This window comes from Streptomyces sp. NPDC031100 (assembly GCF_055570785.1).
This window is the reverse complement of the sequence record NZ_JBVIGN010000011.1, coordinates 57,672-115,159: the sequence shown is the minus strand read 5'-3', so window position 1 is coordinate 115,159 and position 57,488 is coordinate 57,672. Positions and strand designations below refer to the sequence as shown.

Sequence of the window (57,488 nt, the reverse complement as noted above, 5' to 3'; positions counted from 1 at the left end):
ACCGTTAGCGCACGGGGACACGGAGGCTCCGGCCCGGTCAACGCCCACCGGATCTCCTTGCTTTCCACGCGATCGGCTACGGCTCCTCACGATCACGCGGCGAACCGCCGGACAGCACAACGCCGTCAACACATCCGTGGCACAGTGCCTGTACGGGGGTGGGGACCGACCGGGAGCTCGCGGGCCAGATCTGCCCGGCTCCGGTCGGACGATCGGGGGGAGAGCACAAGTGCTGGACGAGGAAAGCGCGTTGAGGCTCGCTGCGGCGTGCGCGTACGAGTCGGAGATCCGCGAGCGGCTCCGTGACAGCGCCCTGGGTGCCGCGAGGCCCCTGGACGCCGTCCTGGCAGAGGCCCGGGACGACCGGGAACTACCCAACCTGCTCGAGGCGCTGCACCGGACACTGCGGGCCACCGGCGACCGGCGCGGGTTGGACGCCTACACCGGCGCGGGCGGGACGAGCGGCCGGGGGCTGTTCACGGCGGGGGTCGACCACGCTGTGCCAACCGAGCCCGTGCTGCTGTGCCCGCTGCGGCGCTGCCTGCGCCACGAGCGGCCCGACGCTCCCGCCGGGGCGCCCCGGTGCGCCGTGAACGGCGACCCGCTGCTGCGCGGCGAGGGCTGAGGGGTTGGGCAGCGTGCTCGCGGAACTGGGGAAGAAACTCGCCGAGAGGTGGCTCACACTGCTGGTCCTGCCGGGCGCGCTCTACCTGGCCGTCGGGGCGGCGGCGGACCGGCTCGGGCACGCGCACCCGTTCGACGCCGCACGGCTTGCCGACCGGGTCGGCGCCTGGGCGAAGGCCCCCGCGCTCGGCACGTTCGGCGGCCAGGCGGTGCTGCTCGCCGCCGTGGGCATCGCGGCCGCCGGAGTCGGGGTGGTCGCGCAGGCGCTCGGCTCCCTGGTCGAAAGGCTGCACCTGGCCGCCGACTGGCGCGACTGGCCCGCCGGAGCCCGCACCTGGGCGGACCTCGCCACCCGGCGGCGGCACGCCCGCTGGCAGCGCCGGCGCGAACTGGCCGGCCGGGCGCGGGCCAGGGCCCACATCGCCGACCCCGCCGCCCGCCCGGCCGCCCGGGAGGCCGCGGCCGAGGCGCGCTCGGCCGTACACCGCGTCGGTGCCGAGGACCCTGTGCGGCCCACCTGGAGCGGGGACCGCGTCCACCTCACCGCGCTGCGCGTCCGGCGCGACTTCGGGCTCGACCTGGCCGCGCTCTGGCCGCACCTGTGGCTGACCCTCCCCGACACCCCGCGCGCCGAGGTCACCGCCGCCCGGCAGGCCCTGGCCCGCGCGGCGACGCTCACCGCCTGGGCCGTGCTGTACCTGCCGCTGGCACTGTGGTGGTGGCCCGCGCTGATCGTCGCGGCGGTCCTCGCCCTCACCGGGCACCACCGCTTCCGGGCCGCCGCCGACGCTTACGCCACGCTCCTGGAGGCCGTCGTCCGGCTGCACACGGGCGACCTGGCGCGCCGGCTCGGCCTCGACTGCGCGGGCCCGCTCACCGCCGCCGACGGCGCGCGCCTCGCCGACCTCCTCGGCCCCCGCCCGCTCCCGTCCGCGTCCCCGGGCGGTACGGCGCCGACGCTCCCGGCCTGACCCCGTATCGACCCAGCGCGGCGCGTCCGCCGCGGACCGGTCCGAACGTTCCCGGTCCCGTGGGACCGTCCTCGCGAAGGATGAGTGGACAGCGACATGACGCGTGCGGCACGACTGGCTGCGGTGCGGACCCGGATCGACCGGTCCACCGACGAGGAAAACCCGGCCCTGCTGCTGGAGCCCGCGGCGCTCGACGAAGCCCGGACGCTGGCCGAGCACTTCGCGGACGGCGACCCCGAAGCGGCGTACGTGCTCGGCTGGTTCCACTTCCTCCGCTACCGGGCCCTGCCCGAGGGCGAGGACGAGGAGGACTTCGCGGCGGCCCACGAGACGTTCGGGCTGTGCTTCGTACTGGGCGTGCCCGACCTGCTCGGCCTGCCCGAGGTCCTGCTGCCAAACCTCGCCAGAGCCGCTGTCCCGGACGCCACCGAACTGCTGGAGCGGTCGCAGTTCTCCCCCGACCCCGGCGTGCTCTCTCACGCCGTGCGGCTGTGGCAGCGCATCGTCCGGGCCACCCCGGCCGACCACCCCTACCGCGCCGACCGGCTGTTCCACCTCGGGATCGCCCTGGAGGACCGCTACAACCGGCTGGACGACCCGGCGGACCTGGACGCCGTCATCGCGGTGGGACGGGACGCGGAGGCCGCCGGCCCCGCCGACCACCCCGACCGGGCGCTGCGGCTGAACAACCTGGGGCACGCCCTGCGGCGGCGCTTCGAGCGGCACTCCCAGGCGGCGGACCTGGAGGAGGCGATCCACGTCCTCCGCCTCGCCGCCGACGTCTCGATCGACGCCTTCGACCGCCCGATCGCGCTGCTCAACCTGGCGCTGGCGCTGCGCGACAGGTTCGCCTGGGCGGGCGCGGCGGCCGACCTGGACGCGGCGGTCGCGCACGTGGAGGAGGCGGCGGCCATCGCCGCCCCCGACCACTCCGAGCGGTCCCGGATCCTCTCCCTCCGGCAGGAGTTGTCCGAGCACCGGTCCGGGGACCGGGATGTGCGGGTGGGCACGCACGACCTGGTCGAGCGCTCCGCGGCCGCGGTGGCCGCCGCGACCGACGCCGCCGACCGCGCGGAGCGCCTGTTCGACCTCGGTGAGGCCCTGCGCTTCCGTTTCCTGCACACGGGCGTGGTGACGGACGTGGACGCCGCGATCGGCCGCTTCCGGGAGGCCGTGGCGGCGACCCCGCCCGGTCACCCCGACCGGGCCAGGAGGCTGTGCCACCTCGGTGAGGGCCTGCGCCTCCGCTACAACAGGACGGACCGGCCGGCCGACCTGGACGCGGCGATCGACCGCTTCGACGAGGCGGTGGCCGCCGCCGTCGACCCGGACGAACGCGCCACGCAGCGGTTCCGCCTCGGCGGCGCGCTCATCCAGCGTGCCCTGGACCGGCGGGCGCTCGCGGACGTGGACACCGCGATCGGCTACCTGCGGCAGGCCGTGGCCGCCGTCCCGAGCGATGCCCCCGGGCAGGCCGGCCCCCCTGACCGTCCCGACCGTCCCGACCGTCCCGACCGGACGACGCGGCTGGTCCGGCTCACCCAGGCGCTGCAGGTCCGCTTCGAGCTGACCGGTGGGATGGCGGACCTGGACGCCGTGATCGACCAGACCCGCGCGGCAGCGCCCACCGCTCCACCGGACCACCCCGAGCGGGCCTCGCTGTTCATCGCGCTCGGCGGCGCGCTGGGCAAGCGGGGCGAGCTGCTGGGGACGCTGGCGGACACGGACGCCGCCGTCGGGTACCTGACGGAGCTGCTGGAGTCCACGCCACCCGAACTGCCGCCCCGGACCGGCGTCCTGAACAACCTCGGCATGGCGCTGCGGGCCCGATTCGACCGCACGGGAGCACTGGAGGACCTGGACGCCGCGGTCGACCACTTCCGGGCGGCGGCGGAGGCCGCCGAGGGCGACGATGAGCGCTCGGTCCCGCTGACCAACCTCGGCAACGCGCTGCGGCACCGGAGCGAGCGGCTGGCCACGGCGGCGGACGCGGACGCCGCCGTCGACTGCCTGACCCGGGCGGTCACCCTCACCCCCGCCGACCACTCCCAGCGCGCGGTGCGGCTGTCCAAGCTCGGAATGGCCCTGCGCTCCCGCTACGACCGGACGAACCGGGTCGCGGATCTGGAGGGCGCGATCAACTGCTTCACGGAGGCGGCGTCCCACGCCGGGGGCACGCCCGGCCTGGCCGGCATCCTGACCAACCTTGGCGGCGCGCTCCAGCGCAGGTTCGAGCTGACGCGGTCGCCCGCCGACCTGGATGCGGCGATCGACCGCCTGGCCGAGGCGGTGGCCGCCGCCCCGACGGACAACCTCGAACGGGTCGCGATGCTGAACAACCTGGGCGGCACGCTCCAGCGCAGGTTCGAGCTGACGGAGTCGCCCGCCGACCTGGACGCGGCGATCGACCACCTGACGGAGACGGTCAGCGCCGTCCCCGCCCACCACCCCGACTACGCGCTGGGGCTGTCCAACCTCGCCGGCAGCCTGCTGGCCCGCTACCAGCGCGCGCAGCGGCCCGCCGACCTGCGCGAGGCGATCTCCTGCCGGCTGGCGGCCTCGAAGGTGCGGTCCGCCTCGCCCGGCCGCCGGATCATGGAGGCGGCCCAGGCGGCGGGCCTGCTCGCCGCGTCGGGCGACCCGGCCGCCGCGGCGAACGCGGCGGAGAGCGCGGTCCTGCTGCTGCCGCAGGTGGCGCCCCGACGCCTGGAGCGCGGCGACCAGCAGTACGCCATGGCCCATTTCTCCGGACTGGTGGGCGACGCCGCCGCACTGGCCCTCGCCGCCCCGGGCGGAACCCCCGCCGGGCGGGCCGAACGCGCCCTGGGCCTGCTGGAGACCGGCCGGGCCGTCCTGCTCAGCCAGGCCCTGGAGACCCGCAACGACCTGACCGACCTGCGCAAGCACCACCGCGAACTGGCCGAGCGCTTCAGCGACCTGCGGGAACGGCTAGACAGCCCCGCCGACGCCGCCGCACCCGGCAGCGCCGTCCCCGTGCCGACCGGCCACGGAACGGCGACGGACGGGCCGGCCGCGGACGGGCCGCCGCGCGAACGGCACCTGCTCGCCCGGGACTTCGCCGACCTGCTGGCGGAGATCCGCACACTGGACGGCTTCCGCACCTTCGCGCTGCCACCCGCCCCGACCGAACTCCGCGCCCAGGCGGCCCACGGCCCCGTCGTGGTGTTCAACATCAGCGCGTACCGCAGTGACGCGCTGCTGGTCACCGAGCGCGGCGTCCGGGCCCTGAACCTGCCGGACCTGGCCCTGCGGCCCCTGGCCGAACGGATCGACACCTTCCTGCGGGCGCAGCAGGACACGTCGAGCCCGGACCGGAAGGAGCGGGTCGCGGCGGAGGCCGCCATGGCTGCGGTCCTGCGGTGGCTGTGGGACGCGGCCGCGGGCCCGGTGCTGCACGCACTGGGGTTCCACGGGCAGCCCGGCGACACCGAGGACTGGCCGCGGGTGTGGTGGGTGCCGGGCGGCCTGCTGGGGCTGCTCCCCCTGCACGCCGCGGGCCACCACGACGACCCGCGCGACCGTCCGGACCGGCGCACGGTGATGGACCGGGTCGTCTCCTCCTACACCCCGACGATCCGCGCGCTGCGCCATGCCCGCGAACGCGCCCGGGTCGCCGCCGCGGCCGGGCCGGCGCGCAGCCTGGTCGTGGCGATGCCGACCACGCCCGGCCTGCCCCGCGACGGACGGCTAAGGCACGTCGGGAAGGAGGCGGCGGTCCTGCTCGAACGGTTGCCTGCCCCGGTGCTGTTGCGGGAGCCGGGGCCCGGCGAGGATCCGGCCGGCCGGGGGTTGCCGGTGCCGACGAAGGCCGCCGTCCTGGAGCGGCTGCCGGACTGCTCGATCGCGCACTTCTGCTGCCACGGTTCGAGCGACCCCTCCGATCCCTCCCGGAGCCTGCTCCTGCTGCACGACCACGCGGACGACCCGCTGACCGTCGCGGGTCTCGCCGCCGTCGAGCTGGGACGGGCCCGGCTGGCCTACCTCTCGGCCTGCCGCACAGCGGCCGTCGACACCGCCGAGCTGCTCGACGAGGCCATCCACCTCACCTCGGCCTTCCAGCTCGCCGGGTTCCCGCACGTGATCGGCACGTTGTGGGAGATCGACGACGAACTCGCGGTCACCGTCGCCGAGTTGTTCTACGACACGCTGGAGCGCGGGACCGGGGGCCTGGATCCGGACCGCTCGGCGTACGCGCTCCACCGGGCCGTCCGCCTGATCCGCGACGGCTACGATCTGCCCGCCCCGATGGACCTGAGCGGATCGCCCTCGCTCTGGGCCGCGTACCTACACTCGGGCGCCTGAGTGGGCGTTTTGGCATCGTTTATTCTGTAAGGGCGTCCGCCAGCAGATCATCGGATGCGTGGGGTTCGAGGGCCGGGTGTTCCAGCGGTAGAGGGTCCAGGCGTGTCGGATCAGGCAGCGGACCGTGATGATGGTGGCGGCCAGGGCCAGGAAGAACTCGACGGCCGTTCTCCGGCGTTCGGTGCAGCGCCGGAGCTTGCCGAAGTTGTTCATCCAGGAGTTCGTGCGCTCGACGACCCACCGGCCGCCGGTCTGGATCGGGGTCTTCGCGCCGCGCGGGGCGATGCGGGCGTCGATCCTCCGGCAGGCCAGGTCGTCGTGGACGATCTGGTAGTCGTAGCCGGCGTCCAGGGCGAGGCGCGGATGCTCCGGGAACGGCCCGAGGGCCTGTTCGAGGGCGGTGAGGCGGTCGAGGGTGGCGGGTAGCAGGGTGTGGTCGCGGGTGTTGGCGGGCGCCGGCTCGGTGACCAGGGGTATGCCGGTGCGGTCGGTCAACTGCGAGCGTTTCAGCCCGAGTTTGGCGCGGTCGACCGGGCTCTTGCCGGCGCATTCACCTCCGGATGGCGCTTTGGTGATGCAGCCGTCGGCACTCAGGCGGTCGAGTTCGAGGCCGATCATACGGTCGTATGCGGCGAGTGCGAGCAGCTGCAGGTTCTCCATCATGCCGGCGGCGATCCACTCGTCACGGCGTCGGCGCAAGGTGGTGGCCGAGCAGTGATCGTCGGCGACAGCGTTCGTACCCGCAGCCGAAGACCAGGACCTGTACCAGCCGGTCGAAGACAACGGCATCGCTGATCCGAGGGTTGTGGCAGCCCAGGGGGTGCCGGTCCTCGCGCACGGGAAGGAGCGCGAGGAACTGGTCGCGGATCGGGTCGAGAATGCATGATGGGACGGCAGGCACGGATCCCCCACTGATCATGAAGCGTAGAGAACTCCATGATCGGGTGAACCGTGCCTGCCCTGCTACCAGCACCTACTGGCGGACGCCCTTATGAGCTCTAAGCTCATGGCACAGGCAATCCCAGCGATCTGGAGCAACTCAGGCTTTCTTGGCCGTAAGCTCAGCCAGCTTTCACGTCCGCCTCCGGGATGAGCCTTGCGTCGCTTCGCCGCGATCGCGCTGCTGGCCAGCATTTATGCCGTGAGCTGTTCGCCCACCCTGACTGCGGTGTCACTGAGCGACTCGACGTTGACGACGGCCGGAACGATTCCCGCCACGGCCTCTACTGCCTTGACCAGGCAAAACGAAAGGGCGGCACCCTCGGGGGTGCCGCCCGTTGTTCGTCTGTGGTCTGTGGGACGGGGTCAGGGGATCAGCCGGGCGATCTGGGGGTCGTGGTCACTGGCCTGGTCGGTGAACTCGGCGTTGGTGTGGACGATGTCGTAGTCGTACGAGGACAGCGCCGGGCTGGTCAGGATGTGGTCCAGGACCTGGGAGTTGCCCTGGTACACGTAGGTGTAGCGCTCCCCGGCGGGCAGTGTGGCGGGGAGGTCGGTGAGGCCGGTGCCCGAGGTCAGGGTGGACAGGGTTCCGGAGAACTCGAAGTCGTTCAGGTCGCCGAGGACCACCACCCGGGCGCTGGGCTGGACGGTCAGGAGCTGCTTCACGAAGGTGTTGACCTGGGTGGCCTGCTGGGCGCGCTGCGTTTCCGAGCTGCGGGTGGGCGGCTGGACGCGGGCGTCGAGGGGCTGGTCGCCGCCCTTGGAGTTGAAGTGGTTGGCGATCACGAAGACCGTCTTGCCCTGGAAGGTGAACTCGCCGGCCAGCGGCTTGCGGCTGCTGCTCCAGGCGGAGCTACCGGGGTTGATCCGGCCGGGCGAGTAGGACAGCGCCGCGGTGCCGCCGTTGTTCACCACGGACACCGCGTTGGTGGAGGTGCCGCCGGGGCGGTCGGTGAAGCCGACGCGGGCAGGGTTGTAGAGGAAGCCGACGCGGATGTTGCCGCCGGGCTCACCGCCGTCCTGGCCGTCGACCGGGTTGATCTGGCGGTAGGCGTACGTCGGCCCGCCGGCCGCGGTGATGGCGTTGATCAGCTTGCTGTAGGTCTGGTCGGCGGCCACCACGCCGTCGTCGGTGGGGCCGCTGTTGTCCTGGACCTCCTCCAGCGCCACGATGTCGGGCGAGGAGAGGTTGGTGACGATGCCGGCTGCGAGTCGATCGAACTTGGACTGCGGGTCGGTCGGGTCGAGGTTCTCCACGTTGTAGGTGGCGACGGCCAGCTCGCCGGCGCTCTGGGCCCGGGTCGTCTCGTGGACGAGGTTGTTGTCGGTGAGCGCGCCCAGGGTGGTGGCCTGGATGGTGTAGCCGCCGAAGTTGTCGTAGTCGAGCGGGCCCACGGTGCTGCCGGCCAGGACGTCGCCGACGTCCGCGGTCGGGAAGGCGCCGGTCAGCGACATGACCTTGACGCGTCCGGTGTTCTGCGAGGCGTAGGAGCCGTAGACGGTGCCGCCGCGGGGGCTGGGGTCCTCGCCCGGCTTCGCGGTGACGAACAGCTCGTCGTACGCGTTGCTGGGACCGACGACGCGGGCGTTGTCGACCTGGACGCGCATGCCCTCCAGTGACTCGAACAGGTCGAGGGCGTAGCCGGAGGGGGCCAGGGTGAGGCTCTCGAGGCTGCCGCTGGGAGCGTAGGCGGCCGGGATCGAGGCGGCGTCGAGCACGAAGGGGGCGGGCAGCGGGTTGCCCGTGGAGGCGGTCGACTGGATCTGGGGCTGGGTCAGCTCGGTGACGGACTGCCCGCCGGCCGTGGAGCCGCCCGGGTAGTACTCCGAGACCCTGGCCTTGACGGTGATCTTGTTGCCGACCTTGGTGGAGATCGTGGCGGACCCGGTGTACACGAAGACGGCCTCGCTGGTGGCCGGGTCGCCGTCGCCGACCGGGTCCTGGATCCAGTAGCCGCGCGAGGACCCGATGGAGCGGATGGCGGTGACGATCCCGCTGACCGTCACCTGCTGCCCGTTGTAGGGCGAGATGCGCTTGCCGCCCTGGAGTGCGGCGATGGTGAGGGTGGCCGCGGAAGCGGGAGCGGGCAGGGCGAGCGCCGCGCCCGTCAGCGCGGCGGCGAGCGCGGTGGCCGTCAGCACAGAGGCGCGGGAGCGTCTGCGCGGCGTGGAGCGGGGTTCCATGAGCGGTGCCTTTCGCGATGTGGAGACGGAAGGGATCGCGGAGCACCACCCGGAGCGCCTGGGGGAACGCGCCGTGGCGGCAGGCACGTTGTAATGGCGTCAGGTTTCGTCCCAGCAACCGCAAGGTGTTCTACGCGTGTCACCTCGCCCTGCGTCTCACTGCCCCAACTCCCGTACAGCGGCGACGACTTCGCTTCAGAGCACCCCGCCCGCCTCGTCCTGGAACTGCTCCGTCCAGTAGTGCCAGGGGGTGTCCGGGGACAGGGCCGTGGGGTCTGTCGAGGCCAGGGTCTGGATCATCGCCGCGGCCAGTTGGTCGTAGGCGGCCGTCGTCAGTTCGTGGCCCAGGTGTTCGTCGATGGTGCGCTCGTGGTGCAGGAGCCACAGGGTGAAGGCCAGGGTGGAGACGTCGGTGTTCAGGGGGTAGAGCGTCGCCTCGGGCTCGCTGAAGGTGAGGATCGCGCCGGTTCTGCCGTCGATCACCAGGCTGTTGTCCTCGACCAGGTACCCGAGGCGGATCAGGTGGTCGGAGTGGGCGGGGAGGGCGTCCAGGGGGTAGTCGTCGGCCCGTTCGCCGGTGAAGTACTCGGTGAGGGTGGGCAGCGGGACGTCGGTGTCCGCGTGGAAGAGGACCGCCTCCTCCGGCAGGCCCGTCTCGCGCAGGAAGCGGCGGGTCGGCTCGTGGGTGAGCGTGGCGGGGAAGTCGACCTCCTCGAAGCAGGCCACCCGGCCCTGGCCGAACTCCTGGTCGAGGACGCGGGCGGGGACGTCCAGGGTGAGGCCGGAGAGCGTGCCGGGGCCGGCGATGAGGGCGAGCGGGCGGATCAGGGCCGCCGCCTTCCAGTACGCCGGGACCTGGCCGTCCGTGCCCTCCTCGAAGAGGGTGAGGAGGCGGCGCGAGGCCTCGGTCACCGTCTTGGGGCCGTACTGGCCCGACAGGGAGGCGAACCGGCCTCGCAGGCCCGCGAGTTCCTCCGTGACCGCCGCGAAGCGCAGGAGGGTGTCCAGGAAGGGGGCGAAGGGGCGCGGGTCGGACGGGTCGAAGAGGTAGGCCGTCGTGATCTCGCCCGTGGCGCCGTCGAGCAGGATGGATTCGCGCTCCATGCCCGCGGGGTTGAGGAGTTCCCCTATCACCAGGCGGTTGCGCAGCTCCTCCGCCAGGCGGAAGGGACCGTCCGTGGCGTCGCCGAGGGTGCGCAGGCCGTGCGTGCGGAGGGGCGAGAACGTCAACAGGTCGGTGTCCGTGGGCAGTCCGGGGCCGGCGAGCAGGCCGCGCGTCGGCGCGTGCGTGACGTACCGCTCCAGCTCCGCCTCGGTCAGCGTGATCGCCGGCACCCCGGCATCGGTCGTGCTCATCGCTCCCCCGCGATCTTCTTCGGTGCGTCGGTCCCTGGGCAGGGCAGGCACGGCGGTCTCCGGCCTCCCGTCGGAAGCGGCCGTCCCCCACTGCTCAGAACACTACGCCGCACCACTGACAACGCCCCTGGGTGAAGGACGCAGGCCGAGCCACGTCCGTTCCGCACGGGGAACAGTTCGTCTGGACCAATGCCCCTGGACCGATCCCTCTGGACTGATCCCTCTGGGCCGATCCCTCTGAGCCATTCCTCTGGGGCGGTTCCTCGGAGGCGGCTTCTCAGGTGAAGTAGATGCCGCCCAGGACCACGGCCAGGGCCGCCACCGCGAACAGCAGGATCCACAGGAACAACTTGCCCACGCTGGGCGGGGGTTCGTAGCGCGGCTCCTCGGGCGGCGTGGTCACTGCGGTGTCACCACAGCGGCCTGCGGGCGGATCGGGAGGCGGTTGACCGGGCGGCCCGTCGCCGCGCGGACCGCCGAGGCGATCGCCGCCGGGGACGTCACCACCGGGACCGCGCTGACCGACTTGGCGCCGAAGGGCGCGACCACGTCCCGCTCCTCGACCAGCTTCACGATCCGGATGTCCGGCACGTCCAGGGCGGTGGGGAGCGCGTATCCCGTGAGGTCGGGGTGGCGGATCAGGCCGCGCGGTGTGCGGAGGTTCTCCGTCAGCGCGACACCCACGCCCTGGGTGACGCCCGCCTCGATGCGCGAGGCGATCTGCGCCGGGTTCAGCACCCGGCCCACGTCCTGGGCGACCGCCAGTTCGACCACCCGGACCGAGCCGAGTTCGATGTCCACGTCCACCACCGCGCGGATCGCGCAGAAGGCGAGGCCGACGAAGGCGTCGCCCTGGCCCTCGGCGTTCAGCGGCTCGGTGGGGTGCGGGCGGCACTGGGCCGTGGCCCACAGCTCCTTGCCGTCCATCGCCTCGGTGACGGTCGTCGACAGGACGCCGTCGTACGAGGTGATCTTGCCGTCCGTGATCTGGAGCAGTTCGGTGGACATGCCGAACTTGTGCGCCAAGGGCTGCAGCAGCTGCGTGCGGACCATCTTCGCGGCCCGCTCCACCGCGCCGCCCGACACCCAGGTGTGACGCCCGCGGCAGCCCGCGCCGGCCGGCGGCTGGTCGGTGTCGACGGGTGCCACGTGCACCTCGTCGATGCCGAGCGTCTCCTGGACGATCTGGCGGGCGAGGGTGGTGAAGCCCTGGCCCGTCTCCACGGCCGCGCACAGTACGGTCGCGACTCCGTCGTGGACCTTGACGGTCGCCGTGGAGACCTCGTCGGCGCCCTCCGCGCCGAGCATGTGCACCATGCCCAGGCCGTAGCCGACGCCGCGGCGCACCGCGCCGGGTTCGCCCGCGCCCTCCGGGCCACCGGGCAGCAGCCACTCCTCCTCGGGCGTGTCCTTGGGCAGCGGCGGGAGAGGGAAGTCCCGTACGGCCTGCAGGAGTTCGGCCACCGGCGCCGGGCAGGTCACCGTCTGGCCGATCGGGAGGACGTCCCCGGTGGCGAGCGCGTTGCGCAGGCGCAGGTCGGCCGGGTCCACGCCGAGCTTCTTCGCGAGCTTGTCCATCTGCGCCTCGTAGGCGGCGCACACCTGCATGGCGCCCTCGCCGCGTACGTGGCCGGAGGGCGGGTTGTTGGTGCGGACGGCCCAGCCCTCGATGAACGCGTTCGGGACGACGTACGGGCCGCAGGCGAAGGAGACGGCAGCGGCGAGGGCCTCGGCGGAGGTGTCGGCGTAGGCGCCCGCGTCGAGGAGGATCTGCGCCTCGACCTTCACCAGCTTGCCCTCGGCGTCGGCGTGGTGGCGGTAGCGCAGCAGGGTCGGGTGGCGGTGGGCGTGCCCGAGGAAGGACTCCTCGCGGGTGGCCGTGAGCTTGACCGGGCAGCCGGTCCTGAGGGCGAGCAGGCCGAGTGGGAGCTGGAAGCCCTGGTCCTCGCGGTCGGCCGTTGCTCCCGGCACCCCGGTGACGACGATCTTCACCCGATCTGGGGACAGGCCATAGCAGGCCGCGGCGGTGTTGCGGTCGGTGTGCGGGTCGGTGGAGGCCAGGTACAGCTCGACGCCGCCGTCGGGACGCGGTACGGCGAGACCGGCCTCGGCGCCGATGGGGGCCGGGTCCTGGCGGCCGATGCGGTACAGGCCCTCGACGACGACCTCGCCGACCGCGTCGGGGTCGCCGTGGCGCAGCGGGATGTGCCGGATCAGGTTGCCGTCGGGGTGCAGGGGCTCGGCCTCGAAGGCCTGCTCCGGGTCGATGACCGGGTCGAGTACTTCGTACTCGACGATGACGGCCGCGGCGGCCATCCGCGCGGTGTCGGGGTGGTCGGCGGCGACCGCGGCGATGGGCTCGCCGTGGTGGCGTACGACCTCGGAGGCGAACACCGGGCGGTCGGGCGTGCCCCGGCCGTGGCGGGGGGTGCCGGGCACGTCCTCGTGGGTGATGACGGCTCGTACGCCGGGCATCTCGCGCGCGTGGGTGGTGTCGATGGACACGATGCGCGCGTGCGCGTGCGGGGAGCGCAGGACGGCCGCCCACAGCAGGCCCTCGGCCCACAGGTCGGCCGCGTACGGGAAGGTGCCCTCGGTCTTGGCGCGGGCGTCGGCGTGCTGCAGCGAGGCGCCGAGGCCGTGCGGCAGCGGCTCGGCGCCGGGGACCGCTTCCGCCGCGGTGGTCGCCGTGGCTGCTTCGTTGCTCACGCCTGGCCTCCGTCCTGGCCGTACTGCTGGTCGCGCGGACCCGGTGTACCGAAGGTGCCGGGGCTGTCGAAGACGCCCGGTGCCTCGAACGCCGACGGGTTGACGCCGCCGGAGCCCGGGCCCGCCTGGTGCGGAATACGTGCCCCGTCCCCGTCCGTCTCAGCGCCGGTCGCGGTGTGCGCCTCGCGTTCGGCGACGACCTCCTGGACGGCCTCCAGGACGCCCCGGTAGCCGGAGCAGCGGCACAGGTTGCCGCACAGGGCCTGCCGGGTCTCCAGTTCGGTCGGCGCGGGGTTGCCCTCCAGCAGGTCGTGCACGGTCATGGCCATGCCCGGGACGCAGAAGCCGCACTGCACGGCACCGCACCGGGCGAGTGCCCGCTGCACGTCGGAGGGCTGCCCGTCGGCGGCCAGGCCCTCGACGGTACGGACCTCGCTGCCGGCCGCGGTGACGGCCGGGACCAGGCAGGAGGCCACCAGGCGCCCGTCGACCTGGACGTTGCAGGCACCGCACTCGCCCTGCGAGCAGCCGTCCTTGGCCCCGGCGAGGCCGAGCCGCTCCCGCAGCACGTACAGCAGGGACTCGCCGATCCAGGCGTCGGTGACGGGGCGGTCGGTGCCGTTGACGCGCAGGACGTAGGAGGCGAGGGGGTGGTCGTCGTGCGGCGGCGCTGCCTCGACGGGATCCTCGGCCGCGTCCTGATCCGCGGGTGCCGCATCCTCAGGGGCCGGTGCCGCGGGTTCGGTCTCCTCCGGCGTGCCGGCCGGGTCGGCTTCGGCAGCGCCGGGCACGGGGTCCGGTGCTACGGCGGTGCCGGGTGCGTCGGCCGAGGGCGCCAGGTCCGCAGGGGCCATGGGTACGACCGTGTCCGGCGTTTCCACGGCCTCCTGCGCGGCTGGAGGAGCCGCAGGTGCGCCGTGCCGTGCCGGGCGGTCAGCGGGGCCCTCAGGGGCCTGTGCGGGCGCTGTGGGGGCGTACGGCCCGGCCGGGGCGTACTCCGGCGCCGGGGAGGCGTCGGCCGCGCGGGGTCCGGCGTCGTGCTCCGGCTGCCCCCACGGCTGTCCCGCGGTCTCCGTCGCCCAGGGCGCGGGCGCGCCGCCGGGGAGCGTGGCCGGCGGGGTGCCGCCCCACTGCTCGACCAGCGAGGACGTGGTGAACTCGCCCGATTCGTCCGGAAGGTCGCCACCGGCGACCGGGATGGACCACTGGCCGGTGACGTCGTGCCCGGGTGCGGGCGAGGCCGCGGGCTCCTCGAAGGTCCACTGCTGGGTGGCACCGGGGTGGTACGTGAACCGGTCGTCCGCCGCCTGCTCCTGGGGCACGGCGTTCGGGTCGGGCCATTGCCGGCCGTCGGGCACCGACCACCCGCCCGCGGAGCCGTCGGCGGGTGCCGCCGTTATCCGCGGCGGCACATAGCCGTGGCCGGGCGCGGCCAGCGGGCTGTCACCGGACAGCAGGGCGTCGATGCCGCCCTCGGGGAGCTTGACGAAGGCGGTGGCGCCGTCGTCGTAGTCGCCCTGGGGCAGCGGGTCCCAGCGGCCGCCGCCCTGGGGCGTGCCCTCTCCGTGCTGGTCGTCGGTCACGACAGTGCCCTCCCCAGTGCTCGTCGGGCCAGCGCGGCGACGGTGCGCCGCAGGTGCAGTACGGCGGGCGGAAGCGGGGCCACGGAACCGTCCGGCTCCGGGGCGGGGTCGGGGATGCAGGCCGCGGCGACGTACTCCCCGAAGGCGTTCAGGGCCTCCGGGACGAGCGCGCGGTCGTTGTCCCAGTCGATGAGCCCGGCGACCCACTGCTCGGCCTCGAGGGGCCTGAGCGGCATCGGCGCTATGGCACCGACTGCGCACCGCACCCCGCGCCGGGCCGGGTCGAGCACCAGGGCCACGGAGGCCACCGCGCGGCCCGGGCCGGTGCGTCCGGTCGCCTTCAGGAAGACCTGCGGGGCGTGCAGCAGCGGCACGCGCACGTAGCCGATGAGTTCACCGGCCCGCAGCATCTCCACGCCGGCCAGCAGGTGCGACACCGGGATCTCCCGGCGGGCTCCGCCCGGGCCCGCGATGATCAGCGTCGCCTCCAGGGCGGCCAGCACCGGCAGCGCGTCCCCGGTGGGGGCGGCCGAGGCGATGTTGCCGCCGAGGGTGCCCGCGTTGCGGATGTGCGGCGGGCCCGCGGCGCGCGCGGCGGCGGCGAGCGCCGGGATCAGGGCCGCGAAGTCGGGGCGGCCCATACGCGCGTGCGTGAGGCCCGCGCCGAGCAGCGCGTGGCCGTCCTGGTACTGCCAGCCGCGGATCTCGCTGATCCGCCCGAGTCCCACCAGGGCGGCGGGCCGGAGCTGGCCGGAGTTGACGGCGGCCATCAGGTCGGTGCCGCCCGCCACGGGGACGGCCGTGGGCAGGGCGGCGAGGGCCGCCACTGCCTCGTCCAGCGTCGTGGGCAGCGTGACGGCCTGCGCCGCCTGCGGTGCGTGCGTGGTCAAACCGGCTGCCCCTTCCCGCTGCCCCACCTGGTCCCACCTGTGTGGCCGTACGGTACGTGCTCACAGGGCGGACGTGGCAACTCTGGCACATCTTCGCAAGGCCCGAACGCGGGGGTCCGCTAGGAGGCATTCGCCCACCTCATCGGGGACATGGCCCGATTTCGCACGGCATCACCGGTGCGCACGAATTGCCACTCTTTGGTGATCCTGCCGTAGTTTTCCCGTTATCTGTTCCCGTAGTTTTCCCGTTATCGGTTCGGTGGCGGCCCGTCGACCGGGCGGCCGGGCACACCCGGGCGTTTCTGCCAGGGCCGGGGCCCTGTGGGCGGCCGGTAGGCGACGCCGAGGGCGTCAAGTCGCCGGTAGTGGGCGGCCATACGGCGCTCGAAGCCGGCATAGTCGCGCTCCTGCGGGGTGGGCAGCGGGCTCCAGGCGACCTCGGCGAAGGCGGCGAGCCGCGGGAAGGTCTGGTAGTCCACGCGCGCGGCGTCCTCCATCACCTCGGTCCACACGTTGGCCTGGGTGCCCAGCACATGGCGGGCCTCCTCGGGCGTGAGCTCGGCCGGAACGGGCTCGAACCGGTAGACGTCCTCCAGGGTGCGCACGAAACCGATCGGCACGGGCTCGTCCTCGCCCGGGGCCTGACGGTGGTCCAGGTAGACGTACTGCTCCGGGCACATGACGACGTCGTGCCCGGCCCGTGCGGCCGCGACGCCGCCGCCGTAGCCGCGCCAGGAGGACACCGCCGCTCCCGGCGCGAGACCGCCCTCCAGGATCTCGTCCCAGCCGATCAGGCGGCGCCCGCGCGCGGAGAGCCACTTGTCGAAGTGCCCGATGAACCAGGACTGCAACTCGTCCTCGTCGGCGAGTCCTTGGTCCGCGATACGGGTCTTGGCGGTCACCGACTCGCGCCACTGCTCCTTGCGGCATTCGTCGCCGCCGACGTGGACGAACGCCGAGAACTCGGCGGCGTCCGCCGGGAACAGCTCCAGGACTTCGTCGAACACCCCCTCGTAGAAGCGCAGGGTGGTGTCAGTGGGGGCGAGTACGTTGGAGGAGATCCCCCAGGAGTCCCAGACGGTGAGGGCGGTGGTGTCGATGACGTCGGTGTTGCCGAGTTCCGGATACGCGGCGATGGCGGCCTGCGAGTGGCCCGGTACGTCGATTTCGGGGACGACGCTGATATGCCGCTCGGCGGCGTAGGAGACGATCTCCCGGATGTCGTCCTGGGTGTAGTAACCCCCGTGCGGCTTCTCCTCCCACAGCGGCGAGGCGCGGTGACCGAATTTCGTCCGCGCCCGCCAGGAGGCGACCTCGGTCAGCTTCGGATATCGCTTGATCTCGATCCGCCAGCCCTGGTCGTCCGTCAGGTGGAAGTGGAAGACGTTGAGTTTGTGCGCGGCCATCAGGTCCAGATAGCGCAGGACGCCTTCCTTGGGCATGAAGTGCCGGGCGACGTCGAGCATGAGGCCGCGCCAGCGGAATCGCGGCGAGTCCTCGATGCTGACCATCGGCAGGTCCCATTCCCGGTCCGGCCGTACGGGAGCCCGCCGGAAGGCGTCGGGGCCGAGGAGTTGCCGGAAGGTCTGGGCTCCGTGCAAGACGCCGGCCGCGCTGCCGCCCTGAATGCGGCGCGCATACCCGTCGACCACGATGCGGTAGCCCTCCCGGGGCAGGTCAGGTTCGATGCTCAGCACGATGCGGTTGTCGTCGTCGGCGCCCTCCCGAAGAGGCAGGCCGGTCGCGGCGCCGACCGTTGCCCGCAGCCAGCGCGCGACGCCCTCGGTGCCGGGCCTCGCCTCCACCTGCGTCTCCCGGTCCAGGCGGTCGTGACCGTCCGCGCTTCGGAGCAAGCGCCTCGGAGCCGGAATCAGATCCAAGTCAGTCACGTCAGTCCTTTTCCGCTCCGCCCAGTCCCAAGACCAGAGTGGCGTTGCATTATGTGCAATGACTGTTTCGCTCTGCACAACACCACGGAGACTATGGACTACATGAACATGCCGACAAGAGGTCTACACCACTCCGTGTCCAGAAAGCACAAAGGCCCCCGGGACGCGCCTCGACGCGTCCCGGGGGCCTCACGGCCTTCAGGCGGGCAGGGGCACCCTTACTTGTCGCCGCCCTTGTCGTCGCCGCCGCTGCCCATGGACTCGTAGATCTCCTTGCACATGGGGCACACGGGGTACTTCTTCGGGTCGCGGCCCGGGACCCACACCTTGCCGCACAGCGCCACGACGGGGGTGCCGTCGAGGGCGCTCGCCATGATCTTGTCCTTCTGGACGTAGTGGGCGAAGCGCTCGTGGTCGCCGTCGCCGTGGGACACCTGTGGCGTCGGCTCTACGAGGGTTCCCGTACCAGTCCCGCGCTCGGGCTCAAGAGTGCTCATATCAGCAAGAGTACTGAAGCGCACAGACATCAGTTGAGCGACGGGTCGTCGGGGTACGTGGCGACCATCGCCAGCTCGTTGCGCTGGCGGCGCAGCACCTCGCGCCAGAGTCTCTCCGGGGCCGGCGAGGACACGTCGCCCGGCTCGGACTCGACGACGTACCAGGCTCCCTCCACCAGCTCGTCCTCCAGCTGGCCGGGGCCCCAGCCGGCGTATCCGGCGAAGATCCGCAGGGAGCCGAGGGCCGAGGCGAGCAGCTCGGGCGGAGCCTCCAGGTCCACCAGGCCGATCGCGCCGTGCACCCGCCGCCAGCCGAGCGGGGCGCTGTCGCCGTTCTCACCGCCCGGGATGACCGCGACGCCGAGCGCCGAGTCCAGCGAGACGGGTCCGCCCTGGAAGACGACGCCGGGCTCCCCGGCGAGATCGGCCCAGCCTTCCAGGATGTCCCCCACGCCCACCGGCGTGGGACGGTTGAGGACGACACCGAGGGAGCCCTCCTCGTCGTGGTCGAGAAGGAGCACCACCGCACGGTCGAAGTTCGGGTCCGCCAGGGCGGGCGTGGCCACGAGCAGCCGCCCTGTGAGCGAGGACACCTCGGTCATGCCAGACATGATCCCGCATCTTCCCCTGAAGTGGGGAGCCAATGGGGGTGTGGGAGTGAACGCAGCTCAGGGCACAGGGGCGCAGCCCCGGCGCACGCCCGTCTTCGGTGACCCCATGTGCCCGATGCGGAACGGTTCGTGTTGTGACACAGCTATGACGTTGCTGGCTGGTACTTGGGCTTACGGCAGGGGGGTGATCGGCGATTACCCTGTCTTTCCGGCCCCCGCGCTAAGTGATCGGCCGGACCCCTGCCCGACTCATCGGAACGCGAGATTCATGACCGTCAACGACGATGTCCTGCTTGTCCACGGCGGAACCCCGCTGGAGGGCGAGATCCGTGTCCGCGGTGCGAAGAACCTCGTACCGAAGGCCATGGTCGCCGCCCTGCTGGGCAGCGAGCCGAGCCGACTGCGCAACGTTCCGGACATCCGTGACGTGCGCGTCGTACGCGGCCTGCTCCAGCTGCACGGGGTGACGGTCCGTCCGGGTGAGGAGCCCGCCGAGCTGGTGCTGGACCCGACCTACGTGGAGAGCGCGAACGTCGCTGACATCGATGCCCACGCGGGTTCCAGCCGCATCCCGATCCTCTTCTGCGGCCCGCTGCTGCACCGCCTCGGCCACGCCTTCATCCCGGGCCTCGGCGGCTGCGACATCGGCGGCCGGCCCATCGACTTCCACTTCGACGTGCTGCGGCAGTTCGGCGCGACCATCGAGAAGCGGGCGGACGGGCAGTATCTGGAGGCGCCGCAGCGGCTGCGCGGTACGAAGATCCGGCTGCCGTACCCGTCCGTCGGCGCGACCGAGCAGGTGCTGCTGACGGCCGTACTCGCCGAGGGTGTCACGGAGTTGTCCAACGCGGCCGTCGAGCCGGAGATCGAGGACCTCATCTGCGTGCTGCAGAAGATGGGCGCGATCATCGCGATGGACACCGACCGGACGATCCGCATCACCGGTGTGGACAAGCTCGGCGGCTACACCCACCGCGCCCTGCCGGACCGTCTGGAGGCCGCGTCCTGGGCGTCGGCGGCCCTCGCGACCAACGGCAACATCTACGTCCGCGGCGCCCAGCAGCGCTCGATGATGACGTTCCTGAACACCTACCGGAAGGTGGGCGGTGCCTTCGAGATCGACGACGAGGGCATCCGCTTCTGGCACCCGGGCGGCCAGCTGAAGTCCATCGCGCTGGAGACGGACGTGCACCCCGGCTTCCAGACCGACTGGCAGCAGCCGCTGGTGGTGGCCCTGACGCAGGCCACGGGCCTGTCCATCATCCACGAGACGGTGTACGAGTCCCGGCTCGGCTTCACCTCCGCGCTCAACCAGATGGGCGCGCACATCCAGCTCTACCGCGAGTGCCTGGGCGGCTCCGACTGCCGCTTCGGCCAGCGCAACTTCCTGCACTCCGCGGTCGTCTCCGGCCCCACCAAACTCCAGGGCGCCGACCTGATCATCCCCGACCTGCGCGGCGGCTTCTCGTACCTGATCGCGGCCCTGGCGGCCGAGGGCACCTCCCGCGTCCACGGCATCGACCTGATCAACCGCGGCTACGAGAACTTCATGGAGAAGCTCGTGGAACTGGGCGCGAAGGTGGAGTTGCCTGGTAAGGCGCTTGGGTAGTTCCAGCCCGGGCGACGCCTGAGGCCGTGACCGCAACCACGATGGGGCGGCACCCCGAAGTCCGGGTGCCGCCCCATCGGCGCTTTTCAGCGGGGCGCTTACTTGCCCTTGGCCGCTTCCTTGAGCTTGGAGCCCGCGGAGACCTTCACGCTGTAGCCGGCCGGGATGTTGATGGGCTCACCGGTCTGCGGGTTGCGCGCGGTACGAGCGGCACGGTGGGTGCGCTCGAAGGTCAGGAAGCCGGGGATGGTGACCTTCTCGTCGCCCTTGGAGACGATGTCGCCGACAACCTCGGCGAACGCGGCCAGAACGGCGTCGGCGTCCTTGCGGGTCACCTCGGCGCGGTCGGCCAGCGCGGCCACCAGCTCACTGCGGTTCATGTTGTTACTCCCGTGTTCTTCTTGCCGTTGAGGCGTGAGGTGAGATCGATGCCGATGCGCTCGCGCCCAGGGACGCATCCTGCCCCTACCTGCGGCGGGAAAGCCAATCCGGCACCCGTAGGAGTCGTGAGAACACCCTAGGGAGTCACCCGAAAAGCGCCTGCTCGCCCGTCACCCTAGAGGGCACCCGCCGGTGCGGGGTTCCGCGACGCGCCGGTGCGGGGCCGCGTGTCGCTCCTCACAGCCCCTGCACAGGTCCGTCTCACAGCATCTGAACCCTACGTCACGGGCGGCTAGGACGCCGCGCCGACCGCCTTGGCCGCCTCGCGCACGGCTCCGGCGACCGCGCCCGCGACCTTGTCGTTGAAGACGCTCGGGATGATGTAGTTCGGGTTCAGCTCGTCCTCGGTCACCACGTCGGCGAGGGCCTTCGCGGCGGCGAGCATCATCTCGGTGTTGACCGTGCGGGACTGCGCGTCCAGCAGGCCGCGGAAGACGCCCGGGAAGACCAGCACGTTGTTGATCTGGTTCGGGAAGTCGGAGCGGCCGGTGGCCACAACTGCGGCCGTCTGACGGGCGATTGCGGGGTCGACCTCGGGGTCCGGGTTCGCGAGCGCGAACACGATGGCGTCGTCGGCCATCGCGGCCACGTCGTCGCCGTCGAGGACGTTCGGGGCGGAGACGCCGATGAAGACGTCGGCGCCGCGCACGGCCTCCTTCAGAGTGCCGGTCAGGCCCTCGGGGTTGGTGTTGTCGGCGATCCAGCGCAGCGGGGAGTCGGCCGGGGCGTTCACCAGGTCCGCGCGGCCGGCGTGCACGACGCCGTGGATGTCGGCGACGACGGCGTTCTTCACGCCCGCCGCGATGAGCAGCTTGAGGATGGCCGTACCGGCCGCGCCGGCACCGGACATGACGACGCGGATGTTCTCGATCGCCTTGCCGGTGACGCGAAGTGCGTTGGTCAGGGCGGCGAGGACGACGATCGCGGTGCCGTGCTGGTCGTCGTGGAAGACGGGGATGTCGAGGGCCTCGCGCAGGCGGGCCTCGATCTCGAAGCAGCGGGGCGCGGAGATGTCCTCGAGGTTGATGCCGGCGAAGCCGGGGGCGATCGCCTTGACGATCTCGACGATGGCGTCGGTGTCCTGGGTGTCCAGGCACAGCGGCCAGGCGTCGATGCCGGCGAAGCGCTTGAAGAGGGCCGCCTTGCCCTCCATGACGGGCAGTGCGGCCTTGGGGCCGATGTTGCCGAGGCCCAGCACGGCGGAGCCGTCCGTCACGACCGCAACGGAGTTGCGCTTGATGGTGAGGCGGCGGGCGTCCTCGGGGTTCTCGGCGATCGCCATGCAGACGCGGGCCACACCCGGCGTGTAGATCATGGAGAGGTCGTCACGGTTGCGGATGGGGTGCTTCGACGCCATCTCGATCTTGCCGCCGAGGTGCATCAGGAACGTACGGTCGGAGACCTTGCCGAGCGTGACGCCCTCGATGCCGCGGAGTTTGCCGACGATCTCCTCGGCGTGGGCCGTGGAGGTGGCCGCGATCGTGACGTCGATGCGGAGCTTCTCGTGACCGGACGCGGTGACGTCGAGGCCCGTGACCGAGCCTCCGGAGGACTCCACGGCGTTGGTGAGCTGCGAGACGGCGGTTCCGCTCGCGGGCACCTCCAGCCGGATGGTCATCGAGTAGGAGACGCTGGGCGCCGTTGCCATGGCCGACTTCCTCTGCTTTCACCGTGTCGCGAGTTGTGCCGTCCGATCGTCGCACCTACCCGTGAGTACGTGATAGTCGCCTCGAATTGCGGACGTTTTGTTCATGGCGGGCGCGTGATTCCGGAAAACGACTTCCACCATACGAGAAACGATCAGGCAAAGAAAGAGGCCCACGTCACATGGTGACGTGGGCCTCCCACACGTTCATGACACCGACCCGCCATGCTCGCCTCGCGGCAAGTGGTCCCTCTAAGGGACGAAGGTTGGGCCCGGGGGCTTGGATCGAGCCGGTGCCACACCAAGGCTAACAAACGGATCCCGTAGGGCCATTCCCGTCGGCGGACTTCACAGGTTTCAGTCCCGCAGTAGGTCCGGCACGCCCGTCGCGTCCGGCTCGTCCCGATCGCCCGAGACCACCGTCAGCTGCTGGGTGGCCCGGGTCAGCGCCACGTAGAGCACGCGCAGGCCCGCCGGCGACTCGTCGGCGATCTCCGCGGGGGACACGACGACCGTCGCGTCGTACTCCAGGCCCTTGGCCTCCAGGCTGCCGAGCGCCACCACCCGGTCGCCGAGCCCGGCCAGCCAGCGCCGGGCCTCCGCGCGCCGGTTCATCGCGACGACCACGCCGACCGTGCCGTCCACCAGCCCGAGGAGCCGCTCGGCCTCGGCCCGCACGGTCTTCTCCAGGGAGTCGGGCACGACGCAGAAGCGGGGCTCGACCCCCGTGGACCGTACGGCGGACGGCGACTCGGAGCCGGGCATGGCGAGGGCGAGGACCTTGGCGGCCAGCTCGGCGATCTCGGCCGGGTTGCGGTAGTTCACGGTGAGCTGGAAGCGGCGCCGGGGGCGGGTGCCGAGGGCCTCGTCGCGGGCCTCGGCCGCCTCGTCCGGGTCGGACCAGGAGGACTGGGCCGGATCGCCCACGACCGTCCAGGTGGCGTGCCGGCCGCGGCGGCCGACCATGCGCCACTGCATGGGCGTGAGGTCCTGCGCCTCGTCCACGATGACGTGCGCGTACTCGACGCGTTCCTGCGCGAGCCGCTCGGCCCGCTCCCGCTGGGTCTCCTCGCGCACCGGCATCAGCTCCTCCAGGCCGGTGAGCTGGTCCAGCGGATCCAGCTCGCGCTTCTTCCTCGGCCGGGCCGGGGCGCCGAGGATGGCCTGGAGTTCGTCGAGCATGGCGACGTCGTGCACGGAGCAGCCGTCCCGCTTCAGCGAGCGGGCTACCTTGCGGACCTCGCCGGGGTTGAGGATCCGGCGGGCCCAGCGGCCGAGCCGCCGCTCGTCCGCCATGGCGGCGAGGACCCCCTTCGGGGTCAGCTCGGGCCACCAGGCGTCGAGGAAGGCGAGGAAGGCGTCCTCGCTCGTGACGTCCTCGTCGAAGGAGGAGCGCAGCTCGGCGGCCAGCTCCGGGTCGGTGTGCCGGCCGGCCGCGCCGGACTTCGCCCACAGGGCGTCCAGGAGCAGCTTGCGGGCGCGCGGACGGAGCAGGTTGACGGGCGCGGTGCCGCCCAGGGCGGTACGGCGGATACGTTCCAGCTCGGCGGCCTCCAGTTCGAGGCGGCGCCCGAAGGCGACGACGCGCAGACGGGACGGGGGACCGTCGAAGGCCTGCGGCTCGCTGTCCTCGTCCAGGGCGAGCTGCCCCACGGGAGCGGTCGGCCCCAGCTCCAGCGCGCCCCGGGCGGCCTTCCGCAGCACCTTCAGCATCCGGTACGAGCCCTTGGCGCGGGCCACGGACGGGGAGTCGTACAGTGCGGCCTCGACACCGTCGACCAGCGAGCCGATCGCGCGGATGGCGACCTGGCCCTCCTCGCCGAGCGAGGGCAGCACACCCTCGGTGTAGGCCACCAGCAGCGGGGTCGGCGAGACGATCAGGATGCCGCCCGCGTAGCGTCTGCGGTCCTGGTAGAGCAGGTAGGCGGCGCGGTGCAGGGCGACCGCGGTCTTGCCGGTGCCCGGGCCGCCCTCGACGTACGTCACCGAGGCGGCGGGGGCGCGGATGACCAGGTCCTGCTCGGCCTGGATGGAGGCGACGATGTCCCGCATGGTGTGGCTGCGGGCCTGGCCGAGGGCGGCCATCAGGGCGCCGTCGCCGATGACGGGCAGCTCGCGGTCACCGAGGAACGCCGTCAGCTCCGGGCGCATGAGGTCGTCCTCGACACCGAGGACCTGGCGGCCCTTGGAGCGGATGACCCGGCGCCGTACCACCCGGCCGGGGTCCCTCGGGGTGGAGCGGTAGAAGGGCGCCGCGGCCGGTGCCCGCCAGTCGATGACCAGCGGGGCGTAGTCCTGGTCGAGTACGCCGATCCGGCCGATGTGCAGGGTCTCGGCGATGTCGGCGGTGTTGTCGGGCCGGACCGCGCCCTCGGCGGGCTCCACCGCCGTGTACGCGCCGTCGGGACCCTTCTTCCCGTCCTTGCCGAGCAGCAGGTCGATCCGCCCGAAGAGGAAGTCCTCGAACTCGTTGTTCAGCCGGTTCAGGTGGATGCCGGCCCGGAAGACCTGCGCGTCCCGCTCGGCCAGCGCGCCCGGCGTGCCGACCTGGCCACGCTTCGCCGCGTCGTGCATCAGGAACTCGGCCTCGTGGATCTTCTCCTCGAGCCGCCGGTACACCCGGTCCAGGTGTTCCTGTTCGACGCTGATCTCTCGGTCACGCACGGAATCGTGTGCACTGCGTACCGAGCCGACCGCGGACTGCTGAACCTGAGCGGCCACCGGGCCCCCTTCTGACGTGCTGGGCAGCCGTCAACCGTACGCGAAGGGGACCCGGCAAAGCTACGGCGGCTACGCGTCCACCTCCACGAGCTTCTTCCCGTCGAAGGTCATGACCTCGAAGTGGTCGATCTCGTTCGGCTTGAGGGCCGTGCCGCCGCCGATGTACAGCGGGTTCTTGGACTCCGGGGTCTTGGCGTCCGGGATGCCGTATCCCCACTTCGGGACGGACCAGGAGCCCAGTGTCTGGCGCTCGCCGTTGTGGGCGACGGCGATCAGGGAGCACTTGAGCGGTCCCTTGACGCCCTTGAGCTGGAGGACCGTCGAGGTGCCCCAGGCCTTCTCGCCCATGGCGACGGTGGCCGAGGCGCCGGTGGTGCCGTCCGTGCCGGAGACCTTCTTCGGCAGCTGGTCGAAGGTCGTCTGGGCGGTGGCCGCCAGCGGTGTGGTCGTCCCTCCCGAGTCGCCGCCGCCCGCCGCCATGACGGCCACCGGGCCGCCGATGATCAGCGCGGCCGCGGCCGCGACCAGGTAGAAGCCCTTGCGCCGCTTCTGTGCCCGGCGCTCGGCGACCTCGTCGACCAGTTTCTCGGCCAGCCGTGGGCTGGGCCGCGCGGACAGCGACTCGCCGATCGCGGGCGTGCTGCCGGAATCCGGCAGGTCCGCGAGGGCGGCCAGCATCGGCTCCATCCCGGCCAGTTCGTCCAGCTGTTGGGCGCACCACTCGCAGCCGGCGAGATGCGCCTCGAAAGCGGTTGCTTCGGCGTCGTCCAGGATCCCGAGGGCGTAGGCACCGACGGTTTCGTGCTCGTTCGGAGCCTGTGATCCCTGCATGGACCCAGACATACCCGAACCACCCGTGCCGAACCCTTGCATACCCCCGTGCCCGCTCATCACGCCGTCACCCCCCGCTCCTCCAGTGCCAGCTTCATCGATCGCAGGGCGTAGAACACCCGGGAACGGACGGTTCCGCTGGGTATGCCCAGAGTTTCCGCCGCCTCGTTGACGGTACGCCCCTTGAAATAGGTCTCGACGAGAACCTCCCGGTGGGCCGGGGTCAGGTCGTCGAGCGCGTCCGACAGCGTCATCAGCCACAGCGCCTTGTCGATCTCGTCCTCCGCGGGGATGACCTCCAGCGGCGACGGATCGACCTCCTGCGGCCGGGCCTGCCGGCTGCGGTGGCCGTCGATGACGATGCGGCGCGCGACCGTCACCAGCCAGGGGCGTACCGAACCGGTCGCCCGATTGAGCTGACCGGCGTTCTTCCAGGCACGGATGAGTGTTTCCTGTACGACGTCCTCGGCGCGCTGCCGGTCTCCGGCGACCAGCCTGAGGACATACGCAAGCAGAGGTCCGGCGTGCTCGCGGTACAGCGCACGCATCAGCTCCTCATCCGGTTCCGAGGGCTGTGAGGACATGCGATGTCGGGCCCTCGATCCACGTTCATTGGCCACGGCCGCATCCTTGCGCACGCCCACCTCCGGTGTCCGGGGGTTCCCCCAGTCGGTCGCTCGCCCACCCGTACGGACAGGGGCTGCGCGATGTTCAAAGCGGAGTGACATATTTCTTGGAGGTGACGTGACGACCGGGACATGCGTACACATTCCCACCGCATGATCTTTACATTTCCGACACATCGCCGAGGGCGGCCGAGCTGCCCGCGCAAGGTGGACAGCAAACTCGGTGTTGCGGAAATCACGTCGGGCGGCGCAGGGGCGCAATGCGACAGAAGGCCCGTACCGGACAGTCTGGTTCCGGGCGCTCGCTGTCAGGTCCGGGCGAGAGCCGCCCGCCGCCGGTGCCGGGCCACCCGCTCGCGGTTGCCGCAGACCTCGCTGGAACACCAGCGCCTCCGGCGCCCGCGGGACGTGTCCAGGTACACGAGCGGGCAGTTGTCCCCCTCGCACTCCCGGACCGCCGCCCGCGCCACGGGATCGGTGAGCAGCTCCACGGCGTCCCGTGCGACGAGGGCGAGCAACCCCGCACACCCGGGCGCCTGCGCCAACTCCCGCACCAGCGTGCCGTCCTCGCCGGGCACCGCGCAGAGGGCCGGGGGCGCGACGCGGGCGACCTCGTTGAGCCGGCCGAGCGCGTGCCCGTACGGCGGCCGGGCGTCCGCCGCCGGGTGGGCGGTGCGCACCAACTGCCCGATGTGTCCGCGCAGTTCCCTGAACCCCGGCAGCCAGGAGGCGTCGGCGTGGCCCAGCGGGGTGCCGGGCGGCACCAGCCCGGACCCGCTGATCCAGGCGCGCAACGGCTCGACGGCGTCGAGCCGTTCGGCCGGGTGCGCGGTCGCGAGGAGATCGAGACAGATCCGCCCGGCGTCGAACCGCAGCTCGTTCGGGACCGTGGCCGTACCCAGTGCCATGTGCCTGTCACCGCCTAGGACAGGGGAACCGTTCCGTCGCTTCTCTTCACAGTGCATGCCCGCACACGTCCGAGGAACCCCTCGAACCGCCGACGGCGCGCCCGTCGTCCGTCGCGCCGACCCGCCCGGCCCACAGGGTTCGCCGGCCGACCCGTCCCCGGCGGGGATGCCGGTGCCCGGCGCGTGGGTCGGTCCCCTCCGGTCCAGAAACGCCGTCATGCCTCGCCGCCCCCGCCCCGGGCCGTGACGCTGTGTCCTGCGAAAGCACCGGGAGCCGCCCCAGGGGGGACCCACGGGGGACGGCGGTTCAGAAAGGAAACTTCATGAGCATGCGCATCCGGGTCGTCGCGATGGCGACGGCCGCGCTGCTGGGCGCCGGGGCCACCGGCATCGCCCTGGCACCCACCGCGAGTGCCGCCTCGTACCACGGCATCGACGGTGGCGGCCTCGTCACCGACGACTGGCAGGACGAGGAGAACCTGGGCGTCGACGACTACGCCGAGAGCAACGCCACCGCTCTGTGGGAGACCGTCCTGTACGCGGACGGCGCCCAGTGGCAGGACGACGACGGCGACTGGCACACCTTCCAGAAGAACCAGATCGACGGCTCGTTCGGCCCCGAGACGGAATCGGCCACCCAGTGGTGGCAGGAGCACTACCACCTCTCGGACAACGACGGCGTCGTCACCGACAACAGCTGGAGGTTCGCCCAGCGGTGGCTCGTCGGCCCGTCCTCGGGCAGCGTCGTCACCTACAAGGGCGACGCACAGGACGTCACCTTCAAGCGGATCAGCGGCAAGTACCGGGTGCGGATCAAGGGCACCGGCCCCTGGAAGCTCGCGTACTACGACAAGCGCGGCTGAGGCCTACGGCTCGGGAGCGGGCGGTCGTACGGTCGCCCGCCCCCGGGGCCGCTTCCACAGCAGCCCCGCCCCCGCCACCAGCAGCACGATGACGGCGAACGCGAGCAGTGCCGCCGTCCGCCACCGCCGGTGCTCGACGACGAGCGCCTCTGGCTCCGGCTCAGGTTGCGGCTCCGCCTCGGCCTCCGACCCGCCCTGCGGCCACGCCTGTTCGGCCAGCTCCCACAGCGCCAGCAGCCGCGCCTGGTCCGCGCCCGCCAGCCGGCTCAGCACCTGTGCCGCTCCTCGCGGCGGCAGCTTGGCCCCGCTGAGATAGCGCTGCCACGACGACTTGCTGTACGCGGTGCGCCGGGCCAGTTCGGCGAGGCTGAGTCCGGTACGGCCCTTCAGGACGCGTAACTGCTCGACCAGGTGCCGTGCCTCTCTGGGCAGCGAATCCGGCAGAGGCTGCCAGCGTGTCATCGTCGTCCCCCCGATTGCCCGCCGCCCCGTCTCCGGGTGCGGCCCGTCCCCGCCATGGTCCGGCGTCAGCCTGATGCCCGGCCGAAGCCGTCCGGCAGAGCGCGCGCCCGGCAACCCGGAGCACGCGCGGTCGTACGGTGCGAGCCGGGCGCCCTCTGCGGCGGGGCGCTGCCTGCGCCGCCGGGCCCGGTGCCGTGAGCCGGTACCCACAACGCCGTACGGCTGTTCAGGCGCCGGCGTAGCTGGACGCCCGCGTATGCGGGTGCGCGCTTGAGCCATGTCCGGGGCCAGGGCCGCTCGGGTTGGCTGGAAGGCATGACGCATACGAGGGAAACGACGCATACGAGGGAAACACGGACCGGCACGGTCGTCCTGGGCGCCGCCACTGTCGCCATGGGCCTGATCGCGGGGGTCTTCTACATCTTCGCCTGCGCGGTGATGCCGGCGCTGGCACGCAGCGACGACCGGACGTACGTCGAGGTCATGCGCACCATCAACGACGTGATCCAGAACCCGGTGTTCTTCCTGAGCTTCATGGGGGCGCTGGTGCTGACGGGAGTGTCGGCGTGGCAGCTGCGGGGCTCGGCGAGCGGCCGTTGGGCGGGTGCGGCCCTGGCGGCCTACGCGCTCGCGTTCCTCGTCACCCTGGCGTTCAACATCCCGCTGAACAACGCCCTTGCGGGCAAGGGCGATCCCTCTTCCCTACGGGGGCACTTCGAGAACCCCTGGGTGATGTGGAACGTCGTACGGACGGTGTTGTCGACGGTGGCGTTGGGGTGCCTGGCGCGGGCGCTGCTGGTTCACGGGCGCTTCGGCCGGCGTCGCGGACGGAGGGCGCCGGTACCCCCGTTTGAAACCGGCGCCCTCCAGCTCAGTGCGCGCGCCGGCCGGGAGCCCGCAGCAGTCGTACGTACGGACTCCAGCGCGCCGGCCGCTGCACCGCCCCGGTGCAGGCCGACTCGGCCCGGTCGAGGCCGTCCTCCACGCAGGCGTCGTGCAGCGGCCGCCAGGCGAGGGGCCAGGTGAGGCGGGCCGCGCCCCGGGTGTTCATGGCGAGGGTGTGGCGCAGGACCGTCCGCTCCTCGTCCAGCGGAAGCACGGTGAACTCGTGGAACCCGTGGAAGCCGTGCGGCGCGCGGAAGGTGAAGCGCACCCAGGTGGAGGGGACGTACGCGGTGACGGTGTAGCGCACCGGGCCGTGCCCGCCCTTGGCGCCCCGGGACAGCGTCCGGTCGAAGGTCATCGGAGGCCAGCCGCCGTGCGGCCACAGCAGGTCCTCGCGGCTGCCCAGGGTGTCGATCAGCGCGCCGACCTGGCCCGCATCCGCCGTCAGGACGCGTTCGTGCACATTGAAGACGCTCATGGGACGCACTCCCCCGCTCGTTATAGAGATGCCTCTCTAATGATGTAGAGAGTACTCTCTATTACATGCCTAGGCCACCCCGCTTCGACACCCCGCTTCTCCTCGACGCCGCCGTGCAACTGGCCGCCACAGCAGGCCCCCTGGGCGTGACCATGTCCGCCGTGGCCAAGGAGACCGGCGCGCCGAGCGGTTCGGTCTACCACCGCTTCCCGAACCGGACGGCCCTGCTGGCCGAGGTGTGGCTGCGGACGCTCGAACGCTTCCAGGAGGGGTACTACGCCGTCCTCACCACCGAGAGCGACCCCCGCCGGGCGGGCCGGGCGGCCGCCCGGCACATCGTCGCCTGGTGCCGGGCCCACCCGGACGAGGCCACCTTGCTGCTCTACGGTGCCGGACAGTTCGGCCGCGCCGACTGGTCCGAGCAGTACGTCGCCCGGGCCGCCGAGGGCAATCGCCGCACGCTCGGCGCCGTCACCGCACTCGCCGAGACGCTCGGCGCGAGGGGCCCCCAGGCCGTCGAGCGCGTCAGGCTCGCGCTCGTCGACCTTCCGCTCTCCCTGGTCCGCCGCCACTTCCGGGCCGACGAGCCGCTGCCGCCGCACGCGGAGGACCTGGCGGAGGAGTGCGCGGCGGCACTGCTCGGGTGAGCGGCAGGCGGGTGAACTGTTTCGATCATGCTGACGCGCATCGCGTAGCCACGGCGGCGTGCACGTCCGTGCCCGCGATCGCCGCCACGCTGCGGCTAGGCATTCGGCATCGGCCGCATCTGGATTCCGTGCCGCCCGGCGACCTCGATGAGGCGCTCGATGTCGGGCGGCTCGTCCGACCAGGGCGGCAGCTCCCGCCGCTGGGCCGGCTCGCCCACCTCGTCGAAGAACTTGTCGGCGTCGCCCGGCGTGTAGGTGAGCAGGAGCCGGACCGTGCTGGTGGGCTCGAACCGCTCCCAGGTGCCCTCAGGGATGTGGAAGAAGGACCCGGGGCCGCCTTCGACGATCTCGTCACCGATGTGGAAACGGAGCGTCCCCTCGATGACGTAGACGCTCTCGGCACCGGGGTGGGCGTGGGGCGGTGGACCCATCCCCTCCGGGATGGTCATCTCCATGACGGTCATCGCGCCGCCTGTCTGGTCAGCGGACGCCTTGACCTCATAGAGGCTGTTCAGCAACCAGTAGGCCTTACCGTCACCGCTGTGGCAGACATGGGCGTTCTTCGCCATGAGGACGTCCTTTCCTCGACGGACATCCCCACTGTTCCCACCGGAGGGCTGCCGGAAGGCCGCCGTACGGGTGGCTGTGCCCGAGTGTCGCCGTCGCCAGCCATGCGGATGCCTTTCTCCCGACCGGCAGTCCCGCCAGGTGCCCTGTCACTCGTATGGGTCGGCCATCGAGCAGCGATGCCTGCTTTCTCTTAGAACGGGTCGTATGACGTGTTCTTCACGTCTTCTTCACGGCCGTATCAATCCGAGAGAGGCCGCTGACGAGAGAGGTGACCATGCCCCCAAGCCAGACACCTGGGCGAATAGATCCGAGAAGCGTGCAGAGGCGCGCCGGCCTGGGAATGCGGGCCGGCGTAGGCGCGGCAGTGCTGGTCGGCGGACTGATCCCACCGATGGTGATCGCTGACAGCGCTGCTGCGCAGACGAGGCAGGCGCGTTTCACGTTCACGACCCCTGGCCGGTACACCTTCACGGTTCCCAGCGGTCCTGGCGTTCTGAAAACCCTGACCATCTCCCTCTGGGGCGGCGGGGCCGGCGGGGGCGGTGGCGGAGGAGGTGCCGGCGGGGGCGGCGGCGGGGGCGGCGGGGCCGGCAGCGTCCTTCCGCGAGTGGGCGGCGGAGGAGGGGGCGGAGGCGGCGGTGGAGGCGGTGGCGCCGGTGGAGGCGGCGGCGGCTCCGGCGGCTTCCTGGAGTGTGCTGTGGTAGCTCGCTCCGGCCAGACATTGACGGTCGTGGTGGGGGCCGGGGGGAGTGTCGGTGGCGGAGGGGCCGGCGGGAGCGGTGGCGCCGGTGGCGCCGGCGGCAGCACTTTCTCCCTCAGCGGAGCTACCGGCAGTCCCGGCAACAGAGGCGCCTCCGCCACCCTCGGCGGAAACGGTGCGGACAGCCGGGTGGCCCTCGCCGCGGTCAACCTGGCCACTGCCAGGGGCGGCACCGCCGGTACCCGTGCCGCGACCGGCGGGACAGGTGGCAGCGGCGGCAGAGGTGGCTCCGCAGGCCTACTCGGCGGTGTCGGCGGTGCCGGCGGCGGTGGCGGTGGCGGCGGTACCGGCGGGAGCGGCGGTACCGGCGGCCAGCAAGGAGTCTGTGTGGGTGTCCCCGGAGACTCACGTAATGGAAACAATGGTGGCGTTGGCGGCGGAGGCCGTTCCGGTATGACCGGCAACTCGGGCGCCAGCCACGTGACCACCACGGGCGGGGCTGGCGGCACCGGTGGTGCCGGCGGCAATGGTGGCGTCAGCGGGGGCGGTGGCGCCGCCGTCAACGCCAACGGCAGCGCCTACGGCGCCGGCGGGAGTGGCGGTAGGGGCGGACCCGGAAGCGCTGGCGGCAGTGGTGGCGCCGGCGGTCAAGGAGGCACCGGCGCCACCAGCGGCTTTGTCGGGTCTGCTGGTGGTACCGGGACGAATGGCGAGGGCGGTAACGCCGGCGGGTCCGGGGCCGTCATCATCGACGTGACGCCGGCTCCCTGACCTTGAACCGGGACGTCCGCACCATCCCACCACCGGTTCACCGACTCGCTGGTCGTCTTCGAGCCATGCGCAGCGAGGAGGACGCCGGCGTCGCGGCGCCGGGGTGAGCGAGCCACCGACGCGGGGCCTTGACCGGGTGTCTCCGGTCAAGGCCCCTCTGGCTCGGGTCAGTCTTTCGAGCCCGGCTATGCCAGCAACCGTTGTCTGATCAGCTCCATCACTTCCGCGCGGCTGCGCTTGCCGTTGTCGGCGGCGTAGAGGTGGTTGCCGATGCGCACCGAGGCGGCGATCAGGCAGCGGATCTCGACCTCGTCCTCGTCGGGACAGAAGGCGGAGAACAGGGAACGCAGGTAGTCCATACGGCGGTTGTCGACGCGGCGCAGGCGCTCGGCGACGGCCGCGTCGCGACGGGCCCAGTCGCGGATCGCTATGTCGGCGGTGCTGCCCAGCACCGGCCCGTCGGCTGCGGCGGCGACGATCGTGAACAGTCGCTCCAGCCTGGCCCTGGCGTCTCCCCCGCCGCTCTCCACCTGCTCGATCACGCTCTCGGTCACCTCGTACTCCCAGGTGTCGAGCATTTCGGTGAGCAGCGCGTCCCGGTTGCGGAAGTACCCGTAGAAGCCGCCCTTGCTGACGCCGAGCGCCTGCGCCAGTGCCTCGATCCGGACCGCTTCGGGGCCGCCTGCGACGAGTGCCCGCAAGCCTTCCTCGATCCACTTGCCCCGTGGCGTGCGGGTCGCGCCCATGGTGTGTGCCTCCTCACGTCCCCATCGAGTATACGGGGGCGTATAGATGGCCCTACGCTGGATCTATACGCCACCGTATAGACAGGGGTCTGCTCATGCGACTTCCCCGAACCGCCCACACCGACCGCCCCTGGCGGATCCACGAGATCACCGGCGACTTCACGGTGGAGGACGTGTGGGCACTGCCCACCCCCGGCGGACCCGACGACCTTGCGTGGCTGGTGCGCCAGTTCGCCGAAAACCTCAGGAGCGGGGTGACCGGAGAAGGCCTCGTCTCCCGCGTGCTCTTCGCCGTCCGCTGGAAGCTCGGAGCGCTGCTCGGCTGGGACAGGTCCGGTACCGGCATCGGCACCCGACTGCCCTCCCTGCACGACCGGTTGCCGGCGGACCTTCGCCGGGGTCCCCAGGGCCCCGACCTCGGCTCGTCCCCGTTCACCTCCCTCTATCAGAGGGACGACGAGTGGGCCGCCGAGATGGGCAACAAGACCGTGCACGCGGTGATGCACATCGGCTGGGTCCCGGACGGATCCGGCGGCTTCCGCGGCCAGATGGCCGTCCTGGTGAAGCCGAACGGGCTGTTCGGAACCCTCTACATGGCCGCCATCAAGCCCTTCCGCCACCTCGGGGTGTACCCGGCGCTGATGCGCTCCATCGGCCGCGCCTGGCAGGCGAACGCCGCCCGGCGGAGCGCGAACTGACGGGATCCCACCAGGTTCGTCCGCCCGGACGCCCTCAGGTCATGAGGGCCGCCCGCCGAACTGCCAGTTGTGCACCTCGATGTCCGCGTACCGGTCCGGGGTCAGGACGGCGCGTGCCGTCCCCGGGTCCGGCGCCCGGACCAGTGCCGCCGTGCCCAGCCAGGCGGCACCGTCGTCGGACAGCAGCGGTCCGTAGGCGATCAGTTCGGCCCGGTCGGGCGGCACCGCCAGGTCAGCGGCCTGCCCCGTACCGAGACCGAGCACCAGGTACCGGTTGCCGTCGGTCGGGCCGCCCGGGAAGTCCCACATGGTGCGCCCCAGCGTGTTGCGCCACCGTCGCAGCAGCACGTCCCGGTAGACGCCGGCCTGGTAGTTCGGCTCGTCGAAGGCGAACACGCGGGCGGCGGCGGGATCGGGCAGGTCGACGATGTGCACGCTTCCGGTGGGCGTGTCGCCGTCGTCGGCCATGGTCGGGCCCCGGGCGATCATCTGACTCGCGTACCGGTCCATGTAGGACCAGTGCTCTTCCAGCAGCTCGTCTCGCAGTGCTGCGGAACCAGGCCGGTCGCGGTGGTAGCAGAGGAACTCCATGCCCGGAGGATCTCCCCGGGGAGGCACCCAGGTCGAGCGAGATTCCTTGCGCTACGCGTCCGCGTACTTCGCGTCCGCCGCCGGATCCAGCGCCAGCCGGTACCCCCGCTTCACCACCGTCTGGATCAGCTTCGGTGCCCCCAGTGCCGTACGGAGGCGGGCCATGGCTGTTTCCACGGCGTGTTCGTCGCGCCCGGCGCCCGGCAGCGCCCGCAGCAGCTCGGCTCGGGCCACCACCCAGCCTGGGCGCCGGGACAGTGCCCGCAGCAGGGACATACCCGCGGGCGGCACCGGCTTCAGGTCGCCGTCCACCAGCACCGCGTGGCCCCGGATCTCCACCCGGTGCCCGGCGATCGGCAACGCCCGTGCCCGCCCGGGCAGTTCCTGGCACAGCAGTTGCACCAGCGGACCGAGGCGGAAGCGCTCCGGCTGTACGGTGTCCACGCCCCGGGCCTGGAGCGGAAGCGCGGTGACGGGGCCCACGCACGCGGGCAGCACGTCATGGCCGAGCGCGACCAGGACCTCGCCGAGCAGGCCGCGTTCCTCGGCCCGCGAGAGCAGGGACGCGGCGGCAGGCGCGCTGGTGAAGGTGAGCGCGTCCACCCCGCGGGAGACGGCCGCGTCCAGCAGGCGGTCCATGGGGCCGATGTCGTCCGGCGGCATCCAGCGGTACACCGGCACCGGCACGACCTCCGCTCCCGCGGCCCGCAGCGCCTCCACGAAGCCGGGCAGCGGCTCCCCGTGCAGCTGTGCGGCGATACGGCGGCCGTCGACGCCCTCCGCCAGCAGCCGGTCGAGGACCTCCGCCATGGACTCGCTGCACGGCGACCAGTCCTCCGTGAGCCCGGCGGCCCGGACGGCTCCCTTCACCTTGGGCCCGCGGGCGAGCAGCTCCACGCCCCGAAGACGATCGAGCAGCTGGTCCCCCAGCCCCCACCCGTCGGCGGCCTCGATCCAGCCCCGGAAGCCGATCGCGGTGGTGGCCACCACGACGTCCAGCGGCTGGTCGATGATCTCCTTGGTGGCTGCGAGCAGTTCGCCGTCATCGGCAAGGGGCACGATGCGCAGGGCGGGCGCGTGCAGCACGGTGGCGCCGCGCCGCTGGAGCAGCGCGCCCAGCTCGTCGGCGCGGCGCGCGGCCGTCACCCCCACGGTGAACCCGGCGAGGGGCCCCTGTTCGGGTTGCTGCTGTCGGTCGTACATGGCTGCCCTCCTAGCTGGCCCGCATGCCGAGCGAGCCTGTCAACGGCTCGTGACAGGCTCGGTTCGGCTTGATGTCGCCGGTGTTACGTCACACCTCGGCGTAGCTGAGCTGCGGCTTCGCCTCCGAGGCGGCTGCGCCTGCGTGAACCTGCGCGGCCGGGCGGCGAAGGTATACGGCCCAGGTGACCGCGAAGCACACGCCGTAGAAGGCGAGGAAGACGACAAAGGCGCCGGTGCCGGAGCCGTAGGAGAGGAAGGACTGGCGGAAGGCCATGTTGATGCCGACCCCGCCGAGCGCGCCGACCGCACCGATGAGGCCCATGGAGGCGCCGGAGAGGCGCCGGCCGTAGGCGGCCGCTTCCTCACCGGTGAGCCCCTTGGCCACGGCCTTGGCCTGGAAGATCCCCGGGATCATCTTGTACGTCGACCCGTTGCCGAGCCCGCTCAGCACGAACAGCACGACGAAGACCGACACGAACAGCGGCAGCGACTTCTGCATGCTGGCGACGACGAGTACGGCGGTGGCGGCGGCCATGCCGACGTAGTTCCAGAGGGTGATCTTCGCGCCGCCGTACCGGTCGGCGAGCCAGCCGCCGACGGGCCGGATGAGCGAGCCGAGGAGCGGGCCGATGAAGGTGAGGTACGCGGCCTGCAGCGGCGTACGCCCGAACTGGACCTGCAGCACCTGCCCGAAGGCGAAGGCGTAGCCGATGAACGACCCGAAGGTGCCGATGTAGAGGAAGGACATGATCCAGGTGTGGGCGTCCTTCGCGGCGTCCTTGGCGGCGCCGGTGTCGTTCTTCACGGAGGAGAGGTTGTCCATGAAGAGGGCGGCGAGGACGGCGGCGACCACGATCAGCGGGATGTAGATGCCGAGCAGCACACGCGGGCCGCCGCTGGCCCCGATGATGGCGAGCGCGACCAGCTGGATGACCGGCACGCCGATGTTGCCGCCACCGGCGTTCAGCCCGAGCGCCCACCCCTTCTTCCTGAGCGGGAAGAAGGCGTTGATGTTGGTCATGGAGGAGGCGAAGTTGCCGCCGCCGATGCCCGCGAGCAGGCCGATGAGGAGGAAGGTGTCGAAGGACGTCCCCGGCTTCATCACCGCGAACGCGCCGACGGTCGGCACGAGCAGCAGGCCGGCCGAGACGATCGTCCAGTTCCGGCCGCCGAAGATCGCGACGGCGAAGGTGTAGGGGACGCGGACGACGGCGCCGACCAGCGTGACCATCGAGGTCAGCAGGAACTTGTCCGCCGGGGTCAGCCCGTACTCCGGGCCCATGAAGAGCACCAGCACGGACCACATGGTCCAGATCGAGAAGCCGGTGTGCTCGGACAGGACGGAGAAGATCAGGTTCCGGCGGGCGACCTTCTCGCCGGTCGCGTTCCAGAATGCGTCGTCCTCCGGATCCCAGTGCTCGATCCAGCGGCCTCCCCTCCTGTTGCTCGGGGAGGGGGCTGTACTAGGGGCTGTCATGACGCCTCCACGGTGCTCCGGTGATGAGTCCCGAAGGTAGGGAGGACGCGTTTCCTGCCTGTGGCTGTGGGTGACCGGAAAGGAACTTTGCTCTCACTCACCGAGTGGGCGGGCGGTGAGGGAAGCTCCAGGCAGGGCTGACGTGGAGGAGGAGCAGTACCGTCGCGCTGCTGCTCCGCTGCGGGGCGGTCCTCGACGAGCGGGGCGGTCATCCGACCGGTGCCCCGTCCGTGCCGGGCCGGCGCCGGGCGGGCGGGTTCGGGGGAGCCGTGATGCCGCCCGTGCGGCGCAGCTTCTGCCAGCGCAGCCGGCCGCCGGTGAGGGCCGTGATCCAGGACTGGAGCAGCACGACGTACATGAGCTGGCGGTAGAGGATCTGCTGCAGGGGCAGCGAGATCAGCGGGGTCAGCGGCTCGCGGTCGAGGACGAAGGCGTAGGCCGCGCAGGCCGCCTGGATCGCGAGGACGCCGAACCAGGCCACGATCGTCTTCTCGGTGGGGCCGAACACCAGGCCGTAGACGAGGAAGAGGTCGATCAGCGGGGCCAGGAGCGGGGCGACGACCTGGAAGAGGGACACCAGCGGCAGGCCCACGCGGCCGAACCGCCCGGAGGGGCCGCGCTCGAAGAGGGCGCGCCGGTGCTTCCAGATCGCCTGCATGGTGCCGTACGACCAGCGGTAGCGCTGCGACCACAGCTGCTGGACCGACTCAGGCGCCTCGGTCCAGGCCCGGGCCTTCTCGGCGTACACGACCTGCCAGCCGTCCCGGTGGACGGCCATCGTGATGTCGGTGTCCTCGGCGAGCGTGTCGTCGCTCATGCCGCCGACCCGCTCCAGGGCCGAGCGCCGGAAGGCACCCACCGCGCCGGGGATGGTCGGCATGCAGCGCAGGACGTCGTACATGCGGCGGTCGAGGTTGAAGCCCATCACGTACTCGATGTGCTGCCAGGCGCCGATGAGTGTGTCCTTGTTGCCGACCTTGGCGTTGCCGGCGACGGCGCCGACCCGCGGGTCGGCGAAGGGCTGCACCAGTTCGCCCACGGTGGCCGGCTCGAAGACGGTGTCGCCGTCCATCATCACGATCAGGTCGTACCGGGCGTTCGCCACACCGCGGTTGAGGGCGGCGGGTTTGCCCGCGTTGAGCTGCCGGATCACGCGTACGTCGGGCAGCCCCAGCTCTTCCACGATACGGGCCGTACCGTCCGTGGAGCCGTCGTCGATGACGAGGACCTCGATCGGATGCTCGCTGCGCATCAGCGAACGGACGGTGTTCTCGATGCACTTGGCCTCGTTGTAGGCCGGGACCAGCACCGACACGGGCTCGGTGACCGGCTCTTCGCCCCAGCGGAAGCCGGGACGGCGGGTGCGGCGCGTGTGCGCGGCGGACAGCAGCAGCATCAGGCCGAAGCGCGCGAACACCAGGAAGCCGACGACCGCGAGGCCGACGACGAGGACCGCGGTGATGTTGTCCGACGCCTTCACCAGGAGAATCCAGGCCTTCCCCTTCCACAGGTCGAGGCCGGTGACCGGGGTGTCCGCGTCCGGTGCCTTCAGTGCCTCGGTGAGGGTCTGGAACGCGTAGCCCTGCTTCTGCAGCCGGGGCAGGAACCTGTCGAGCGCCTGGACCGTCTGGTGGCGGTCGCCGCCCGAGTCGTGCATGAGGACCACCGCGCCCTTGCCGCCCTTGGGCGTGGCGTTGCGGATGATCTCCTCGGCGCCCGGCCTGCGCCAGTCCTCGCTGTCGGCGTCGTTGACCACGGTGAGGTAGCCGCGCTTGCCGATGTACTCGGTCACGGGCCAGGAACGGTCGTCCATGGCGTCCGCGAAGGAGGAGTACGGCGGCCGGAACAGCGAACTGCGGATGCCTGCCGCTCCGGCGAGCGCCAGCTGGTTCTGGGACAGCTCCCAGTCGATGCGCTCCTTGGAGTGGTACGAGAGATCGGGGTGGTCGAAGGTGTGCACGCCGACCTCCTGGCCCTCGTCCACCATGCGCCTGACGAGGTCCGGGTGGCGCGAGGCCATGGAGCCGGTGACGAAGAAGACCGCGTGCGCGTGGTGCTTCTTCAGGATGTCGAGGACCTTCGGCGTCCAGGCCGGGTCGGGGCCGTCGTCGAAGGTGAGGACGATGCGGTGGTCGGGCACCCGCAGGCTGGTGACGCGGCCGCCCCGGGTGTCGATGACCGGACCGCCGTCGAGGATCTTCTGCGGCACCTTGTCGTTCGGCGCCGCGGGCCGCACCCGGTGGTCCGCGAGGATCTCGTTGTGCACGTATCCGCGCAGCATGAGCATGGCCAGGGTCGCGCCGAGGACCAGGATCGCCAGCAGGTGGCGCAGCGGTAGCCGGGGACGCCGGCCGGACGGGGAGGTACGGCGGCGGAAGCGTGAAGCCATCAGAGGGTGTTTCCCCTGGTCAGAGTGAGAACGTGGGATGCGGGTGGCGGCGCTTTCCGCCGGGGGTGCGCTTGGTGGCCGACGGGGACAGCGAGGGGGTGGGAGGGGTGCCGCTGAGGGAGGGGGACGGGTCCGGGGACGCGGCGGGGGAAGCGGCCGACGCGGACGGGGAGTTCGTGGCACCGCCGACGGCGCCGGGGGCGGAGGAGGCGGCCGCCGTCGGCTGAGCGGTGGCCGAGCCACTGGCCCCGGGGCCGTCGGGGGAACCGGCGCCGGGGACGGAGGCGGCGCCCGCCGTGGGAGACAGGGCCGGCCCGGTTGCCGAGGTGGTCGGGCCCTTGGAGGCGGTGGGCAGCGGCGAGGTGCGCACCTGGACGGCCGGCTTGTCGTCGTCCTGGCCGGGGACCGGCAGCCACGGCGCGTCGGAGTTTCCGGACAGCAGGGTGGCGACGATGACGCCGGCGTAACCGGCACAGGCGACGGCGACGAGCATGCCGAGGCGGCGGAAGCGGCGGCCGCGCCGGCCCGACTCGTCCACGAAGACCGGCCCGTCGGAGCCGTCGCGGCCGGTGCCGCGCGGGTCACCCGCGGCCGGGCTCAGCTGGACGTCATCGAGCTGGACGGCGTCGGGCTGAGCCGTCGTCTCCTGCGAGTCGTCCGCGGGGTCGGCGGTGGCCGTCTCGGAGCGGGAAGCCGCCGCGACCGCATCAGCCGCAGGGGAGCCGGAAGCCACCGCGGCCGCATCAGCCGCACGGGAGCCGGAAGCCGACGCCGCATCAGCCGTCTCGGCTCCGGCCTCCCGAATCGATCCGTCACCCGCAGAGCCCGAGGTGGCCGGAATCATTCCGGTCTTCGGCAGGACCTCGGTGTCGTCTCCCGTCACCGGCAGCTCCCGATCCGTGGATGCGGTTTCGGAGCATTCCGGTTGGGCGTCTTCTCGCCACTCTTTCACGCGCGCGCATCCCCCCACGGGACAGTTCCGGGTGCGCCTACGACCCCGAGCACCCGTCGATCGAACCAGGCACGGCCCGGTCCGGGCGCCCCCGATTACCACACTGTGCTTGGGCCATGAATGTAGCGCACGCGGAGGCTCGGTACTTACCACGTGTCACTTGTGCACGCTCATCACCTCATCATCACTGGCCGGAATCCATCGGTCGGCGGGATGTCGTAGCCACCCATCAGACCTGGCGATTTCGGCCGCAGCCCTCCGAAGTGCGTCCAACCCGGGATGCACCAGCCCCTTACGCCAGACAAGCGACACAGCCGACAGCGGAACGGGATCGACAAGCGGCCGCAGCACCGTGCCGGGCAGGGCCGGAAAGCCCACCACGGCCAGAATCGGGTGGCGGGTCTTGGCCATGATCCGCTCGAACTCCTCGTCCCCGACCGCGAGTGGAAGCGGGGACGCGACCCGGATGCCGCGCCCCTCGAAGAGACGACGGGCCAGGTCGGTCCACTCCAGGGTGCGCGGGTTCCCGGCACCGGCGTACACCGTCTCCCCGGCCAGCGCGGCCAGCGGCACCTCGGGCCGGGCGGCCAGGGGATGGTCCTCGGGCAGGACGACCGCCATCGGCTCGTAGCGCACGGGCTGCTGCTCCAGACCGGACCGCACGGCCGCGTCCAGACCGGCGAAGCGCCCGAAGGAGGCGTCCAGCCGGCCGGCGAGCAGCTCGGCCGCGGCTCCGGTGAGGCCGCTCTCGTAGCGGGCCATCAGCTCGCAGTCGGGGGCGAGTTCCCTGGCCCGGTGCAGCACGCGGCGGCCCGTGGCCAGGCCCGCGGAGTTGAGGTCGACCAGCAGCGGCCGGGCCTGCCCGAAGGCGGCGAGCAGCTCGTCCTGGGCGGCGAGGACCCGGCGGGCGTGCGGCAGCAGCCGCTCGCCGTCCGCGGTCAGCGTCACCTGCCGGGTGGTCCGCACGAACAGCTCGGCGCCCAACTCCCGCTCCAGCCGCCGCACATCCCGGCTCAGCGCCTGCTGGGCGACGTACAGGCGGGCCGCGGCCCGGGTGAAGTGCAGCTCCTCGGCGACGGCGAGGAAGGCCCGCAGCAGGCGGGGGTCCAGGTGAACGGGGGCAGACATGACGGCGAATTTACAACGTGGTTGCGTGAATCGGTGCCGAGAAGGTGTTGGACCCGGTGATCCACTCCGGGCGAATGTTGAGCCATGCCGCAACAGACCACCGAAGACACCCGAATACAGCATAGTTCGCCGCAACTCACCGGATACCGTCGCCTCTTCTCCCTCCCCGGCACCCGTGCCTTCACCGCCGGCAACCTGATCGCCCGCCTCCCCATGGGCATGTTCGGGGTGAGCGCGGTCGTGATGATCGCCGGGTCCCGGGGCTCGTACGCCCTCGCCGGTGCCGTCACGGCCACCGGGCTCGCGGCGACCGGGGTGGCCGGGCCCTGGATCGCGCGGCTCGTGGACCGGTACGGGCAGGCCCGGGTCGCCGTCCCGGCCACCCTCACCGCCGTGCTCGGCAGCCTCGCGCTGCTGCTGTGCGTGCACTACGACGCCCCGGACTGGACCCTGTTCGCCGCGTACGCCGCGACCGCGGCCACCCCCAACATCGGCGGGTTGTCCCGCGCCCGCTGGGCCCACCTGCTGCGTGACGAGCCGGGCGCCCTGCACACCGCGAACTCCTTCGAGCAGGCGGCCGACGAGCTGTGCTTCATGCTCGGCCCGGTGCTCGCGTCCTTCCTGACCGGCGCGTTCTTCCCGGAGGCGGGCACGCTCGCCGGGGCCGCGCTGCTGCTGGCCGGGATGCTGCTGTTCACCGCCCAGCGGTCGACCGAGCCGCCGCCGCGGGCCCGTTCGAAGGCGCCGTCGCCGCTGCGGAGCCCGGGGATGCCGCCCCTGCTGGCCTGCTTCGTGGCGACCGGGGCGGTGTTCGGTTCGATGGAGGTCGTCACGATCGCCTACGCCGACGCGCAGGGGCACCGGACAGCGGCCGGTGTGGTCCTCGCGCTGCAGGCGGCGGGTTCGTGCGTGGCGGGCCTGCTGTACGGGGCGCTGAAGCCGGCCGGGCTCACCCTCGCCCGCTGCCTGCTCGCGATGGCCGTGCTGATGACCCTGCCCTGGCTGGCGGCCACCACCGCCGGTTCGCTCCCGGTCCTGGCGGGCGCGCTGCTGGTGGCGGGCATGGCGACCGCGCCGACGATGGTGACCGCGATGACCCTCGTACAGGCCCGCACCCCTGCCGACCGGCTCAACGAGGGCATGAGCCTGGTCGTCACCGGTCTGCTCACGGGCATCGCGTGCGGTTCGGCGACGGGCGGCTGGGCGGCGGAGCACCTCTCCACCGCCCTCGCCTTCGCGGTCCCGGCCACGGCGGCCACCGTGGCCCTGCTGATCGGGGCACGCACGCGACAGGCCCCGCCGAGCCCGAGTCACCGGCGACTCGGTCTCGACGGGGCCTGAGACACCCGGCGGATTCAGGATCCCGGACGGGCGGCCGTCAGCGAGGTCCACCTGCTCGCTCCCCCGCGCCGCTCGCCTGAGCCGGTACGGGAGGCTGCGCTGTCAGAGGGCCCATTCCTGACGTGCGGTTCCGTCACACGCGGCGAGCACCAGCCCGGCCCCGTCCTGCGGCTGGGCCACGCACAGGTCCTGCGCGGCCTCCGGGCGCAGCGTCGCACCCGTGCGTACGAACGCCTGATTGGCGCCGCCGTGGCAGTTCCACAGGATGACCGGTGTCCCGGCCTGGTAGCTGGCGCCCTTCACGTCCCAGCACCGGTCATGGGTGAGCGCCGCGTGGAGGGTGTGCCGCCGGCTCGCGTCGTACCACCACAGTTGGTTGCGGCCGCCGTGGCAGGGCCAGCCGATGACCGGTGTCCCGTTCAGCGTCTGTGCGCCCTTGGCGTCCGCGCACTGACCGGATCCTCCGGTGACCGGCTTCAGGTCCATCAGCCCGTCGTAGAGGACCGGCTGGCCGGCGGACGCCGGGTCGACGCAGGTGGCGGTGTTCACGGTGCGGAGGTAGAACGCGGCCAGGCACGCGGCGAACGCGCCGTGGCCCCGGTAGTTCGGGTGGAACGACTGCCGGACCGCGTTCGCGTCCCAGCTCTTGGACAGGTCGACGTACAGGCCGCGCGCCCATGTGTTGTCGGTGCACACCTCGTGCCCGTGGAACAGCCGTGAGGCGTCCAGGTAGGAGACGCCCGCCTGTTCGGCCGCCTTCCGGATCCCGGTCTCGAACAGGGGGACCGCGCTGTTACGGCCCCACGCCAGATCGGCGTCATAGCCGGTGCAGCCGCCGCCCAGCTTCGTGCCGTAGGAGTAGTCGCCGATGTCCGGGCTCATCGGCGACGGGTAGCCCATCATGACGAGCTTGTAGGAGGAGTCCGCGTATCCCGCGTCCCGCATGGTCTGCCGCACCGAGGTCAGGGCGTGCACGACCTTCGGCACCAGACCGTCCACACGGGCCTGCCAGCCCGGTGCGTAACCGCTGTTGCAGGCGCCCTTGGACAGGAACCAGCGTTCCACGCAGTCCGTGACGACCGGCCCGAACTGAAGGTCGTCGTTCGCGCCGATCATGACCACGACCATCTTCACCTGGGTGGTGCGGGCGGCCTCGGCTAGGGAGTCGCTCTGGACCTGCTCACTGGGGTACTGCTTGTTCCCCCCGGCCCAGATGTTGTCGGCGGTGGCACCGGAGCAGGCGAAGTTGAACGACTTGTCGGTCAGGCCGATGCGATGGATGGCCGCATCGGGTGAGCGGTGGCACCAGTTGCCGCCCGTGCCGTCGGTGTCCGGGGTGTAGGTGCCGATACCTTCGCCGGAGATCTCGCTGTCGCCGAGCGAGACGACCGAAGTCGGCTTGGGCTCATCGGCGTGGGCAGCGGCAGGGGTGAGGCCGAGCACCGCGAGCGCCATCGCGCACACGGAGGCGGCCAGATGTCTTGCGCGCATCCGGAGAACTCCTCCCGAGCAGGAGATGAGGGTGTGGTGCGCGCGACAGAGTGCTACCGGTCGGTAGACAAGGGAAGATGCATGCCGCAAGCGGAACGGTCGCCTACGTTCCCGAATGCCCCACGAACATGCGGAAGGCCCCTGACCCGCGGCTATCGCCGCAGATCAGGGGCCACATGGGGTGGTGGAGATGGCGGGAATCGAACCCGCGTCCAACGGTGCGGAACCAGGGCTTCTCCGTGTGCAGTTCGCTGTGCTTTTCTCAGCCCCGGCGATCACGCGAACAAGTCGCCGACGGGCTCAGTCACTGTTTGGTTTCCCTCTTCACCCCGTGACCGGGATCAAGGTTTAGTCCCCTAGCTGATGCCAGGATCCGGGTCGGGAACAGCCCCGGGCTGACACTCCCATTAAGGAGAGTTTCGCGAGTCGCTACTTATCAGGCAGCGAGCGCGAAACGCTCGGGAGAATCGCTCTTAACAGTGGCGATTATTTTTTTCGGCCTGTGGTTTACGAGATCATGGCCGCTTCCTCGACACGCTTCCCCTGCTTCGACAGCCGCTGTCGAAACCGATCATCCCCATGTTCATTTTTCAATCCGCGCACCGGGTCTTCGCCCGGTGTTGGTGCCATCGTACGGGATCAACGCACCCGCGTGCCAGCGTATTCCCGCCGGAGGGGCCCTAGGCGCGCTGGCGCCGGCGCGCCGCCGAGATCGCCCGGTCCGTCTCCCGCCGGTCCTGCTTCTCGCGCAGGGTCTGGCGCTTGTCGTACTCCTTCTTGCCCTTCGCCAGCGCGATCTCGACCTTGGCCCGGCCGTCCTTGAAGTACAGGGCGAGGGGCACGATCGTGTGACCCGTCTCCTGGGACTTGGACTCCAGCTTGTCGATCTCGACGCGGTGCAGCAGCAGCTTCCGCTTGCGGCGGGCACTGTGGTTGGTCCAGGTGCCCTGGCTGTACTCGGGGACGTGCACGTTGTGCAGCCACGCCTCGTGGCCGTCCAGCTGCACGAAGCCGTCGACCAGCGAGGCGCGGCCCTGGCGCAGCGACTTCACCTCGGTCCCCATGAGGACCAGACCGGCCTCGTAGGTGTCGAGGATGTGGTAGTCGTGCCGCGCCTTCTTGTTCTGCGCGATCAGCTTGCGCCCTTTTTCCTTAGCCATAGTGCCGACCATTTTCGCACCATGGAGGGGGTGGGTGGGAAGCGTATTAGGGGCTAGGAGGGATCGCCGAGACCCATGAGCACCGTTTCCGCCCGTTCCACGGCCTTGGGCCCCGCCTCCAGGTCGGGGGTGATGCCCCGGCGGTCCACCGCGTGGCCGGAGGGGGTGCGGTAGTGGCCCACGGTCAGCTCGGCCACCGAGCCGTCGGGCAGCTCGGTCGGCATCTGGATGGAGCCCTTGCCGAAGGTGCGGGAGCCGATCACGACCGCGCGTCCCCGGTCCTGCAGGGCGCCGGTGAGCATCTCGGCCGCGCTCATCGTGCCCCCGTCGACCAGGGTGACCAGGGGCCGGGCGGTGTCGCCGCCGGTCTCGGCGTGCAGGGAGCGCTGGGCGCCGTCGACGTCGTAGGTGGCGACCAGGCCGCCGTCGAGGAAGGCGGAGGCGGTGTCCACCGCCTCGGTGACCAGACCGCCGGAGTTGCCGCGCAGGTCGAGCACGATGCCGGCGCCGACCGGGGCCTGCCGTACGGCGGCGCGGACGGCGTCGCCAGTGCCCTTGGTGAAGGCGGCGATCCGGATGACGGCGACCCCGCCGGGCAGCTTGCGGACGGTCACCGAGTCCGTGGACAGGCGGACCCGGTGCAGGGTCTCGCTCCACGCGCGCGTGCCGCGCTGGAGGCCGAGCGTGACCGTCGTACCGGCGGGCGCGTCCTCGGCGTCACCACGGAGTAAGGAGATCACCTCCGTGACCGGACGTCCGTCGACCTTGCTGCCGTCGACGCTGCGCAGCCGGTCCCCGCTGCGGATCCCGGCGTCCGCCGCGGGCGAGCCGGGCTGCACCTTCGTCACCTCGATACGGCCGTCCTGCTGGCGCCGGGCCCACAGGCCGACGCCGGTGTACTGGCCGTCGAGGGCCTCCTGGAACTCCTCGTACTCGCCCTCGGAGTAGACGGCGCCCCAGCGGTCGCCGCTGCGGCTGACGGCCCGCTCCGCGGCCTCCATCGGGGACTTCCCGTCGGCCATCGCCTCGCGGGCGGCCTGCTGGACGTCCTCGTGTCCGGGGGCCGTGGGGGCAGAACCGGCAGCGGTCCCGCGGTCGGCGCCGACCGCCTGGCCGCTGTCCGGGAGGGAGCCGGTGGCGGCGCCCGCGACCAGGACGCCGGCGAAGACCAAGGTCAGGGCGGCCCCGCGGCCGAAGCGGCGGGGCTGACAGAACAGGTCACGGCCTGACATGGCGGTGAGTCTAGGACAACTCGAAGGGCCGTACGGCCGGATGACTGTACGGCCCTCTTGGCATGTGTCACACCTTCAGGTACTTGCGCAACGCGAAGAAGGCCGCCAACGAAGGCATCAGGACACTGGTGGCGAGGATCAGCGGAAGCTTGGTCAACACCGCGTCCCAGCCTACGAAGTTGATCAGCGTCAGCTTGTGGGACAGGGCCATGCCGTGGTCGATGGTGAAGTACCGCCCGACGACCAGGAAGATGCAGGCGAGGCCGCCGCCGATGAGACCGGCGACCGCGGCCTCCATGATGAACGGCGCCTGGATGTAGAAGCCCGAGGCACCGACCAGGCGCATGATCCCGGTCTCGCGCCTGCGGCTGAACGCCGAGACGCGCACGGTGTTGACGATCAGCAGCAGCGCGATGAGCAGCATCAGCGCCATCACGAAGAGCGCCGCCTGGTTCATCAGACCGAGCAGCTGGAAGAGGTTGTCCAGGATGCCCTTCTGGTCCTGCACCGACTGCACGCCGTCCCGCCCGTTGAACGCGGTCGCGATGACCTTGTACTTCTGCGGGTCCTTGAGCTTGATCCGGTACGACTCCTGCATCTGGTCCGGCGTCAGCGAGCCGGCCAGCGGGGAGTTTCCGAACTGCTCCTTGTAGTGCTTGTACGCCTGGTCCTGCGACTCGTACGCGACCTTCTCGACGATCGTCATCTTGTGGAGGTCGGCGAGGATCTGCTTCTTCTGGTCCTCGGTGACCGCGCCCTTGGCGCAGTTGACGTCCGACTGTGCATCGCTCTTGTTGCACAGGAAGATCGAGACGTTGACCTTGTCGTACCAATAGCCCTTCATGGTGCTCACCTGGTCGCTCATCAGCAGCGAGCCGCCGAACAGTGCCAGGGACAGGGCGACGGAGACGATGACGGCGAAGGTCATCGTCAGGTTGCGGCGGAGACCGACACCGATCTCCGACAGGACGAACTGGGCGCGCATGGCGTCTGGTTAAGCCTTTCCGTTCCTCGTCAGTGCTGGTAGCCGTAGACGCCGCGGGCCTGGTCGCGGACGAGGCGGCCCTTTTCCAGCTCGATGACGCGCTTGCGCATCTGGTCCACGATGTTCTGGTCGTGCGTCGCCATGATCACGGTGGTGCCCGTCCGGTTGATGCGGTCGAGCAGCTTCATGATGCCGACGGAGGTCTGCGGGTCGAGGTTGCCGGTGGGCTCGTCCGCGATCAGCAGCTTGGGCCGGTTGACGAAGGCGCGCGCGATGGCCACGCGCTGCTGCTCACCACCGGACAGCTCGCCCGGCATCCGGTCCTCCTTGCCGCCGAGCCCGACGAGGTCGAGCACCTGCGGCACGGACTTGCGGATCTCGCCGCGCGACTTGCCGATGACCTCCTGCGCGAAGGCCACGTTCTCGGCGACCGTCTTGTTGGGCAGGAGGCGGAAGTCCTGGAAGACCGTCCCCAGCTGGCGGCGCATCTGCGGCACCTTCCAGTTGGAGAGGCGTGCGAGGTCCTTGCCCAGGACGTGCACCTGACCGTGGCTGCACCGCTCCTCGCGGAGGACGAGCCGCAGGAAGGTGGACTTTCCGGAGCCGGAGGACCCCACGAGGAAGACGAACTCGCCCTTCTCCACCTCCAGGGAGACATCCCGGAGGGCTGGGCGGGTCTGCTTGGGGTAGACCTTGGAGACGTTGTCGAATCGGATCACGGATGCACCACGGGTCGCCGGGGGTAGATGAGCGTGACCATACGCGAACCTGGTGTACAAGTGCAGTCGCCGGTTGCGCTTGGGCAAGACTTGTGCGTTTTTGTACGGGCCTGGATTCCGGTTTCTCCGGGCGCCCGAGCCCTTTCCGGGGGAACCTGGCACAGTGGAGGGGGAACGTTCTCGTTCCTGTGTGCGTTATATGTGTGATGGCCGGTGCAAGGAGGGCGAGCGCATGACGTACGACCGGTTGGTGTGCGCGAACTGCGCGTCGCCTGTGAGCGAGGGCCGGTGCCCGGTGTGCCGTGCCAACCGCGCGCGACTGCAGCAGGAGGGCTTCGCCACGGGGCTGAACCCCGTAGCGCTGATCGCGCTGCTCGCGGTGCTGATCGCAGCGCTGGCGCTGCTGGCGCACCAGACCGCGTAAGAAGAGCGCAGGAATACCGGAAGGGCCCGGAGCGCCATGCTCCGGGCCCTTCCGTCTACACACTCTCTACCGTGCGTGACCGCGAGGCTACGCTCAGGCGGCCGCGCCGCCCCGGCCGTTCACCAGACGCGGCAGGACACGGAAGCCGATGCCGCCGGCGATCATCGTCGCGGCGCCGACGAGCAGGAACGCGGTCTGCCCGGCACCGGTCTCGGCGAGCTGCTTGTCGCCGCCCTTGGCCGAGGTGTCCGAGCCCGTGTCGGTGAGGGCCGAGGAGCCCTCCTCCTGGGACGCGTTGTCGTTGCCGCCACCGTCGGGGGTGGTGCCGCCGGTGGTGCTGGAGCCGCCGGTGCTGGAACCGCCGCCGGTGCTGGAGCCGCCGCCGGTGCTGGAGCCGCCCGTGCTGCTGGAGCCGCCCGTGCTGCTGGAGCCGCCGGAGGAGCTGCCACCGCCGCTGGTCTCGTTACCGCCGGTCTGGTTGCCACCGGTCTCGTTACCGCCGGTCTGGTTGCCACCGGTCTCGTTACCGCCGGTCTCATTGCCGCCGGTCTCGTTACCGCCAGTCTGGTTGCCACCGGTCTCATTGCCGCCGGTCTCGTTACCGCCGGTCTCGTTACCGCCAGTCTCATTGCCGCCGGTCTCGTTACCGCCGGTCTCATTGCCACCGGTCTCGTTACCGCCGGTCTCATTGCCACCGGTCTCGTTACCGCCGGTCTCATTGCCGCCGGTCTCGTTACCGCCAGTCTGGTTGCCACCGGTCTCGTTACCACCGGTCTCATTGCCACCGGCCTGGCCACCATCGGTGCAGATGCCGATCGGGCAGTCGCCGCCGGTTTCGCCGCCGTCGGCCTCGCCGTCCGTGCTCACGCCGATGTTGATCGGACCGGCCTGGACACCGAGGTCCAGGGCCGAGGCGGCGCCCGCGGCGGTCAGCGAGGCGCCGGCCGCGATCACAGCGCCGGCGGCTATCCGCGCGACCCGGATCCGCGTCTTCTTCGTCATATGGTTGCTACCCCCAGTAGCTGTTCGTCAATGAGGCGGCGTGCGGGGCTTGCCGTGATCGACGGAGGTAGCTGTGACGAGATCCGCGCCAATTCCCCCGGTTCACATGCGCCCCAGAGATACGCATGCCACGCTTCACCCTTCCCATTTTTCAAAGCAACGTCAAGGCCGTTGCGCGCGCAATGTCCGATGGGGTGGCGTTTGCGGAGACTTGGAGCCTGTGAGTGTGATGTAAAACCCAGACAAATGACAACTGCCGCCTCGGGGGCGGCAGTTGTCATGTCGACAAAGTTACTTCTCCTGCTGCTTGCGCCAGCGAATGCCGGCCTCCAGGAAGCCGTCGATCTCGCCGTTGAACACGGCCTCCGGGTTGCCCACTTCGTACTCGGTGCGCAGGTCCTTGACCATCTGGTACGGGTGCAGCACGTACGAACGCATCTGGTTGCCCCAGGAGTTGCCGCCGTCGCCCTTGAGGGCGTCCATCTTGGCCTGCTCCTCCTGACGGCGCCGCTCCAGCAGCTTGGCCTGGAGGACGTTCATCGCGGTGGCCTTGTTCTGGATCTGCGACCGCTCGTTCTGGCAGGAGACCACGATGCCGGTGGGGAGGTGCGTGATGCGGACCGCGGAGTCGGTCGTGTTCACGCCCTGGCCGCCGGGGCCGGAGGACCGGTACACGTCGATCCGCAGGTCGCTCTCGTCGATCTCGACGTGGTCGGACTGCTCGACGACCGGCAGCACCTCGACGCCCGCGAAGGACGTCTGACGGCGGCCCTGGTTGTCGAAGGGCGAGATGCGCACCAGGCGGTGCGTGCCCTGCTCGACGGAGAGGGTGCCGTAGGCGTACGGCGACTGCACGGCGAAGGTGGTCGACTTGATGCCGGCCTCTTCCGCGTACGACGTCTCGATGAGCTCGGTCTTGTAGCCGCGCTGCTCGGCCCAGCGCAGGTACATGCGCTGCAGCTTCTCGGCGAAGTCGGCGGCGTCGACGCCACCGGCCTCGGCGCGGATGTTGACGAGCGCCTCACGGGAGTCGTACTCGCCGCTGAGGAGCGTCCGGACCTCCATCTCGTCCAGCGCCTTGCGGACGGCTGCCAGCTCGGACTCGGCCTCGGCGCGGGTGTCCGGGTCGTCCTCCTCCTCGGCCATCTCGAAGAGGACCGCGAGATCGTCGATCCGGCCGCGCAGCGCCTCCGCCTTCCTGACCTCGGCCTGGAGGTGGGAGAGCTTGCTGGTGATCTTCTGCGCCTCGTCCGGGTTGTCCCACAGGGACGGCGCGGCCGCCTGCTCCTCGAGCACGGCGATGTCTGCCCTCAGCTTGTCGAGGTCCAGGACGGCCTCGATCGACTCCATGGTCGAGGAGAGGGACTTCAGCTCTTCGGATACATCGACGACTGCCACGCCTCCAGCGTAACGGCTCCGGCAACCGACCTGGGCCCTGCATGTTCCGGTCACGGCGTCGACGTGCTGTGGGTCTCCTTCGGCGCCTGGTCCTCACCGGACGTGGCCAGCCACGCGCCCACTCCCACGAGCGCTGCCACGGCCACCCCCGCCACGCCCAGCGTGATCCGGCGCCGCCGCACCGCGGCACGGTGCCGGGCCGACCCCGGCCGGGGCGCACCGGCCGTACGCGGCACCCGCGCCGTACCGTGCGCTCCGCCTGCCAGTTCGTCCGGTCCCGGCACCCGCATCGACGTGTGCGTGTCCCGGTTGGAGTCCGGCTTGGCGCCGGGTACGAGGGACACCGCTCCCCGCCGCCGTACCGGCTCGCTCCCGGACCGAGGAGCCGGCGCCGGCTCCTCGGTCTCCTCCCCGGCGGCCTCGGCGTCCGGCTCGTCCACGTCCAGCGGCGGCATCCCCACCAGCGTCGGCAGCTGTTCCCGCAGCCGAGAGGCCAGCTCCGAGGCGCGCAGCCGGGAGGCGGGCGCCTTCGCCAGGCACTGCACGATCAGCTGCCAGAGCTCCTCGGGGATGCCGGGCAGCGGTACGACGGTCTCGGTGACGTGCCGGCGCAGCACCGCGCCGGGGTGGCCGCCCCCGAAGGGGGTGAAGCCGGCGAGCAGCTCGTACAGGACCGTGGCGAGCGCGTAGATGTCCACGGAGGCCCGCGGCGGCAGGCCCTCGACGATCTCCGGCGCCAGGTAGTCGGGCGTACCGATGATCTTCGTGGCCCGGGTGCGCTTCGGGGAGTCGATCAGCTTGGCGACGCCGAAGTCGGTGAGCAGCGCGGGGTGGGCGCCGCCCGGGCCGAGCGGGCCCTGCATGTCCAGCAGGACGTTCTCGGGCTTCACGTCCCGGTGTACGACCCCGGCCGCGTGGGCGGCCGCGAGCGCGTCCGCGATATCCGCGACGATCGCCACGGCCGCTTCGGGTGCGAGGCGCCGCTCCCGTTCGAGGCGGGTGCGCAGATCGGTGCCGCGCACCAGGTCCATGACCAGCGCCAGGTCGTTGCCGTCGACCACGAGGTCGCGCACGGTGACGATGTTCGGGTGCTCCAGGCCGAGCAGGGCGGTGCGCTCCTGGACGAAGCGTCCGACGAGTTCCTGGTCGGACGCGAGGTCCTCGCGCAGCAGCTTGACGGCGACGGGACCGTCAGGTCCCTCACCCAGCCACACCGTGCCGGCGCTGCCCCGCCCCAGGATCTGGTTGGCGGTGTACCGGCTGCCGATCTTCCGTGCCAAGACTGCTCCTACTGCCGCGTGTTGTCGCTAAAACTACGCGTCCGAGGAGCCAACCTTCACCGCGGAGACGGAAATCACCCGCCAGATGTCGACAAATCCCTAAACCAGCGGTCAGGCGCCGCTGCCGGAGGAGGAGCCCAGCTCCTTGACCCAGTGGCTCACCGAGCGGACCCAGTCCGTCACCTGGTGCCAGTAGCCCTTGCCGTGCCCGACCCAGGTGTGCAGCGGGGTCAGCTCCCAGACCAGCCAGCCGGCCACGATCAGGATGACGATCGTGAACAGGCAGCCCTTCAGGCAGCCGAGGCCGGGGATCTTCATCGGGTTGGCGCTGCGCTGGCGGGCCGGCCGGGGCTCGCGCGCGGGCCGCTGCGGCTCCGGGGCGGGGGGCGCGTACCGCTGCGGCTGCGGCGGGGCGTACTGCTGGGGCTGCTGCTGCGGGTGGCCGTACCCCGCCGGCGGGCGCTGCCTGCCGCGCGGCTGCGGTTGCTGCGGGCGCGCCTGCGGGGCCTGGCGCGGCGGCTGCTGCGGCCGGGCGACCTGTCGCTGGGGGCGGCGGCGCAGCGGGTCCTCGTCGGGGTCGAGGTACTGGATCTGCGTCTGCTCGTTGCGGTCCCGGGCGGCGCGCAGCTGGGTCTGCCAGGGGTGCGGCTGCTCGGGCTGCTGGCCGGGCCCGCCCTGGGGCATCGGCGGCATGACCGCCGTCGGGTCGGCCGCGCCGGTGTTCGGCAGGACGGCGGTGGGGTCGGCGGCACCGGCGGGGCCGCCGGTGTGGGGCAGGACGCTGGTCGCTGCGTTGGGATCGTGCTGGCCGTAGGCCCCCTGCGGCGCGTTCGTCGGCAGCACCTGGGTGGGGTCGGCGGCGCCGGGCACGCCCGGGACGGCGGTCGGGGCCGGGTCCGGGGCCAGCAGGGCGGCGACACCCTCGGCGGCGGCGATCTGGGCGGCGTTGGCGTGCACGCCGACGCCCTCGGCCACGACCCGGAGCCCGCGTGCGAGGTTCTCGGCGCTGGGCCGCTCGTCGGGGTTCTTGCGCAGGCAGCGTTCTATGACCGTCCACAGCGGGTCCGGGACGGTGGAGGGGCGGCGCGGCTCGGCGCTGAGGTGCTGGTGCAGCACCTCGAGAGCGGTGCCGCCGCCGAACGGCGGGCGGCCGGTGACCAGCTCGTACAGCAGGATGCCGGCGCCGTAGATGTCGACGGCGGAGGTCTGCGGGCGGCCCTCGGCGGACTCCGGTGCGACGTACGCGGGCGTGCCGACGAACTCGTGGGTGCGGGTCAGGCCCGGGGAGTCGGCGAGGCGGGCGATACCGAAGTCGGTCAGCATCGGGTGCATCTGGCCCTCGTACTGCTGGAGCAGCACGTTGGCGGGCTTCAGGTCGCGGTGGACGACGCCGTCGGCGTGGCTCGCGGCGAGGGCGTCGGCGATCTGCGCCGTCAGCAGCGCGGCGGCGACCGGGGTGAGGGGGCCGTTCTCGCGCAGGTAGCGGTGCAGGTCGGGGCCGTCGACGAGGTCCATGACCAGGGCCAGCAGCTCGCCCTCGACGACCAGGTCGCGGACCCGGACGATGTTGGGGTGGGTGAGCCGGAGCAGGACGGAGCGTTCCCGCAGGAACCGCATCACGATGTCCGGGTCGCTCGCCAGTTCCTCCTTGAGGACCTTGATCGCGACCGTCTCGCCGGGCTGGCCGGCCACGGCCGCCTCGGCGCCCGCGGTCTCGCGCTGGCGGGCACGCCAGACGGTGCCCGTGGCGCCGCGTCCGAGCGGCTCCTCGAGCAGGTACTTGCTGCCGACTGGCCGCACGTTCCGCGCTCCCTGCTGTCTGTTCGCCTGTGTTCCGGTGTTCCGGCCCACTGTAGTGCCGCCCCCGAGGGCACTACGTAAGCGTTCCCGTCGATGTTCGAAGGAAAGACGCTCGCCTCGGTCTCCTGGTTGCCCAGGGCCGGACGTGACCGATCTCAACTGATCACCGATGGATTCCTGGTCAGGCACTTTTGGGGGCAGAGCTGACCAATCAAGATCACTTGGCACCGGGCCGCGGGCGCGTTGTCAGTGACAGGTGCGAGGATGCGTGCAGTACTGGCCGACGTGCTCGTGCGGGGGTGGGGGATGTCCGCGCCCGGGCAGAAGGGACCGCTGACGGCGATGCAGATCCGGCTGACCGTCGTAGACCCGCTGGGCCCGTCCCCGCAGCGGGGCCGCGCCGCGAGCCGTGACGTGCTGGTGACGGCGCCCGCGGGCACGGACCTGGCCGCGGTGGCGTCGGCACTGGCCACGGCGGTCACCGGAGACGGCGCCACGGGCCGGGACACCGGCAGCGCGTCGGTCGTCCTGTACGCGGGCGCGGAGCGGCTGGACCCCCGCCGCTGCACCCTCGGCGAGCCTCCCCTGGTCGACGGCGCCGTGCTGTCCCTGGGCGCCCCGGCGGCCCCCGAGCCGCATCCCGAGCTGGACGACGCCCCGACCCAACTGCACGTGGTCGCGGGCCCGGACGCGGGCGGGGTCCATCTGCTGCACGGCGGCCGGATCACCGTGGGCCGCTCCGCCGACGCCGACGTCCCGCTGGACGACCCGGACGTCTCCCGCCTCCACTGTGCGGTCACGGTCGCCGCCGACGGCCGCGTCTCGGTCGCCGACCTCGGCTCCACCAACGGCACGGCCCTGGACGGCACCCGCGTGACCGACCGCCCGCTGCGCTTCCCTCCGGGCGCCCTCCTGAGGATCGGCGAGTCCGCCCTGCGGGTCACTCCGTCCGCGGGCCCCGGGGCACGGGTACGGACGGTGCCGGACGGGGAGGGGTGCGTACGGATCGCCCTGGGGGGCGAAGAGGGCAGTGGTCCGGGGGCGGCAGGGGGTTTCGAGGGGGATCCTGCGCTGGGGACCGGGGCCGGTGTGACGGGTCCGGGCGCTGGGGCCGGTGCGGCGGGCGTCGGGGCTGGTGCAGTTGACACCGGGGCCGGGGCGACAGGCATGGGGATTGGTGCGGCTGGCGCCGGGGCTGATGCGGCGGGCGCCGGAACTCGGGCGGCGAACGCCGGGGCCGGGGCGCCAGGCGCCAGGGCCGGTGCGGCAAGCGCGGGGACCGGGGCGACCGGCGCCGGGACCAGGGCTGCGGGCGCCGGGGCCGGTGTGACAGGCGCCGCCGGGCACGCGCGCGTGGATTCCGCGCCGGGCGCGGGTGCCTACGGCCCCTCCGGGCCGACGCAGCACGCATACGGCACGGCGAGCTGGGGCGCCTCGGGCGGGGGCGCGGAGGGTCAGGAGCACCGGCGCGGGGAACGGTCGACGGTACCCGGTCAGGCCGGGGCGCCGGGCATCGAGAGCCGGGCGGGAGGCGCGGGGGCGCCGGGCTCGGCTTCCGGCGGCGGGACCGCGGGCCGCTTCGGGGCTGCCGGGGTGGTCTCCTCCGACAGTGCCATGCATGCGGGGCGCTACGAGGTCAGCGGCCCACGCGTCGCATCCCCGGCATCCGGTGACGGGAATGCGGACACAGGCCTCCTCGGGACCAGCCGACTTGGCGGTGAACCCCGCGGTGGGGACACGCATGCGGGGCGCTTCGGCGTCGGCGGCCCGGGTGGTGTCGAGGGCGCGTACGCCTGTGGGGCGCGCCCGGTGCCGGACGGTGCGTCCTCCGGCGCCGCCGCGGGAAGCGGCCGAGGCCGTAAGGACACTCCTCTCCGGGGCACCGACGTTCCCCAGGGCGGACGTCGTCGGGGCGGGCTCGGTGCGTGGGCGCGGCGGCTGGCCGGCGGGCGCGCGGAGCAGCCGTCGGCCGGGCAGGAGGAGTACGGCGCCGCTGAGGCCCGTACCCCGGCGGCAGAGCTGCCGCAGCTGCCGGAGACCTGGCCGGACCCCGCCGCGCTGCTGCTGACGGCGCTGGGTCCCGGGCCCCGGCTGTGGGAGCGGGCGTCGGGTCACCCGGAGGCGCTGACGGTGCGGCTCGGCACGGCCGACCGGAGCGCGCCGGACGGCTCGGGCGTGCTGCCCGCCGTACCGGTGACCGCAGCGCTGCGCGAGGCGGGTGCGCTGGGCCTGGCCGGCCCGCGCCCCCGGCTGTCCGGGCTGGCCCGCGCGGTGCTGGCCCAGCTGGTCGCGCTGCACTCCCCCGACCTGCTCGAGGTCGTCCTGATCAGCGCGGACCGCACCCGCCCGGAGGAGGAGCGCACGGCCGAGTGGTCCTGGCTGGGCTGGCTTCCGCATGTCCGCCCGGGCCACGGCCAGGACTGCCGCCTGTTGCTGGCCTACGACCGCGAACAGGCGGCGGCCCGCACGGCCGAACTGCTGCGCCGGGTCGAGGAGTTCGCGGCGACGGGCCGCGGCGCGGCCCAGCCCGCCGGGGCGAGGCCGGCGCAGGCGGGCGGCCCCACCGGACCCGTCCCGGCCGCGACGGCGGACGCGGCGAGCGGTACGACGGCCCACGCCGCCCCCGGCCAGGGCACACACCCCACCGCCTCGCACCAGACCACCTCCGCCCGCCGCCCCTCCTGGGCCAGGGACGGCGCCGAGCTGGAGGGAAGGACCGGCTTCCCGGGGCCGTAC

At 71.8% G+C, this 57,488-nt stretch carries 45 protein-coding genes, 1 other RNA gene and 2 pseudogenes (1 of these 48 only partly in view); 12 read left to right on the top strand and 36 right to left on the bottom strand.

The window, feature by feature from the left end; genetic code table 11:
* Positions 1-229 precede the first annotated feature (229 nt).
* The 3 genes from ACZ5DS_RS28830 (at position 230) to ACZ5DS_RS28820 (ending at position 5,918) form a co-directional block, all read left to right on the top strand.
* Positions 230-625, top strand: coding sequence for a hypothetical protein (locus tag ACZ5DS_RS28830; protein ID WP_468244039.1), 396 nt, complete (start codon positions 230-232; stop codon positions 623-625).
* A gap of 13 nt (positions 626-638) precedes the next feature.
* Complete coding sequence (locus ACZ5DS_RS28825) at positions 639-1,595, top strand: hypothetical protein (protein ID WP_468244037.1); 957 nt, start codon at positions 639-641, stop codon at positions 1,593-1,595.
* Positions 1,596-1,691: 96 nt separating this feature from the next.
* Complete coding sequence (locus tag ACZ5DS_RS28820) at positions 1,692-5,918, top strand: CHAT domain-containing protein (RefSeq protein ID WP_468244034.1); 4,227 nt, start codon at positions 1,692-1,694, stop codon at positions 5,916-5,918.
* Here ACZ5DS_RS28820 and ACZ5DS_RS28815 read toward each other — a convergent pair.
* From ACZ5DS_RS28815 to ACZ5DS_RS28770, 10 genes and pseudogenes are all read right to left on the bottom strand, one after another.
* Positions 5,901-6,819, bottom strand: a pseudogene (locus ACZ5DS_RS28815) (IS5 family transposase). The gene ACZ5DS_RS28820 and the pseudogene ACZ5DS_RS28815 overlap by 18 nt on opposite strands.
* A gap of 404 nt (positions 6,820-7,223) precedes the next feature.
* Positions 7,224-9,044, bottom strand: coding sequence for an endonuclease/exonuclease/phosphatase family protein (locus tag ACZ5DS_RS28810; protein WP_468244031.1), 1,821 nt, complete (start codon positions 9,042-9,044; stop codon positions 7,224-7,226).
* 195 nt (positions 9,045-9,239) lie between these two features.
* Positions 9,240-10,400: an SUKH-4 family immunity protein gene (locus ACZ5DS_RS28805; protein ID WP_468244029.1), complete on the bottom strand. Its 1,161-nt coding sequence runs from the start codon at positions 10,398-10,400 to the stop codon at positions 9,240-9,242.
* 277 nt (positions 10,401-10,677) lie between these two features.
* Positions 10,678-10,803, bottom strand: a complete 126-nt coding sequence (locus tag ACZ5DS_RS28800; RefSeq protein ID WP_451372047.1) for a hypothetical protein — start codon at positions 10,801-10,803, stop codon at positions 10,678-10,680.
* Positions 10,800-13,109: a xanthine dehydrogenase family protein molybdopterin-binding subunit gene (locus ACZ5DS_RS28795; protein ID WP_468244024.1), complete on the bottom strand. Its 2,310-nt coding sequence runs from the start codon at positions 13,107-13,109 to the stop codon at positions 10,800-10,802. The genes ACZ5DS_RS28800 and ACZ5DS_RS28795 overlap by 4 nt, the downstream gene beginning before the upstream one ends.
* Entirely contained in the window at positions 13,106-14,692 is a 1,587-nt protein-coding gene (locus tag ACZ5DS_RS28790; RefSeq protein WP_468244022.1) for a (2Fe-2S)-binding protein, read from the bottom strand. Before ACZ5DS_RS28790 ends, ACZ5DS_RS28795 begins: the two co-directional genes overlap by 4 nt.
* The gene (locus ACZ5DS_RS28785) at positions 14,689-15,582 is read right to left on the bottom strand and encodes an FAD binding domain-containing protein (RefSeq protein ID WP_468244020.1); all 894 of its coding nucleotides are present in this window, start codon (positions 15,580-15,582) and stop codon (positions 14,689-14,691) included. Before ACZ5DS_RS28785 ends, ACZ5DS_RS28790 begins: the two co-directional genes overlap by 4 nt.
* A gap of 248 nt (positions 15,583-15,830) precedes the next feature.
* Positions 15,831-17,471, bottom strand: a complete 1,641-nt coding sequence (locus ACZ5DS_RS28780; RefSeq protein WP_468244017.1) for a beta-N-acetylhexosaminidase — start codon at positions 17,469-17,471, stop codon at positions 15,831-15,833.
* Between the two features lie 218 nt (positions 17,472-17,689).
* On the bottom strand, positions 17,690-17,968 hold the full coding sequence (locus ACZ5DS_RS28775) for a DUF3039 domain-containing protein (RefSeq protein WP_143638399.1): 279 nt from the start codon (positions 17,966-17,968) through the stop codon (positions 17,690-17,692).
* Between the two features lie 29 nt (positions 17,969-17,997).
* Entirely contained in the window at positions 17,998-18,570 is a 573-nt protein-coding gene (locus ACZ5DS_RS28770; RefSeq protein ID WP_468244013.1) for a YqgE/AlgH family protein, read from the bottom strand.
* Between the two features lie 277 nt (positions 18,571-18,847).
* Between ACZ5DS_RS28770 and murA the strand changes: the two genes are divergently transcribed.
* The gene (gene murA / locus ACZ5DS_RS28765; RefSeq protein ID WP_468244011.1) at positions 18,848-20,188 is read left to right on the top strand and encodes a UDP-N-acetylglucosamine 1-carboxyvinyltransferase; all 1,341 of its coding nucleotides are present in this window, start codon (positions 18,848-18,850) and stop codon (positions 20,186-20,188) included.
* Positions 20,189-20,286: 98 nt separating this feature from the next.
* On the opposite strand, the gene ACZ5DS_RS28760 is transcribed toward murA, so the two are convergent.
* The 6 genes from ACZ5DS_RS28760 to ACZ5DS_RS28735 form a co-directional block, all read right to left on the bottom strand.
* Positions 20,287-20,568, bottom strand: coding sequence for an HU family DNA-binding protein (locus ACZ5DS_RS28760; protein WP_067001509.1), 282 nt, complete (start codon positions 20,566-20,568; stop codon positions 20,287-20,289).
* A 293-nt stretch (positions 20,569-20,861) separates the two neighbouring features.
* On the bottom strand, positions 20,862-22,277 hold the full coding sequence (locus ACZ5DS_RS28755; RefSeq protein ID WP_468244007.1) for an NAD-dependent malic enzyme: 1,416 nt from the start codon (positions 22,275-22,277) through the stop codon (positions 20,862-20,864).
* Between the two features lie 354 nt (positions 22,278-22,631).
* Positions 22,632-24,995 (bottom strand): HelD family protein, encoded by a 2,364-nt coding sequence (locus tag ACZ5DS_RS28750; RefSeq protein ID WP_468244004.1) that lies wholly within the window; start codon positions 24,993-24,995, stop codon positions 22,632-22,634.
* Positions 24,996-25,064: 69 nt separating this feature from the next.
* Positions 25,065-25,826, bottom strand: coding sequence for an anti-sigma factor family protein (locus ACZ5DS_RS28745; protein ID WP_468244002.1), 762 nt, complete (start codon positions 25,824-25,826; stop codon positions 25,065-25,067).
* 59 nt (positions 25,827-25,885) lie between these two features.
* The gene (locus ACZ5DS_RS28740) at positions 25,886-26,470 is read right to left on the bottom strand and encodes a sigma-70 family RNA polymerase sigma factor (RefSeq protein ID WP_030167252.1); all 585 of its coding nucleotides are present in this window, start codon (positions 26,468-26,470) and stop codon (positions 25,886-25,888) included.
* A gap of 290 nt (positions 26,471-26,760) precedes the next feature.
* The gene (locus ACZ5DS_RS28735; protein ID WP_468243999.1) at positions 26,761-27,360 is read right to left on the bottom strand and encodes a CGNR zinc finger domain-containing protein; all 600 of its coding nucleotides are present in this window, start codon (positions 27,358-27,360) and stop codon (positions 26,761-26,763) included.
* A gap of 323 nt (positions 27,361-27,683) precedes the next feature.
* Here ACZ5DS_RS28735 and ACZ5DS_RS28730 point away from each other — a divergent pair, with 323 nt between their 5' ends.
* Positions 27,684-28,223, top strand: coding sequence for a peptidoglycan-binding domain-containing protein (locus ACZ5DS_RS28730; RefSeq protein WP_468243997.1), 540 nt, complete (start codon positions 27,684-27,686; stop codon positions 28,221-28,223).
* Positions 28,224-28,226: 3 nt separating this feature from the next.
* Here ACZ5DS_RS28730 and ACZ5DS_RS28725 read toward each other — a convergent pair whose 3' ends face one another.
* Positions 28,227-28,685 (bottom strand): helix-turn-helix domain-containing protein, encoded by a 459-nt coding sequence (locus tag ACZ5DS_RS28725; protein ID WP_468243995.1) that lies wholly within the window; start codon positions 28,683-28,685, stop codon positions 28,227-28,229.
* Between the two features lie 315 nt (positions 28,686-29,000).
* Between ACZ5DS_RS28725 and ACZ5DS_RS28720 the strand changes: the two are divergent.
* Positions 29,001-29,525 (top strand): annotated as a pseudogene (locus ACZ5DS_RS28720) (anthrone oxygenase family protein); the annotation flags it as partial.
* Between the two features lie 31 nt (positions 29,526-29,556).
* On the opposite strand, the gene ACZ5DS_RS28715 reads toward ACZ5DS_RS28720, so the two are convergent.
* Positions 29,557-30,048: an SRPBCC family protein gene (locus ACZ5DS_RS28715; RefSeq protein WP_468243992.1), complete on the bottom strand. Its 492-nt coding sequence runs from the start codon at positions 30,046-30,048 to the stop codon at positions 29,557-29,559.
* Between the two features lie 65 nt (positions 30,049-30,113).
* Between ACZ5DS_RS28715 and ACZ5DS_RS28710 the strand changes: the two genes are divergently transcribed.
* Complete coding sequence (locus ACZ5DS_RS28710; RefSeq protein ID WP_468243989.1) at positions 30,114-30,695, top strand: TetR/AcrR family transcriptional regulator; 582 nt, start codon at positions 30,114-30,116, stop codon at positions 30,693-30,695.
* 95 nt (positions 30,696-30,790) lie between these two features.
* On the opposite strand, the gene ACZ5DS_RS28705 is transcribed toward ACZ5DS_RS28710, so the two are convergent.
* The gene (locus ACZ5DS_RS28705) at positions 30,791-31,264 is read right to left on the bottom strand and encodes a cupin domain-containing protein (protein ID WP_468243986.1); all 474 of its coding nucleotides are present in this window, start codon (positions 31,262-31,264) and stop codon (positions 30,791-30,793) included.
* Positions 31,265-31,807: 543 nt separating this feature from the next.
* On the opposite strand from ACZ5DS_RS28705, the gene ACZ5DS_RS28700 reads away from it, so the two are divergent.
* A complete protein-coding gene (locus ACZ5DS_RS28700; RefSeq protein WP_468243983.1) occupies positions 31,808-31,969 on the top strand; it encodes a hypothetical protein in 162 nt (53 codons plus the stop codon).
* A gap of 952 nt (positions 31,970-32,921) precedes the next feature.
* Here ACZ5DS_RS28700 and ACZ5DS_RS28695 read toward each other — a convergent pair.
* Positions 32,922-33,482 carry a TetR/AcrR family transcriptional regulator gene (locus ACZ5DS_RS28695; protein ID WP_468243981.1) on the bottom strand — a complete coding sequence of 187 codons (561 nt, stop codon included), beginning with the start codon at positions 33,480-33,482 and terminating at the stop codon, positions 32,922-32,924.
* A gap of 95 nt (positions 33,483-33,577) precedes the next feature.
* On the opposite strand from ACZ5DS_RS28695, the gene ACZ5DS_RS28690 reads away from it, so the two are divergent.
* Complete coding sequence (locus tag ACZ5DS_RS28690; protein ID WP_468243978.1) at positions 33,578-34,180, top strand: DUF2867 domain-containing protein; 603 nt, start codon at positions 33,578-33,580, stop codon at positions 34,178-34,180.
* Positions 34,181-34,219: 39 nt separating this feature from the next.
* Here the strand turns inward: ACZ5DS_RS28690 and ACZ5DS_RS28685 are convergent, their stop codons facing one another.
* From ACZ5DS_RS28685 to ACZ5DS_RS28660, 6 genes are all read right to left on the bottom strand, one after another.
* Complete coding sequence (locus ACZ5DS_RS28685) at positions 34,220-34,771, bottom strand: YciI family protein (RefSeq protein ID WP_468243975.1); 552 nt, start codon at positions 34,769-34,771, stop codon at positions 34,220-34,222.
* A gap of 51 nt (positions 34,772-34,822) precedes the next feature.
* A complete protein-coding gene (locus ACZ5DS_RS28680) occupies positions 34,823-35,974 on the bottom strand; it encodes a uroporphyrinogen-III synthase (protein WP_468243973.1) in 1,152 nt (383 codons plus the stop codon).
* 88 nt (positions 35,975-36,062) lie between these two features.
* The gene (locus ACZ5DS_RS28675) at positions 36,063-37,451 is read right to left on the bottom strand and encodes a nitrate/nitrite transporter (protein WP_468243971.1); all 1,389 of its coding nucleotides are present in this window, start codon (positions 37,449-37,451) and stop codon (positions 36,063-36,065) included.
* A 208-nt stretch (positions 37,452-37,659) separates the two neighbouring features.
* The gene (locus tag ACZ5DS_RS28670) at positions 37,660-39,840 is read right to left on the bottom strand and encodes a polysaccharide deacetylase family protein (RefSeq protein ID WP_468243968.1); all 2,181 of its coding nucleotides are present in this window, start codon (positions 39,838-39,840) and stop codon (positions 37,660-37,662) included.
* A 19-nt stretch (positions 39,841-39,859) separates the two neighbouring features.
* Positions 39,860-40,723 carry a hypothetical protein gene (locus ACZ5DS_RS28665; RefSeq protein ID WP_468243965.1) on the bottom strand — a complete coding sequence of 288 codons (864 nt, stop codon included), beginning with the start codon at positions 40,721-40,723 and terminating at the stop codon, positions 39,860-39,862.
* Positions 40,724-40,948: 225 nt separating this feature from the next.
* On the bottom strand, positions 40,949-41,920 hold the full coding sequence (locus ACZ5DS_RS28660) for a LysR family transcriptional regulator (protein WP_468243962.1): 972 nt from the start codon (positions 41,918-41,920) through the stop codon (positions 40,949-40,951).
* Between the two features lie 84 nt (positions 41,921-42,004).
* Here ACZ5DS_RS28660 and ACZ5DS_RS28655 point away from each other — a divergent pair, with 84 nt between their 5' ends.
* A complete protein-coding gene (locus tag ACZ5DS_RS28655) occupies positions 42,005-43,261 on the top strand; it encodes an MFS transporter (RefSeq protein ID WP_468243959.1) in 1,257 nt (418 codons plus the stop codon).
* Between the two features lie 102 nt (positions 43,262-43,363).
* On the opposite strand, the gene ACZ5DS_RS28650 is transcribed toward ACZ5DS_RS28655, so the two are convergent.
* The 6 genes from ACZ5DS_RS28650 to ftsE form a co-directional block, all read right to left on the bottom strand.
* Positions 43,364-44,752, bottom strand: a complete 1,389-nt coding sequence (locus ACZ5DS_RS28650) for a ricin-type beta-trefoil lectin domain protein (protein WP_468243956.1) — start codon at positions 44,750-44,752, stop codon at positions 43,364-43,366.
* Between the two features lie 182 nt (positions 44,753-44,934).
* Positions 44,935-45,331, bottom strand: a transfer-messenger RNA (tmRNA) gene (gene ssrA, locus ACZ5DS_RS28645).
* 101 nt (positions 45,332-45,432) lie between these two features.
* Positions 45,433-45,912, bottom strand: a complete 480-nt coding sequence (gene smpB / locus ACZ5DS_RS28640) for an SsrA-binding protein SmpB (RefSeq protein WP_468243954.1) — start codon at positions 45,910-45,912, stop codon at positions 45,433-45,435.
* Positions 45,913-45,965: 53 nt separating this feature from the next.
* Complete coding sequence (locus ACZ5DS_RS28635; protein ID WP_468243951.1) at positions 45,966-47,144, bottom strand: S41 family peptidase; 1,179 nt, start codon at positions 47,142-47,144, stop codon at positions 45,966-45,968.
* A gap of 67 nt (positions 47,145-47,211) precedes the next feature.
* Entirely contained in the window at positions 47,212-48,129 is a 918-nt protein-coding gene (gene ftsX, locus ACZ5DS_RS28630; protein WP_468243949.1) for a permease-like cell division protein FtsX, read from the bottom strand.
* Positions 48,130-48,158: 29 nt separating this feature from the next.
* The gene (gene ftsE, locus ACZ5DS_RS28625; RefSeq protein ID WP_031159396.1) at positions 48,159-48,848 is read right to left on the bottom strand and encodes a cell division ATP-binding protein FtsE; all 690 of its coding nucleotides are present in this window, start codon (positions 48,846-48,848) and stop codon (positions 48,159-48,161) included.
* A gap of 232 nt (positions 48,849-49,080) precedes the next feature.
* On the opposite strand from ftsE, the gene ACZ5DS_RS28620 reads away from it, so the two are divergent.
* Positions 49,081-49,272: a hypothetical protein gene (locus ACZ5DS_RS28620; protein WP_468243946.1), complete on the top strand. Its 192-nt coding sequence runs from the start codon at positions 49,081-49,083 to the stop codon at positions 49,270-49,272.
* Between the two features lie 93 nt (positions 49,273-49,365).
* Here ACZ5DS_RS28620 and ACZ5DS_RS28615 read toward each other — a convergent pair whose 3' ends face one another.
* From ACZ5DS_RS28615 to ACZ5DS_RS28600, 4 genes are all read right to left on the bottom strand, one after another.
* Complete coding sequence (locus tag ACZ5DS_RS28615) at positions 49,366-50,274, bottom strand: hypothetical protein (protein WP_468243943.1); 909 nt, start codon at positions 50,272-50,274, stop codon at positions 49,366-49,368.
* A 291-nt stretch (positions 50,275-50,565) separates the two neighbouring features.
* Positions 50,566-51,672, bottom strand: coding sequence for a peptide chain release factor 2 (gene prfB, locus ACZ5DS_RS28610; protein WP_468243940.1), 1,107 nt, complete (start codon positions 51,670-51,672; stop codon positions 50,566-50,568).
* A 50-nt stretch (positions 51,673-51,722) separates the two neighbouring features.
* Entirely contained in the window at positions 51,723-52,952 is a 1,230-nt protein-coding gene (locus ACZ5DS_RS28605; RefSeq protein ID WP_468243937.1) for a serine/threonine-protein kinase, read from the bottom strand.
* A gap of 111 nt (positions 52,953-53,063) precedes the next feature.
* Positions 53,064-54,752 (bottom strand): serine/threonine-protein kinase, encoded by a 1,689-nt coding sequence (locus tag ACZ5DS_RS28600; RefSeq protein ID WP_468243934.1) that lies wholly within the window; start codon positions 54,750-54,752, stop codon positions 53,064-53,066.
* Between the two features lie 342 nt (positions 54,753-55,094).
* Here ACZ5DS_RS28600 and ACZ5DS_RS28595 point away from each other — a divergent pair, with 342 nt between their 5' ends.
* Positions 55,095-57,488, top strand: partial view of an FHA domain-containing protein gene (locus ACZ5DS_RS28595; protein ID WP_468244607.1) — the 5' portion only. 1,551 nt of this gene lie beyond the right edge of the window; only the first 2,394 of its 3,945 coding nucleotides appear in the window; it begins with the start codon at positions 55,095-55,097; the stop codon falls past the right edge of the window.

Bases quoted from the DNA above. Each gene is read 5' to 3' on its own strand.
- ACZ5DS_RS28615 (WP_468243943.1), bottom strand. From the start codon at position 50,274: ATGACGAAGAAGACGCGGATCCGGGTCGCGCGGATAGCCGCCGGCGCT.
- ACZ5DS_RS28770 (WP_468244013.1), bottom strand. From the start codon at position 18,570: ATGACCGAGGTGTCCTCGCTCACAGGGCGGCTGCTCGTGGCCACGCCC.
- ACZ5DS_RS28680 (WP_468243973.1), bottom strand. From the start codon at position 35,974: ATGTACGACCGACAGCAGCAACCCGAACAGGGGCCCCTCGCCGGGTTC.
- smpB (WP_468243954.1), bottom strand. From the start codon at position 45,912: ATGGCTAAGGAAAAAGGGCGCAAGCTGATCGCGCAGAACAAGAAGGCG.
- murA (WP_468244011.1), top strand. From the start codon at position 18,848: ATGACCGTCAACGACGATGTCCTGCTTGTCCACGGCGGAACCCCGCTG.
- ACZ5DS_RS28755 (WP_468244007.1), bottom strand. From the start codon at position 22,277: ATGGCAACGGCGCCCAGCGTCTCCTACTCGATGACCATCCGGCTGGAG.
- ACZ5DS_RS28775 (WP_143638399.1), bottom strand. From the start codon at position 17,968: ATGAGCACTCTTGAGCCCGAGCGCGGGACTGGTACGGGAACCCTCGTA.
- ACZ5DS_RS28820 (WP_468244034.1), top strand. From the start codon at position 1,692: ATGACGCGTGCGGCACGACTGGCTGCGGTGCGGACCCGGATCGACCGG.
- ACZ5DS_RS28725 (WP_468243995.1), bottom strand. From the start codon at position 28,685: ATGACACGCTGGCAGCCTCTGCCGGATTCGCTGCCCAGAGAGGCACGG.
- ACZ5DS_RS28635 (WP_468243951.1), bottom strand. From the start codon at position 47,144: ATGTCAGGCCGTGACCTGTTCTGTCAGCCCCGCCGCTTCGGCCGCGGG.
- ftsX (WP_468243949.1), bottom strand. From the start codon at position 48,129: ATGCGCGCCCAGTTCGTCCTGTCGGAGATCGGTGTCGGTCTCCGCCGC.
- ACZ5DS_RS28805 (WP_468244029.1), bottom strand. From the start codon at position 10,400: ATGAGCACGACCGATGCCGGGGTGCCGGCGATCACGCTGACCGAGGCG.
- ACZ5DS_RS28685 (WP_468243975.1), bottom strand. From the start codon at position 34,771: ATGGAGTTCCTCTGCTACCACCGCGACCGGCCTGGTTCCGCAGCACTG.
- ACZ5DS_RS28650 (WP_468243956.1), bottom strand. From the start codon at position 44,752: ATGCGCGCAAGACATCTGGCCGCCTCCGTGTGCGCGATGGCGCTCGCG.
- ACZ5DS_RS28655 (WP_468243959.1), top strand. From the start codon at position 42,005: ATGCCGCAACAGACCACCGAAGACACCCGAATACAGCATAGTTCGCCG.
- ACZ5DS_RS28745 (WP_468244002.1), bottom strand. From the start codon at position 25,826: ATGCAGGGATCACAGGCTCCGAACGAGCACGAAACCGTCGGTGCCTAC.
- ACZ5DS_RS28715 (WP_468243992.1), bottom strand. From the start codon at position 30,048: ATGAGCGTCTTCAATGTGCACGAACGCGTCCTGACGGCGGATGCGGGC.
- ACZ5DS_RS28760 (WP_067001509.1), bottom strand. From the start codon at position 20,568: ATGAACCGCAGTGAGCTGGTGGCCGCGCTGGCCGACCGCGCCGAGGTG.
- ACZ5DS_RS28670 (WP_468243968.1), bottom strand. From the start codon at position 39,840: ATGGCTTCACGCTTCCGCCGCCGTACCTCCCCGTCCGGCCGGCGTCCC.
- ACZ5DS_RS28660 (WP_468243962.1), bottom strand. From the start codon at position 41,920: ATGTCTGCCCCCGTTCACCTGGACCCCCGCCTGCTGCGGGCCTTCCTC.
- ACZ5DS_RS28690 (WP_468243978.1), top strand. From the start codon at position 33,578: ATGCGACTTCCCCGAACCGCCCACACCGACCGCCCCTGGCGGATCCAC.
- ACZ5DS_RS28730 (WP_468243997.1), top strand. From the start codon at position 27,684: ATGAGCATGCGCATCCGGGTCGTCGCGATGGCGACGGCCGCGCTGCTG.
- ACZ5DS_RS28710 (WP_468243989.1), top strand. From the start codon at position 30,114: ATGCCTAGGCCACCCCGCTTCGACACCCCGCTTCTCCTCGACGCCGCC.
- ACZ5DS_RS28695 (WP_468243981.1), bottom strand. From the start codon at position 33,482: ATGGGCGCGACCCGCACGCCACGGGGCAAGTGGATCGAGGAAGGCTTG.
- ACZ5DS_RS28735 (WP_468243999.1), bottom strand. From the start codon at position 27,360: ATGGCACTGGGTACGGCCACGGTCCCGAACGAGCTGCGGTTCGACGCC.
- ACZ5DS_RS28620 (WP_468243946.1), top strand. From the start codon at position 49,081: ATGACGTACGACCGGTTGGTGTGCGCGAACTGCGCGTCGCCTGTGAGC.
- ACZ5DS_RS28705 (WP_468243986.1), bottom strand. From the start codon at position 31,264: ATGGCGAAGAACGCCCATGTCTGCCACAGCGGTGACGGTAAGGCCTAC.
- ACZ5DS_RS28810 (WP_468244031.1), bottom strand. From the start codon at position 9,044: ATGGAACCCCGCTCCACGCCGCGCAGACGCTCCCGCGCCTCTGTGCTG.
- ACZ5DS_RS28675 (WP_468243971.1), bottom strand. From the start codon at position 37,451: ATGACAGCCCCTAGTACAGCCCCCTCCCCGAGCAACAGGAGGGGAGGC.